General features: G+C 66.2%; 54 protein-coding genes (1 of these 54 running past the window's edge). 32 read left to right on the top strand and 22 right to left on the bottom strand.

Going from position 1 to position 55,868, the window contains the following annotated elements; translation table 11 throughout:
• Positions 1 to 739 carry the 3' end of an urease subunit alpha gene (ureC, locus tag G5V65_RS12320; RefSeq protein ID WP_165050487.1) on the top strand. It extends 1,004 nt beyond the left edge of the window, so the window shows 739 of its 1,743 coding nt (coding positions 1,005–1,743); the start codon falls outside the window, past its left edge; it ends in the stop codon at positions 737 to 739.
• A 56-nt stretch (positions 740 to 795) separates the two neighbouring features.
• Here the strand turns inward: ureC and G5V65_RS12315 are convergent, their stop codons facing one another.
• Positions 796 to 1,116 (bottom strand): hypothetical protein, encoded by a 321-nt coding sequence (locus G5V65_RS12315; RefSeq protein WP_165050485.1) that lies wholly within the window; start codon positions 1,114 to 1,116, stop codon positions 796 to 798.
• A 134-nt stretch (positions 1,117 to 1,250) separates the two neighbouring features.
• Between G5V65_RS12315 and G5V65_RS12310 the strand changes: the two genes are divergently transcribed.
• From G5V65_RS12310 to urtE, 8 genes are all read left to right on the top strand, one after another.
• Positions 1,251 to 1,826: an urease accessory protein UreE gene (locus tag G5V65_RS12310; protein WP_165050482.1), complete on the top strand. Its 576-nt coding sequence runs from the start codon at positions 1,251 to 1,253 to the stop codon at positions 1,824 to 1,826.
• Positions 1,823 to 2,461, top strand: a complete 639-nt coding sequence (locus tag G5V65_RS12305) for an urease accessory protein UreF (protein WP_165050480.1) — start codon at positions 1,823 to 1,825, stop codon at positions 2,459 to 2,461. Before G5V65_RS12310 ends, G5V65_RS12305 begins: the two co-directional genes overlap by 4 nt.
• Positions 2,458 to 3,078: an urease accessory protein UreG gene (ureG, locus tag G5V65_RS12300; protein ID WP_165050479.1), complete on the top strand. Its 621-nt coding sequence runs from the start codon at positions 2,458 to 2,460 to the stop codon at positions 3,076 to 3,078. Before G5V65_RS12305 ends, ureG begins: the two co-directional genes overlap by 4 nt.
• Before the next feature lie 424 nt (positions 3,079 to 3,502).
• Positions 3,503 to 4,765, top strand: coding sequence for an urea ABC transporter substrate-binding protein (gene urtA, locus G5V65_RS12295; protein WP_241250552.1), 1,263 nt, complete (start codon positions 3,503 to 3,505; stop codon positions 4,763 to 4,765).
• 62 nt (positions 4,766 to 4,827) lie between these two features.
• Positions 4,828 to 6,777 (top strand): urea ABC transporter permease subunit UrtB, encoded by a 1,950-nt coding sequence (urtB, locus tag G5V65_RS12290; RefSeq protein ID WP_165050475.1) that lies wholly within the window; start codon positions 4,828 to 4,830, stop codon positions 6,775 to 6,777.
• Between the two features lie 100 nt (positions 6,778 to 6,877).
• Complete coding sequence (gene urtC, locus G5V65_RS12285) at positions 6,878 to 8,128, top strand: urea ABC transporter permease subunit UrtC (protein WP_165050472.1); 1,251 nt, start codon at positions 6,878 to 6,880, stop codon at positions 8,126 to 8,128.
• Positions 8,125 to 8,868 carry an urea ABC transporter ATP-binding protein UrtD gene (gene urtD, locus G5V65_RS12280; RefSeq protein ID WP_165050470.1) on the top strand — a complete coding sequence of 248 codons (744 nt, stop codon included), beginning with the start codon at positions 8,125 to 8,127 and terminating at the stop codon, positions 8,866 to 8,868. Before urtC ends, urtD begins: the two co-directional genes overlap by 4 nt.
• On the top strand, positions 8,868 to 9,563 hold the full coding sequence (urtE, locus tag G5V65_RS12275) for an urea ABC transporter ATP-binding subunit UrtE (protein WP_165050468.1): 696 nt from the start codon (positions 8,868 to 8,870) through the stop codon (positions 9,561 to 9,563). Before urtD ends, urtE begins: the two co-directional genes overlap by 1 nt.
• A gap of 59 nt (positions 9,564 to 9,622) precedes the next feature.
• On the opposite strand, the gene G5V65_RS12270 is transcribed toward urtE, so the two are convergent.
• The 15 genes from G5V65_RS12270 to bchF form a co-directional block, all read right to left on the bottom strand.
• Positions 9,623 to 10,102, bottom strand: a complete 480-nt coding sequence (locus G5V65_RS12270) for a c-type cytochrome (RefSeq protein ID WP_165050466.1) — start codon at positions 10,100 to 10,102, stop codon at positions 9,623 to 9,625.
• Positions 10,103 to 10,190: 88 nt separating this feature from the next.
• Entirely contained in the window at positions 10,191 to 11,402 is a 1,212-nt protein-coding gene (hemA, locus tag G5V65_RS12265) for a 5-aminolevulinate synthase (RefSeq protein ID WP_165050464.1), read from the bottom strand.
• A gap of 4 nt (positions 11,403 to 11,406) precedes the next feature.
• Entirely contained in the window at positions 11,407 to 12,243 is an 837-nt protein-coding gene (gene puhE, locus G5V65_RS12260; protein WP_165050462.1) for a putative photosynthetic complex assembly protein PuhE, read from the bottom strand.
• A 100-nt stretch (positions 12,244 to 12,343) separates the two neighbouring features.
• Entirely contained in the window at positions 12,344 to 13,396 is a 1,053-nt protein-coding gene (gene acsF / locus G5V65_RS12255; protein WP_165050682.1) for a magnesium-protoporphyrin IX monomethyl ester (oxidative) cyclase, read from the bottom strand.
• Positions 13,397 to 13,449: 53 nt separating this feature from the next.
• The gene (locus G5V65_RS12250; RefSeq protein WP_165050460.1) at positions 13,450 to 13,746 is read right to left on the bottom strand and encodes a hypothetical protein; all 297 of its coding nucleotides are present in this window, start codon (positions 13,744 to 13,746) and stop codon (positions 13,450 to 13,452) included.
• A 13-nt stretch (positions 13,747 to 13,759) separates the two neighbouring features.
• Positions 13,760 to 14,215, bottom strand: coding sequence for a photosynthetic complex assembly protein PuhC (puhC, locus tag G5V65_RS12245; protein WP_165050458.1), 456 nt, complete (start codon positions 14,213 to 14,215; stop codon positions 13,760 to 13,762).
• Between the two features lie 11 nt (positions 14,216 to 14,226).
• Positions 14,227 to 14,868, bottom strand: a complete 642-nt coding sequence (puhB, locus tag G5V65_RS12240) for a photosynthetic complex putative assembly protein PuhB (RefSeq protein WP_165050456.1) — start codon at positions 14,866 to 14,868, stop codon at positions 14,227 to 14,229.
• Between the two features lie 65 nt (positions 14,869 to 14,933).
• Positions 14,934 to 15,704 (bottom strand): photosynthetic reaction center subunit H, encoded by a 771-nt coding sequence (gene puhA, locus G5V65_RS12235; protein ID WP_165050454.1) that lies wholly within the window; start codon positions 15,702 to 15,704, stop codon positions 14,934 to 14,936.
• Between the two features lie 17 nt (positions 15,705 to 15,721).
• A complete protein-coding gene (locus G5V65_RS12230) occupies positions 15,722 to 17,167 on the bottom strand; it encodes a PucC family protein (protein ID WP_165050452.1) in 1,446 nt (481 codons plus the stop codon).
• Complete coding sequence (gene bchM, locus G5V65_RS12225; RefSeq protein WP_165050450.1) at positions 17,164 to 17,832, bottom strand: magnesium protoporphyrin IX methyltransferase; 669 nt, start codon at positions 17,830 to 17,832, stop codon at positions 17,164 to 17,166. Before bchM ends, G5V65_RS12230 begins: the two co-directional genes overlap by 4 nt.
• A gap of 2 nt (positions 17,833 to 17,834) precedes the next feature.
• The gene (gene bchL / locus G5V65_RS12220) at positions 17,835 to 18,737 is read right to left on the bottom strand and encodes a ferredoxin:protochlorophyllide reductase (ATP-dependent) iron-sulfur ATP-binding protein (RefSeq protein ID WP_023665094.1); all 903 of its coding nucleotides are present in this window, start codon (positions 18,735 to 18,737) and stop codon (positions 17,835 to 17,837) included.
• 103 nt (positions 18,738 to 18,840) lie between these two features.
• The gene (locus G5V65_RS12215) at positions 18,841 to 22,434 is read right to left on the bottom strand and encodes a magnesium chelatase subunit H (RefSeq protein ID WP_165050448.1); all 3,594 of its coding nucleotides are present in this window, start codon (positions 22,432 to 22,434) and stop codon (positions 18,841 to 18,843) included.
• The gene (bchB, locus tag G5V65_RS12210) at positions 22,424 to 24,016 is read right to left on the bottom strand and encodes a ferredoxin:protochlorophyllide reductase (ATP-dependent) subunit B (protein WP_165050446.1); all 1,593 of its coding nucleotides are present in this window, start codon (positions 24,014 to 24,016) and stop codon (positions 22,424 to 22,426) included. Before bchB ends, G5V65_RS12215 begins: the two co-directional genes overlap by 11 nt.
• On the bottom strand, positions 24,013 to 25,290 hold the full coding sequence (locus G5V65_RS12205; RefSeq protein WP_165050443.1) for a ferredoxin:protochlorophyllide reductase (ATP-dependent) subunit N: 1,278 nt from the start codon (positions 25,288 to 25,290) through the stop codon (positions 24,013 to 24,015). Before G5V65_RS12205 ends, bchB begins: the two co-directional genes overlap by 4 nt.
• The gene (gene bchF, locus G5V65_RS12200) at positions 25,287 to 25,808 is read right to left on the bottom strand and encodes a 2-vinyl bacteriochlorophyllide hydratase (RefSeq protein ID WP_165050441.1); all 522 of its coding nucleotides are present in this window, start codon (positions 25,806 to 25,808) and stop codon (positions 25,287 to 25,289) included. Before bchF ends, G5V65_RS12205 begins: the two co-directional genes overlap by 4 nt.
• Before the next feature lie 311 nt (positions 25,809 to 26,119).
• Between bchF and G5V65_RS12195 the strand changes: the two genes are divergently transcribed.
• The 8 genes from G5V65_RS12195 (at position 26,120) to idi (ending at position 34,903) form a co-directional block, all read left to right on the top strand.
• The gene (locus G5V65_RS12195) at positions 26,120 to 26,911 is read left to right on the top strand and encodes a cobalamin B12-binding domain-containing protein (RefSeq protein ID WP_165050439.1); all 792 of its coding nucleotides are present in this window, start codon (positions 26,120 to 26,122) and stop codon (positions 26,909 to 26,911) included.
• A 72-nt stretch (positions 26,912 to 26,983) separates the two neighbouring features.
• Positions 26,984 to 28,378, top strand: coding sequence for a transcriptional regulator PpsR (gene ppsR / locus G5V65_RS12190; protein WP_165050680.1), 1,395 nt, complete (start codon positions 26,984 to 26,986; stop codon positions 28,376 to 28,378).
• Between the two features lie 211 nt (positions 28,379 to 28,589).
• Positions 28,590 to 30,242 carry a magnesium-protoporphyrin IX monomethyl ester anaerobic oxidative cyclase gene (gene bchE, locus G5V65_RS12185; protein WP_165050437.1) on the top strand — a complete coding sequence of 551 codons (1,653 nt, stop codon included), beginning with the start codon at positions 28,590 to 28,592 and terminating at the stop codon, positions 30,240 to 30,242.
• 4 nt (positions 30,243 to 30,246) lie between these two features.
• On the top strand, positions 30,247 to 30,855 hold the full coding sequence (gene bchJ, locus G5V65_RS12180) for a bacteriochlorophyll 4-vinyl reductase (RefSeq protein WP_165050435.1): 609 nt from the start codon (positions 30,247 to 30,249) through the stop codon (positions 30,853 to 30,855).
• A gap of 118 nt (positions 30,856 to 30,973) precedes the next feature.
• Entirely contained in the window at positions 30,974 to 31,873 is a 900-nt protein-coding gene (gene chlG, locus G5V65_RS12175; RefSeq protein ID WP_165050433.1) for a chlorophyll synthase ChlG, read from the top strand.
• Entirely contained in the window at positions 31,870 to 33,153 is a 1,284-nt protein-coding gene (locus G5V65_RS12170; protein ID WP_165050431.1) for a BCD family MFS transporter, read from the top strand. The genes chlG and G5V65_RS12170 overlap by 4 nt, the downstream gene beginning before the upstream one ends.
• Before the next feature lie 3 nt (positions 33,154 to 33,156).
• Positions 33,157 to 34,335 (top strand): geranylgeranyl diphosphate reductase, encoded by a 1,179-nt coding sequence (locus tag G5V65_RS12165; protein ID WP_165050429.1) that lies wholly within the window; start codon positions 33,157 to 33,159, stop codon positions 34,333 to 34,335.
• A gap of 4 nt (positions 34,336 to 34,339) precedes the next feature.
• Entirely contained in the window at positions 34,340 to 34,903 is a 564-nt protein-coding gene (gene idi, locus G5V65_RS12160) for an isopentenyl-diphosphate Delta-isomerase (protein ID WP_241250551.1), read from the top strand.
• A 12-nt stretch (positions 34,904 to 34,915) separates the two neighbouring features.
• On the opposite strand, the gene bchO is transcribed toward idi, so the two are convergent.
• Genes bchO through crtA form a run of 4 tightly spaced genes read right to left on the bottom strand, consistent with a single transcriptional unit; the run spans position 34,916 to position 39,318 of the window.
• Positions 34,916 to 35,779 (bottom strand): alpha/beta fold hydrolase BchO, encoded by an 864-nt coding sequence (gene bchO, locus G5V65_RS12155; RefSeq protein WP_165050427.1) that lies wholly within the window; start codon positions 35,777 to 35,779, stop codon positions 34,916 to 34,918.
• A gap of 1 nt (position 35,780) precedes the next feature.
• Positions 35,781 to 37,469, bottom strand: a complete 1,689-nt coding sequence (locus G5V65_RS12150) for a magnesium chelatase subunit D (protein WP_206526788.1) — start codon at positions 37,467 to 37,469, stop codon at positions 35,781 to 35,783.
• Positions 37,466 to 38,470, bottom strand: coding sequence for a magnesium chelatase ATPase subunit I (gene bchI, locus G5V65_RS12145; protein ID WP_165050673.1), 1,005 nt, complete (start codon positions 38,468 to 38,470; stop codon positions 37,466 to 37,468). The genes G5V65_RS12150 and bchI overlap by 4 nt, the downstream gene beginning before the upstream one ends.
• On the bottom strand, positions 38,470 to 39,318 hold the full coding sequence (gene crtA, locus G5V65_RS12140; RefSeq protein ID WP_350339462.1) for a spheroidene monooxygenase: 849 nt from the start codon (positions 39,316 to 39,318) through the stop codon (positions 38,470 to 38,472). Before crtA ends, bchI begins: the two co-directional genes overlap by 1 nt.
• Positions 39,319 to 39,452: 134 nt before the next feature.
• On the opposite strand from crtA, the gene G5V65_RS12135 reads away from it, so the two are divergent.
• The 3 genes from G5V65_RS12135 to tspO all read left to right on the top strand — a co-directional run bounded on the left by G5V65_RS12135 (position 39,453) and on the right by tspO (position 42,567).
• On the top strand, positions 39,453 to 41,027 hold the full coding sequence (locus G5V65_RS12135) for a phytoene desaturase (RefSeq protein ID WP_165050426.1): 1,575 nt from the start codon (positions 39,453 to 39,455) through the stop codon (positions 41,025 to 41,027).
• Entirely contained in the window at positions 41,024 to 42,028 is a 1,005-nt protein-coding gene (gene crtB, locus G5V65_RS12130) for a 15-cis-phytoene synthase (protein ID WP_165050424.1), read from the top strand. The genes G5V65_RS12135 and crtB overlap by 4 nt, the downstream gene beginning before the upstream one ends.
• An 80-nt stretch (positions 42,029 to 42,108) precedes the next feature.
• Positions 42,109 to 42,567, top strand: a complete 459-nt coding sequence (gene tspO / locus G5V65_RS12125) for a tryptophan-rich sensory protein TspO (protein WP_165050422.1) — start codon at positions 42,109 to 42,111, stop codon at positions 42,565 to 42,567.
• 195 nt (positions 42,568 to 42,762) lie between these two features.
• Here the strand turns inward: tspO and crtC are convergent, their stop codons facing one another.
• Together crtC and crtD are read right to left on the bottom strand one after the other, a co-directional pair.
• A complete protein-coding gene (gene crtC, locus G5V65_RS12120) occupies positions 42,763 to 43,584 on the bottom strand; it encodes a carotenoid 1,2-hydratase (protein WP_165050671.1) in 822 nt (273 codons plus the stop codon).
• The gene (gene crtD / locus G5V65_RS12115) at positions 43,581 to 45,236 is read right to left on the bottom strand and encodes a 1-hydroxycarotenoid 3,4-desaturase CrtD (protein WP_241250550.1); all 1,656 of its coding nucleotides are present in this window, start codon (positions 45,234 to 45,236) and stop codon (positions 43,581 to 43,583) included. Before crtD ends, crtC begins: the two co-directional genes overlap by 4 nt.
• Positions 45,237 to 45,322: 86 nt before the next feature.
• On the opposite strand from crtD, the gene G5V65_RS12110 reads away from it, so the two are divergent.
• The 12 genes from G5V65_RS12110 (at position 45,323) to pufX (ending at position 55,508) form a co-directional block, all read left to right on the top strand.
• Positions 45,323 to 46,213 carry a polyprenyl synthetase family protein gene (locus G5V65_RS12110; RefSeq protein WP_394352241.1) on the top strand — a complete coding sequence of 297 codons (891 nt, stop codon included), beginning with the start codon at positions 45,323 to 45,325 and terminating at the stop codon, positions 46,211 to 46,213.
• Positions 46,210 to 47,367 (top strand): methyltransferase, encoded by a 1,158-nt coding sequence (locus G5V65_RS12105; RefSeq protein WP_165050420.1) that lies wholly within the window; start codon positions 46,210 to 46,212, stop codon positions 47,365 to 47,367. The genes G5V65_RS12110 and G5V65_RS12105 overlap by 4 nt, the downstream gene beginning before the upstream one ends.
• Before the next feature lie 91 nt (positions 47,368 to 47,458).
• Positions 47,459 to 48,403 (top strand): chlorophyll synthesis pathway protein BchC, encoded by a 945-nt coding sequence (bchC, locus tag G5V65_RS12100; RefSeq protein WP_165050418.1) that lies wholly within the window; start codon positions 47,459 to 47,461, stop codon positions 48,401 to 48,403.
• Positions 48,400 to 49,401, top strand: coding sequence for a chlorophyllide a reductase iron protein subunit X (locus G5V65_RS12095; protein WP_165050416.1), 1,002 nt, complete (start codon positions 48,400 to 48,402; stop codon positions 49,399 to 49,401). The genes bchC and G5V65_RS12095 overlap by 4 nt, the downstream gene beginning before the upstream one ends.
• Positions 49,402 to 49,464: 63 nt before the next feature.
• On the top strand, positions 49,465 to 51,045 hold the full coding sequence (gene bchY / locus G5V65_RS12090; RefSeq protein ID WP_165050413.1) for a chlorophyllide a reductase subunit Y: 1,581 nt from the start codon (positions 49,465 to 49,467) through the stop codon (positions 51,043 to 51,045).
• 115 nt (positions 51,046 to 51,160) lie between these two features.
• On the top strand, positions 51,161 to 52,639 hold the full coding sequence (gene bchZ, locus G5V65_RS12085; protein WP_165050411.1) for a chlorophyllide a reductase subunit Z: 1,479 nt from the start codon (positions 51,161 to 51,163) through the stop codon (positions 52,637 to 52,639).
• Complete coding sequence (gene pufQ, locus G5V65_RS12080) at positions 52,636 to 52,857, top strand: cytochrome PufQ (protein WP_165050409.1); 222 nt, start codon at positions 52,636 to 52,638, stop codon at positions 52,855 to 52,857. The genes bchZ and pufQ overlap by 4 nt, the downstream gene beginning before the upstream one ends.
• Positions 52,858 to 53,050: 193 nt before the next feature.
• Positions 53,051 to 53,200: a light-harvesting antenna LH1, beta subunit gene (gene pufB / locus G5V65_RS12075; protein ID WP_165050408.1), complete on the top strand. Its 150-nt coding sequence runs from the start codon at positions 53,051 to 53,053 to the stop codon at positions 53,198 to 53,200.
• Positions 53,201 to 53,213: 13 nt separating this feature from the next.
• Positions 53,214 to 53,393, top strand: coding sequence for a light-harvesting antenna LH1, alpha subunit (gene pufA, locus G5V65_RS12070; protein ID WP_165050406.1), 180 nt, complete (start codon positions 53,214 to 53,216; stop codon positions 53,391 to 53,393).
• 114 nt (positions 53,394 to 53,507) lie between these two features.
• On the top strand, positions 53,508 to 54,356 hold the full coding sequence (gene pufL, locus G5V65_RS12065; protein ID WP_165050404.1) for a photosynthetic reaction center subunit L: 849 nt from the start codon (positions 53,508 to 53,510) through the stop codon (positions 54,354 to 54,356).
• Positions 54,349 to 55,272, top strand: a complete 924-nt coding sequence (pufM, locus tag G5V65_RS12060; protein WP_165050402.1) for a photosynthetic reaction center subunit M — start codon at positions 54,349 to 54,351, stop codon at positions 55,270 to 55,272. Before pufL ends, pufM begins: the two co-directional genes overlap by 8 nt.
• 11 nt (positions 55,273 to 55,283) lie before the next feature.
• Positions 55,284 to 55,508, top strand: coding sequence for an RC-LH1 core complex protein PufX (gene pufX / locus G5V65_RS12055; protein WP_165050400.1), 225 nt, complete (start codon positions 55,284 to 55,286; stop codon positions 55,506 to 55,508).
• Positions 55,509 to 55,868: the final 360 nt, after the last annotated feature.

Genomic DNA, 55,868 nt, shown 5'->3' with positions numbered 1-55,868 from the left:
CGATCGCAAGGTGCCCGAGGATGTGGCCTTCGCCGAATCCCGCATCCGGCGCGAAACCATCGCGGCCGAGGATATCCTGCACGATCTGGGCGCCTTCTCGGTGATCTCTTCCGACAGTCAGGCGATGGGCCGCGTGGGCGAGGTGATCACCCGCACCTGGCAGACGGCGCACAAGATGAAGCAGCAGCGCGGGCGGCTTGAGGGCGAACAGGGCGAGAATGACAATCTCCGCGTCCGCCGCTACATCGCCAAATACACGATCAACCCCGCCATCGCCCACGGTCTTTCGCCCCATATCGGCAGCGTGGAAGAGGGGAAGCGCGCCGATCTGGTGCTATGGTCGCCCGCCTTCTTCGGGGCAAAGCCCGACATGGTGCTGATCGGCGGCTGCATCGTCGTGGCGCAGATGGGCGATCCCAACGCCTCCATCCCCACGCCGCAGCCGGTGCATACGCGGCCCATGTTCGGGGCCTTCGGGGGCAGCCTCGTCCGCAATGCGGTAACCTTCGTCAGCCGGGCCGGGCTGGAGGCGGATGTGAAGGGGGCCTATGGCCTGGCGAAAGAGGTTGTCGCTGTCGAGGGCTGCCGTGGCATCGGCAAACGCGACATGCGCCTGAACGATGCCACCCCGCAGATCGAGGTCGATCCCGAAACCTACGAGGTGCGCGCCGATGGCGTCCTGCTCACCTGCCAGCCGGCGGCAGAGCTTCCCCTCGCGCAACGGTATTTCCTGTTCTGACCATGTTTCCCCGAACCTGCCTTCCGCCCGCTGCCGTGCCGCACCCGGCCAGCCGCTCAATGCATGGCGCGCTGATCGCCCGCGCGGCGGATCGGCCAGCCGGGGCGCGGCGGTCCCGCCTGGACGGCAACCGTCCGGACCGTGGTCTGCACCCTGTCGCGCCAGTAGGCGGGGTTTTCGCGGATGGCGGGCGGCAGCAGCGCGGGATCAAAGATGCGATGGCGCTGTTCAGCCACCTCCACCCGGTGCCAGCGCCCGACCAGTGCCGCAGGAGCGGCATTGATCAGGCTTTCGCGCAGACGCGCCTCGCGCGCCTTGAGACGGGCGATTTCGGCCCGGATCTCGGCCAGTTCATCGGCTGGGGACAGGTGATGCATCGGCGACTCCCTTCTTGCTTTCGCAAGGCTCGCAGGCGCAGGTTAAGAAGCGATGAGGAGGCATCGCCAAAACGCGCCCATGCCGCCCTCCGGCCCGGCGCAGGCCTGGCCATCCTCCGGAAGGACAGGACCACATGACCGATTATCCCCTCGCCCAATCCCTTGTCCGCCATGCCGTGCTGGGAACCCGCCAGCCCGTCGATCATGTGGTGCTGGGCTATGATGAAAGGTTCCTGCGGCGCAAACGGCTGATGACCGTGTCGGAACGCGGTGTGATGATCGACCTGCCCGAAACCGTCAGCGTCGACGCGGGGGATTGCTTCGAACTGCTCGACGGGCGGCTGATCGCGGTCGAGGCCGCGGCAGAGCCGGTGCTTGTCGTGCAGGGGGATCTGCCGCGTCTGGCCTGGCATGTCGGCAACCGCCACACGCCCTGCCAGATCGAGGAAGACCGCCTCGTGATCCGTGACGATCATGTGCTGAAGGCGATGCTGGTGCAACTTGGCGCAACCGTCACCCATGCGATGGAACCCTTCCGTCCCGAAGGCGGGGCCTATGGCCATGGCCGCACCATGGGCCATGACCACGGCCATGGCCATGTGCCGCATGTCTTTACCCTGGCGCATGCACATCCGCCGGGCAGCATGCAGGTGCATCACCATGCCTCGCATCGCACCGATGAGGACGAGGCGGAGCCGCCCGAGGAATGACCGCCGATGCCCTGATGACGCTGGTGCAATGGCTGTCGCCCGCCTTTCCGACGGGGGGCTTCGCCTATTCCCACGGCATGGAGCAGGTGATCGCGGATGGCGGCATCCGCTCTGCCGCCGATCTGGAGGCCTGGCTGGCCGATGTCCTGCGCTTTGGTGCCGGGCGGCAGGATGCCATCCTTCTGGCCGCTTCGCTGCAGCCCGGGGCGGATCACGCGGCGCTTGCCACACTGTCGCGCGCCGTCCAGCCTTCGGCAGAACGGTTGCGGGAAACCACGGAACAGGGCGAAGCCTTCGCCCGCACTGTCGCGGCGCTGACAGGGCAGGCGGCGCTGTCGGCCCCCCTTCCCGTGGCCTTCGGGGCGGCGGCGGCAGGGCTTGGCCTGCCCGCGGCGCAGGTGATCGCGCTTTATCTGCACGCCTTCGCCAGCAACCTCGTCTCGGCCGCCGTGCGTTTCGTTCCTCTGGGCCAGACGGAAGGGCAGGCCGCATTGGCGGCCCTGCATCCCCTGATCGCATCCCTGGCGGAAACCGCATCGACCCTTGGCCCCGATGCGCTGGAAAGCGCGGCCTTGGGCGCGGATCTGGCCGCGATGCGCCATGAAACACTCGACGTGAGGATCTTCAAGACATGACATCCAATGGACCATTGCGGGTGGGCATCGGCGGCCCGGTCGGCGTGGGCAAGACCACGCTGACCGAACAGCTTTGCCGGGCGCTGGCGCATCGCTGTTCCATGGCGGTGATCACCAATGACATCTACACGCGCGAGGATGCCGAATACCTGATGCGCGCGCAGGTCCTGCCGGCCGAACGGATCCGGGGGGTGGAAACCGGCGGCTGCCCCCATACGGCGATCCGCGAGGATGCCAGCATCAACCTTGCCGCCGTTGCCGATCTGCGCGGGGCCTTCCCCGACCTCGACCTGATCCTGATCGAAAGCGGCGGCGACAATCTCGCCGCGACCTACAGCCCGGAACTGGCCGACCTGACGATCTATGTGATCGACACGGCGGCGGGGCAGGACATCCCGCGCAAGCGCGGGCCAGGGGTCACCCGGTCCGATCTTCTGGTGGTGAACAAGACCGATCTCGCGCCCTATGTCGGGGTCGATCCGGTGCTGCTGGAAGAGGACACGCGCCGGGCGAGGGGAAGCCGCCCCTATGTGATGGCACGGCTCCGGCAGGGGCAGGGCGTGGCCGAGATCGTCGATTTCCTGCGCCGCGAAGGCGGTCTGGTGCTGGCAGCCTGAAATCCGGGCAGCAAGAGGAAAAAGGCCGGGTCATCATGACCCGGCCTTCCGCATTTCCGACACTTTGCCGCCCGGATGCGGCCTGAGTCGGCAGATGCCGGGTTAGTGATCGCCCAAAACTTCGGCGACGGCCTGCGAACTGCGGAAGGTTTGGGCGGATGCGGGTGGTTTTGCCTTCCGCACTGCCTGTTCCTGCGGCGGCGATTGCCGCAGCGCGGCGAAGGCGTTCTTCTTTGCCTGCGGGGACGGAACGGACCCGTCAGGAACAGGGATGTGCGGCAGGGGACATGATGTGGAAGTCCGCCCCCGCCGCACGAGGTGCAACCGAAGTTGCCTGTCGAAGATAGTCACCCGCCCCGGGAAAGGGAAGGGTGCCTTCGGCTGGCCTCTGGAAAGAGGAAGATCCATGAACGGATTGAAGGGAATGATGCTGAGTGGCGCGATGGGCATGGCCCTCGCCGGTGCCGCGCTGGCGCAGGAGGAGACGATCAAGGTCGGCGTCCTGCATTCGCTGTCGGGCACGATGGCGATTTCGGAGACGACGCTGAAGGACACGATGCTGATGCTGATCGAAGAGCAGAACGCCAAGGGCGGCCTGCTTGGCAAGCAGCTCGAGGCGGTCGTGGTCGATCCGGCCTCCGACTGGCCGCTCTTTGCGGAAAAGGCGCGCGAATTGCTGACCGTGTCCAATGTGGACGTGATGTTCGGCTGCTGGACCTCCGTTTCGCGCAAATCGGTGCTGCCGGTGATCGAGGAACTGAACGGCCTGCTGTTCTATCCGGTGCAGTATGAGGGCGAGGAATCGTCCAAGAACGTCTTCTACACTGGCGCCGCGCCGAACCAGCAGGCGATCCCGGCGACGGACTACTTCCTCGAGGAACTGGGGGTAGAGAAGTTCGCGCTTCTGGGGACGGACTATGTCTATCCGCGCACCACGAACAACATCCTTGAATCCTACCTCGTCTCCAAGGGCATCGCGAAGGAAGACATCTTCGTGAACTATACGCCCTTCGGCCATTCCGACTGGTCCAAGATCGTGGCCGATGTCGTGGCGCTGGGCGCGGATGGCAAGAAGGTGGGTGTGATCTCCACCATCAACGGCGATGCCAATATCGGCTTCTACAAGGAATTGGCAGCGGCTGGCGTCTCTGCCGATGAAATCCCCGTCGTCGCCTTCTCGGTGGGCGAAGAGGAACTCTCGGGTCTGGATACGTCAAACCTCGTCGGCCATCTGGCGGCCTGGAACTACTTCCAGTCGGCCGATACGCCGGAAAATGCGGCCTTCATCGAAAAGTGGAAGGCCTTCGCCGGGCCCGAGCGCGTGACCAATGACCCGATGGAGGCCCATGTCATCGGCTTCAACATGTGGGTGCAGGCCGTTGAAAAGGCCGGAACCACCGATGTGGATGCGGTACGCGAGGCGATGTATGGGCTGGAAGTGCCGAACCTGACCGGGGGCATCGCCAAGATGCTGCCGAACCACCACCTGACCAAGCCGGTCCTGATCGGCGAGATCCGCGCGGATGGGCAGTTCGACATCATCAGCCAGACCGAACCCGTCCCCGGCGACGCCTGGACCGACTTCCTGCCGGAATCGGCGGTGCTGGAGGCCGATTGGCAGAACCTCGACTGCGGGATGTACAACACCGAGACGAAGACCTGCGTCCAGATCAAGTCGAACTACTGATCCAGTCGCGACATGCGGGGGGCTGGATGATCCGGCCCCCCTTTTCCTTGCCGCAGGGTATCATGCGACATTTCCTTCTTTCCCTTGCCACGGCGCTGCTGCTGGCCTTGCCGGGACTGGCAGAGGCGCAGGGCACCGCTGCCGAAATCCTGAACGAAAACCGCGCTTTGGTGGAAAAGCCGACACGGGCGAAGATCGGGCCGGTGATCGATGCGCTGGCCGCCAGTGGCGACCCTGTCGCCGCCACCGTTCTGGCGGCATGGGCCGAAAAGGGGCTGGGCCTGCGCAAGGCGGATGGCGTCTTCTTCCTGATCGAGGCAAGCGGGCATCAGTGGATCCTGCGTGACCTGACCGGGGCAGATGCCGGGACGGCCCCGAAATCCGACATGGTGGAATTGCGCCCCAATGCAGGGGTGCGCGGCCTGATCGCGACGGCACTCGTCCAGTTCACGCTTTCGGACCCGGACCCGGAGACGCGGGCAGAGGCCTTGACCTCGATCGCACGCGATCCCGAAGAGTCGCATCTTGCGCCCTTGCGCGTGGCCATTCCCGGTGAGACCGACCCTGTTCTGAAGGCTCAGAAGGAACGGCTGGAGCGTCTTCTGACCCTGCGCTTCGACCCTGACAGCGCGGCCCGGGTCGCGGCCATCGAGGGGTTCGGGGCGGACCTTGGCCTTGATCTGCGCGGGGCGCTGAACCCGTTGCTGGCGACGTCGCGCGTGGCCTTTGCGGGCGAACCGTCCGAAGGGGCGAACCTTGCGCGCGACCTCGTGCCGGGTGAGGACCTGACAGAGGTCGAGGCTCATGACCTGCTTGTCGCCGCCGGAATGGCGCCTGCACGGCTGACAGTGGAAGAGGCCCGCGCGGCGCTGGTCGCCAATATCGTGGACGGGGCCGTGGGTGGCGTGCCTGTGGCCGAACTCGGCACGCAGGACGCGCGCGACCGGGCCTATACGGCGCTGGAGGCGGCAGGAACCGTGCCGCCCGCTGCCACGGATTCCGAGGTCGCGGCGGCCATCGCCGCCCATCGCTTTGCCGAAGTCTATGCCGAGCCCGACCCTGCCGTGACCACGGCGGCCAGGGCGGCGCTGGATGCGATCACGATCAAGGTCGGCGCAATGCAGACGGCGGACCTTGCGCTGGATGCCATATCGCTGGCCTCGATCTATTTCCTTGCGGCCATCGGCCTTGCCATCACCTTCGGCGTGATGCGCGTCATCAACATGGCGCATGGCGAATTCATCATGATGGGCGCCTATACGGGCTATGTGGTCCAGCTGTTCATCACGAATTACACATTGTCGATCATCTTGGCGCTGCCCCTGGCCTTTGCCGTGACCTTTGCCGCGGGCGTTGCGATGGAGCGGCTGGTGATCCGCCACCTCTACAAGCGCCCGCTGGAGACGCTCTTGGCGACCTTCGGCATTTCCATCGCATTGCAGCAGATTGCCAAGAACATCTTCGGCACGCAGGCGCGGCCCCTGACGGCGCCGGCTTGGCTCGACGGGGCGCTGACCTTCAACGACGTCGTGTCGATCAGCTATATCCGAATTGCCATCTTCGTGCTGGCGCTGGTGTTCCTTCTGTTCTTCCTCTGGCTGATGAAGAAGACGCGGCTGGGGCTGGAGGTTCGCGCGGTCACGCAGAACCCCTCCATGGCGGCGAGCATGGGGATCAACCCGGACCGCATAAACATGCTGACCTTCGGTCTGGGGTCGGGCATTGCGGGGATCGCCGGGGTGGCCATCGGCCTCTTCGCCAAGGTGACGTCGGAGCTCGGGTCCGACTACATCGTGCAAAGCTTCATGACGGTGGTGGTGGGCGGCGTCGGCAACATCTGGGGGACGCTGGCGGGGGCCGCGCTGATCGGCGTGCTGCAGAAGGGGATCGAATGGCTGAACCCGTCGAACACGCTGGCGGCGCAGACCTACATGATCCTGTTCATCATCCTCTTCATCCAGTTCCGCCCGAGGGGGATCATCGCCCTCAAGGGCCGCGCGGCGGGGGATTGATGGTGATGTCTTACCCTCATTTTCCGTTGTCAAATATCCCACGGGGGTCCGGGGGTGTGAAACCCCCGGTCCCGCAGGCGATGCAATGCGCGAGGCTGACATGACGCGCCAAACCTCCGTCGAGCGTTCCTTCCTTGCCAAGAACCCATCCGTCCTGTGGTTCATCCTGATCCTTGCCCTCTTCACGCTGGGCGTGACGGTGCTGTCCGAAGCCTATGGGGTGGCGTTCCTGTCCACGTCCTTCGTCAAGACGCTGGGCAAGACTTTGTGCCTCTGCCTTGTCGCCCTGGCGATGGACCTGATCTGGGGCTATGCGGGCATCCTGAGCCTTGGCCACATGGCATTCTTTGCCCTTGGCGGCTACATGCTGGGCATGTGGCTGATGTATGCGCGGACCGAGGAGATCGTGGTCGCGGCGCTGGCGCAGGGGGGGCTGCCTGCCACGCCGGAGGAGATAGGGCAGGGGATCGCGGTGCAGATCTTCGGCGTCGTGGGGGCGTCGGAATTGCCGCCGATCTGGGTCTTTGCGCATAGTTTCTGGGCGCAGCTGGCGTTGGTCGTGGCGGTGCCGGGGGTGCTGGCGCTGGTCTTCGGGTGGTTGGCCTTCCGGTCGCGCGTGACGGGGGTGTATCTGTCGATCCTGACGCAGGCGATGACCTTGGCGCTGGCGCTCTATCTGTTCCAGAACGACAGCGGGCTGCGCGGCAACAACGGCTTGTCGGGGTTGCAGAACATGCCGGGGTTGGCGGAGGTGTCGCAGGATCGGGTGTCGGTCTGGTTCTTCTGGGCGTCGGCGCTGGCGCTGGGTCTTGGTTACGTGCTGCTGGCCTGGGTCGTGTCGGGCAAGTTCGGATCGGTGATCCGGGCCATCCGGGATGACGAGCAGCGGGTGCGGTTCCTTGGCTATTCCGTTGAAGGATATAAGCTTTTCGTCTTCACCCTGACGGCGGTGATCGCGGCGATTGCGGGGGCGCTTTACTATCCGCAGGCGGGAATCATCAATCCGGCGGAACTGGCGCCCATCGCGTCGATCTATCTGGCGGTCTGGGTTGCCATCGGCGGGCGCGGGCGGCTGTATGGTGCGGTGATCGGGGCGGCCTTCGTGTCGCTTCTGTCGTCGTGGTTCACCGGGGGGCGGGCGCCTTCAGTGCCCTTGGGCTTCTATACGATCAACTGGGTGGATTGGTGGCTGGTACTCTTGGGCCTGTCCTTCGTGGCGGTGACGCTGTTTGCGCCCAAGGGGATCGGGGGGGTGTTCGACCTGTGGCAGGGGGTGCGCGCGCCGGACCGGAAGGGCGCGGCGCTGGGGCCGGATGACGGGGCGCTGATGGAGAAGGAGGCGAAGGAATGAGCGCGCTTCTGGAAGTGTCGGGCGTGTCGGTGACCTTCGACGGGTTCCGGGCGATCAACAACCTGTCCTTTTCCATCGGCGCGCAGGAGCTTCGTGCGATCATCGGGCCGAACGGGGCGGGCAAGACGACCTTCATGGATATCGTGACCGGCAAGACGCGGCCCGATACCGGCTCCGTCACCTTTGGCGAAAGGTCGGTCTCGCTGCTGTCGCTGTCCGAGGCGCAGATCGCGCGGGCAGGGGTGGGGCGCAAGTTCCAGCGGCCCACGGTGTTCGAGGATCAGACAGTGGCCGAGAACCTGACCATGGCGCTCAAGGCGCATCGCGCGCCGTGGAGGGTGCTGTTCTGGAAGGAAAGGCCCGAAGACCGCACCAGGGTAGAAGCATTGGCACAAGAGGTGGGGCTGGCCGACCACCTGCCGCGCAAGGCGGGGGAGTTGAGCCATGGGCAGAAGCAATGGCTGGAGATCGGGATGCTGCTGGCGCAGGAACCCCGCCTTCTGCTGGTGGATGAACCTGCGGCGGGGATGACGCTGGCAGAGCGGGAACATACGACGGCGCTCTTGGTGGAGATGGCCAAGACCCGCGCGGTGGTGGTGGTGGAGCATGACATGGAATTCGTGCGGCGGCTGAACTGCAAGGTGACGGTGCTGCATGAAGGGGCGGTTCTGGCCGAAGGGTCGCTGGATCACGTCACGAAGAACCAACAGGTGATCGAAGTCTATCTGGGGCGCGGGTGATGATCAGGACCGAGGGGCTGACGCTGCATTACGGCGGGTCGCAGATCCTTCATGGCATCGACATGGAGGCGAAGGCGGGGGAAGTGACCTGCGTGATGGGGACGAACGGGGTGGGCAAGACCTCGCTCCTGAAGGCCTTGGCGGGGACGCATCCGCGGTCGGGGGGACGGGTGTTCCTTGGCGGGGAAGAGGTGCCGAAGGTGCCGCCGCAGGGCATGGCGCAGCGCGGTCTGGCGGTGGTGCCGCAGGGGCGGATGATCTTTCCGCTGCTGACGGTGAAAGAGAACATGGAGACGGCCTTTGCGCTGCTTCCACGCTCCGAACATCGCATCCCCGACGAAATCTACGAGCTGTTCCCGGTGCTGAAGGACATGGGGCATCGGCGGGGGGGCGACCTGTCCGGCGGTCAGCAACAGCAACTGGCGATTGCGCGGGCGATGATCATGCGGCCGCGCGTCCTGCTTCTGGATGAACCGACCGAGGGGATCCAGCCGAACATCATCCAGCAGATCGGGCGGGTGATTTCCTATCTGCGCGGCAAGGGCGACATGGCGATCATCCTGGTCGAGCAGTATTTCGATTTTGCCTATGGGCTGGCGGACCGGTTCTATGTGCTGAAGCGCGGGGCGGTGGCCTTGCAGGGCAGCAAGGCCGATCTGTCTCAGGATGTGCTGCGGGCCACGGTCTCGGTCTGACAATGCGGAAAGGGCCGCCCAGTGGCGGCCCTTCCATCATCGGTCGTGACAAGGTCGGATCAGTTGGTCGCTTCGCCCTCGGCGGGGGCCGCCTCGCCTTCTGCGGCGGCTGGCGCGGCCGAGAAGCTGGCAAGGAAGGCCGCCACATTCGCCGCCTCGGTCGCATTTGTCAGCTTGAACGACATCTTCGACTTGGCCTTGCTGTCGCCCGTCTTTTCCTTCAGGAACTTGGCCGGATCGGCGACATAGGCCACGATATCCTCTTCCGTCCAGGCAAAGCCAGATGCGCCAAGGGCGACGATCGACTCGCCATACTTGAACTCCGGATAGGTGCCCGCTGCACGACCGACGATCCCGTAAAGGTTCGGGCCGGTCTTGGCATTCTTGCCGGCCAGCACTTCGCCCGCTTCATTCGCGACGACGTGGCAGGTCTGGCACTTGTTGAACACCTTGGCGCCCGCTTCGGCGTCGCCGGCTGCAAAAGCGGGGGCAGCGAGGACGGTGGAAAGGACGGCAAGGGCAGTCAGTCTGGTCTTCATGGGATCCTCCCGGTTTCTTGGGCGATACTAAACTGGTTCGGCTTTTCGTTCTGGCAAGACTTCGTGATCAGGATGTGAGGATTTTCGCCTAGGCCACCGCATGCGCCACGGCGCAGCGCTGCCAGAGCGAGGCGAGGGCGGTCACCAGATGGTCGATATCGGCATCGCTATGCAGGGGGCCTGGCGTGATGCGCAGCCGTTCGGTGCCCTTCGGCACGGTGGGATAGTTGATCGGCTGCACATAGATGCCCCAGTCATCCATCAAGATGTTCGACACCATGCGGCACTTGACCGGGTCCCCGATCATCACCGGGATGATGTGGCTGTCATTGGCCATATGGGGGATTCCCGCGCGGTCAAGCCTCGCGCGCAGCTTGGCGACGTTCTGCTTCTGCATCCGGCGCTCCTCGTCCGACTGTTTCAGATGACGGATCGACGCGGCGGCGGCGGCAGCCACGGCCGGGGGCAGGGCGGTTGTGAAGATGAAGCCCGAGGCGAAGCTGCGGACGAAATCGCAAAGCGCGGCGGAGCCGGTGATGTAGCCGCCGACGCAGCCAAAGGCCTTGCCCAAGGTTCCTTCGATCAGGTCGATGCGGTGGGCGAGACCCAGTTCCTCGGTCACGCCGCCGCCATGGGGGCCATACATGCCGACGGCATGGACCTCGTCGATATATGACAGCGCGCCGTGGGCTTCGCAGACCTCGACGATTTCGCGGATGGGGGCGATGTCGCCGTCCATCGAATAAACGCTCTCAAAGGCCACGATCTTGGGCCGGTCGCCCACGGCATGCAGCTTGCGGTCCAGATCGCGCCAGTCGTTGTGTTTCCACAGCACCTTGTCGGCGCGGGAATGGCGGATGCCTTCGATCATCGATGCGTGGTTCTTCTCATCCGACAGGATCACCGCATTGGGGATGCGCGCGCCGAGGGTGGAAAGGGCGGCCCAGTTCGACACATAGCCGGAGGTGAAGAGAAGCGCCGCCTCCTTGCCATGCAACTCGGCCAGTTCCTGTTCCAGCAGCAGGTGGTGGTGGTTGGTGCCGCTGATGTTGCGCGTGCCGCCCGCGCCCGTGCCGCAGGTCTGCACGGCCTCGACCATCGCCTTCACCACGGTTTCGTTCTGGCCCATTCCCAGATAATCGTTGGAACACCAGACGGTGACCTCGCGCACCGCGCCGTCCTTGTGATTGGCGGCCCGGGGAAAGGAACCACAGCGCCGCTCCAGATCGGCGAAGACACGATAGTTGCCCTCCGCCTTCAGCGCGTCGATCTGTTCCTGGAAAATTGCGTCGAAGTCCATGTCGTCACTTCCTCACTGTCAGTGGCTTTTCGGGTCTTGCCGTGCCCGATGCGTTTGCTGGTGTCAGGTCGGCGCGATCGGATGGCATCATCCAGCGCCAGAGCTTCTGGTCGGGAAGGGGCAGGACCATGAACCAATGCTCCAGAAGCGCAAGCAGGGTCAGGGCGGAAAGCAGTGTATAGCCGATGGTCTGTCCCGCATCCGTGGCGGACCAGAGCCGTTCCAGGAAACAGGCCACGGCAAAGGACAGCACGGTGATCGAGACGGGAAAGACAGCGTTCATCGGTGCGATGCGGAAATGGCTGGGCAGATGCGCCAGGGGTTTCGGCAGAAACTCGGTATGGATGCGCGGCACGCCGAAGAACAGGTTCAGCTTGGCCGAAATCCGCGCGAAGAACAGGATCGCAAAGGTCCAGACGCCAAAGCGGTTCTCGGCCCCCTCGCTCATCTGTGCCAGCACGCCAAGCGTGCCCATCAGCGCAAGTTCATGCCAGGCGATGGTGCCGCAGGCGCGCAGGAAGCGCTCCCACAACGGGGCGAAAGGCGGGCAGGGGCGGGTATTCGGCCCTGCGATCACGCCCGAAAGGAAGGCCAGTTCGATCCAGCCCCAGATCGCCAGCGCAGCGACGAAGGCCGCGAAGGCGCCGGTTCCGCTGGCATCGTCAAGGCTGTGGCGCATCACGCCAAAGCCGCCCGCCAGAAGCGGCAGGCCCAGGATGACCGACCACAGATGCGCGTCGCGCCCCTCGCGATCGGCCCGCTTGACACGCCAGATGATGATGCCGGTCGAAAACCACCACAGGAACAGGGCGGCAATGGCGGCCAGCCATGGATTTGTCATGCGCGGCCCCCCCCTTCTGAGGGGGACCGCGCCGGGCGGTGGGACGCGCCCATCCCGCCGCCGCAACCACCGCTTGCGCGGCGATATGCGTGTTCAGGGGTCAAAAGGACGGCTCCAGCCGGACATCTGCCGGGGGCGTCATATGCTTGACCGGGATCAGGTAGAGGCCCGCGAAGGCAAGCGCGGCGCGCAGGGTGGCGGTCTTGTGGCCGATCCAGCCGCCGATACCGCCCTTGCGCTTGGCCGCGTCCATGTCGCGCATGGCCTGGTCCATGCGGCGCAGGCCGGGCAGCCAGCGGGGATGGTCGATATCCAGTTCCACCGGAAAGACCTGCCGCGCGATGATCGAGGTCTTGCGGAACACCTCCTGGTCATACCAGTCGATATCCACGCCCAGAGCGTTGTGGAAATCCACCCGCGCATGGTCGCGCACCCACATGGTGGAATAGACCGCCGTCAGGAAGAACCGGATCCACAGCTTGTTGGCGAAAGACTGCGTCAGCTTTGGGTCGGTGCGCATCAGCAGGGCAAAGGCTTCGCCATGGCTGAACTCGTCATTGCACCATTCCCTGAACCATTTGAAGATCGGGTGAAAGCGCTGTTCGGGGTGCGCCTCGAGGTGGCGGTAGATGGTGATGTAGCGCGCATAGCCGATCTTTTCCGAAAGATAGGTCGCGTAGTAGATGAACTTGGGCCGGAAATAGGTGTATTTCTTCGCCTTGGTCAGGAAGCCCAGGTTCACGGCAACGCCCGCCTCGCGCAGGGCGTCGTTGATGAAACCGGCATGGCGTGCCTCGTCGCGGGCCATGTAGTTGAACAGCTCGCAGATGTCGGCATTGGTGCCACGCCGCTTCATCTCCTTGTACAGCACGCAGCCCGAGAATTCGGCGGTGCAGGACGATACGAGGAAGTCGATGAATTCCGCGCGCAGGGCAGGGTCCATCCCCTGCCAGTCGACAGTATCCCAATCGGCATTCTTCTTGAAATGCCCCCGGTTCGGATCCGACTTCATCTGCGCGATCAGCTTGTCCCATTCCGCGCGGACGGGGGTCACGTCGATGCGATCCATCTCGTCGAAATCGGTGGTGTAGAAGCGCGGGTTGAGAAGCGTGGTCTCGGTCGCCATCGCGGTGGTGTCGAAGGCATCGGCCATCTCGGCGTGCAGCTCGCCATGGGTGGTGTCATGCTGCGGTTGGGCATGGGCGTTCACAGCGTCACCTCTTCGGAGAAGGAGAATTCGCAAAGCTCCATGAAGCCAAGGTCGCCCGTCAGGCGGGTCCATTGGCGCTCAAGCCAGCTTGCGCGGGTGATCGTGGCGGTGCGGTCCTCGATGACGACCTCGCCATAGGCCGCCAGAACGGGCGTGCCATGGACAAGAACCTCATCTCCGGGATGGACCACGGCGCCGTTGTTGAAACGCACATGGGCGTGCAGGCTTTCGAAGCGATGACTCACCTCGACGGTGCAGGGCACCTGTTCCTTTGCTTTGGTGAAAAGTCCCATCTTTCTGGTTCCCTTATTGGTCGAGCAGCCGTTCGAACGCGGCCTTGTTGTCCCCGCCGAAGGCATAAAGCTCGGCGCTCCATCCGGTGGCCGGATCCTCGGCGACGAGGCGACCATTGGCATAGCGGACGATGTTCAGCGGGGGATTGCCTTCGATCCGATGCACCAGACGCTCGCGCGCCATGGCGTTCTGGATCACGGTGATGAACCCGCCATGCGGCAGGTCGGCCAGAAGCGTGCCATCCGGATTGCGAACGGTGACGGCCTGCGCATCAAGGCCCTCAAGGATGATCGCGCGGGAGGAGACCACCTCGGCCGCCTTGGGCTGGCCCACGGTCGGGCGGCCCGAAACCACGGCGGCCGTCGTGATGGCAAGGCTGACCACCGCCAGCGCGAACATCGCGCGCAGCAGGGCTGTCGGGATCATCTCGGTCTTCTGGTTGTGAAGGGCGGGTTGGCGTTGTGTCATGGCCGCTCTCCTCATTCCGCCGCGACGGCATCGGCCAGCGCCGCATCGGCGCGGGTGACGACGGGCATGGCAAGGCGCGCCTCGGCCGCCTCGGCCAGCAGCCGCGCCACGCGTTCCGCATCGGGAATGCAGCGCAGGGCGGGTTCTGTGCGTTTCATCCGCCCGGGCCGCAGATGCGGCCACAGCGCCATGAAGGCAAGCCGCGTCTCGCCCAGCGTTTCCAGCGCGATCGTGCCGGTTCCAGTGGGTTTCAGATCAAGCCGGGCGGTTCCCACCTGCGCGAAGGGGATGTTGTAGGTGACCGACAGGGCGGCACCGATCTTCATCAGCACGCGCGCCGAGGTGACGGTATAGACCGTGGCGCGGGCCTGCGCCCATGCCAGCAGCCAGACCACCGCAACCGCAGCCACGGCCAGCACCAGATAGGGCAGGCCGCGCAGCACCGCCAGGGCAAGGCCCCCGTCGGCAAGGCCCATACCGGCCTTCCACAGCACGATCAGCGCCATGTATCCGGCGATCCAGCGGATCTTGAACGCCTCGCGGGCGAGGGCGTTTGTATCGGGGCGGCCCTGCCAGAGGACCTCTTCCCCTTTGGGGAGTGGCGCGGGGATACCGGGGGCCACGTCGAAGGCGAAATCATCATGGTCTGACATGGTTCAGACCCTTTCAAGCTTGGGGTAAGACGGGGCGGCCCGGGCGCAGGCCGCCCCCCTTTGCGTCAGAAGCCGTGCTTGCGCTTGTCGGCGTCGTACATCCAGCCACCGGCGACGTAGCCCGAGATCTTGTCTTCCTCGAGCTTCGTGACAGTGGTCAGCGACTTGGTCTGCGGAATGCCTGCAAAGCTGTCCGATGCGATGGCGCGAACGCGCACGCGGTCGGGCCAGATGCGGGCCAGGGTCATGGGAACAAGACGCTTGCCGCCTTCGTTCAGCTCGATCTCCAGATAGCGGACAAGCTGCTCAGGGGCGTCGACCCACATGTCGGAAACCCGACCCACGACTTCCAGATCGGCGGCCTGCACGGGCAAGCCACGCGGATCGCGGCCCGCGCTGACGACAAAGCCCTTGGCCTGACCCATGGGCACGATCTTGGCATGGCCGTGGCCATCCAGTTCCGGCTCATCACGGCGCGGCACCCAGGAGGCGGGGCCGACGCCATCGGTCATCGGATTGCCGGTCGGGGCATGCGGAAAGCCCTCGGAAACCGCCGTGCGCGCCAGCGCCAGATCGCTGCGGCGGTGGGCCGCCTCGTTCGCGGTCGAGGGGGCCACGACCTCGCCCTTGCCATGCGGCAGTTTGAAGGTCTTGGGCTTTGGCACCGGGAAGGGGCCCTGGTTCGGGGCGGGCGAGCCGTCCTCCATCTCCAGCGGATAGCCTTCGCGCATGTTCTCGGTCTGCAGATAGTAGATCAGCAGCGCGAAGAAGGCCCAGAAGAGCCAGATCGACAGGCTTGCCAGATCGAAGTTTCCAAAGAAGTTGACACCTACCATGTGATGGTCCTCCGGGGTCAGGTTGGGAATTCGGCAAGGCGCAGGCGCGCATCGCCGGACGTGGCTTGGTTCGGGTCGTGAAGGGGCCGCAGGCGGACAAGCGGTCCGAGCGCGGCAAGCGTCGCGAAAAGCAGCGCGATTTCGATGTGGTAGACGAAGGAATAGCCCATCGACGGATCGGCAAGGCCGGGGCCGAGGGTTCCTGCGGTGGCAAGGTGGCCCACGACGTCGCGGATCGTGCCGCCGAGGAAGATGGAGACGCCCTGCGCCGTGGCCTGTGCCGCGCCCCAAGCGCCAAGCGCGATGCCCGCGCCGGCAAGGCCGCCCACGGACATGGTCATGGCGACGGTCAGGGTGGCGATGGCAAAGAGCCCCGCGCCAAAGCCGATGAGGCCCGCCCCCGCGAAGAAGAGCGCAGTGGAATGGAGCGGGGCCGCGAAGATGACGGCGGAGAAGGCGGCGATCCCTGCAAGGATGCCGCGCGCGGCAAGGCGGTAGGGATCGGTGCCGCGTGCCAGCCAGCGGGCGGCGAGGATGAACCCGGTCAGCGCCCCCATGGCCGACATGGCGGTAAGGAAGGTGGTCTGCGAGACGCTCAGCCCGAGGATTTCACCGCCATAGGGTTCGAGGAGGACATCCTGCATGGCAAAGCCCAGCGTGCCGAGGACGACGACGACAAGCAGCCTGCCCGCCGTGCCGCCTGCCATGAGATCGGCCCAGGCATCGGCAAAGCGGGGGCGGGGTTCTTCGCGTTCCGCCTTGGTCATCGGGCGGAAGCGTTCCTGTTTCCACAGCGCGATGAGGTTGAGGATCAGCGTGGCGAGGCCGCAGCCCTGCACGACCTTGACCAGCGTGAGCGGGTCGAAGTTCTGCAGAAGCCAGCCGATGGCCAGCGCCGAGATACCCATGCCAAGGAGGTTCGCCACATAGAGCAGCGCCACGACGCGGGGGCGTGTCTCGTCGGAGGCGCGGTCCGAGGCCAGCGCGAGGCCTGCCGTCTGCGTCATGTGCATGCCGAGGCCGGTCATCAGGAAGGCGATGGCGGCGAGGGTTTCGCCCGCATAAGGCACCTCGAACGTGCGGTCGCCGGAGAGGACCAGCAGGGCGAAGGGCATGACGGCAAGCCCCCCCATCTGCCAGAGCGAGCCGAACCACAGGTAGGGCACGCGCTTCCACCCCAGCGCAGAGCGGTGGGTATCGGAACGGTGGCCCAGCAGCGCGCGGAAGGGGGCGACGAGGACGGGGATGGCGATCATCGCGGCCACGATCATGGCGGGGACCGAGAGTTCCACGATCATCACGCGGTTCAGCGTGCCGAGCAGAAGGACCTGCGCCATGCCGACCGACACCTGAAACAGCGACAGCCGCAGGAGTTGTGCCAGAGGCAGCCCTTCGGAGGCCACATCTGCGAAGGGCAGCCAGTTGGCGGTGAAGCGTTGCAGGTCTTTCTTGCGGAGGATCATGCGCGATACTCCAGACATTCGGAAATGTAGAAGCCGCGGCTGACGCGTTCGACGCGTCCCAGGTCGCCGCCCGTATGGCGGGCGATGGCGCGCCAGTCCTGCGGGATCATGGTGGGCGAGCGGTCGGCGCGCGGGAAGGCCTTGCCGATGGTGAAGAAGGTCATCAGGAAAGGCGTGCGCGGGGCGACGGTAAAGGTGATGTGGCCCGCTGTCCGGTCCGCCAGCTTGCGCAGGGCGGCCGCGATGTCGGGGGTGCGGTAGTAGATCAGGCTGTCCATCGCCATGACGAAGTCGAAGCGGCCATGGCTCGTGCAGGTCATGTCGCCGCTGGCGAAGGTGACGCGAGGGCGCAGGTCTTCGGTCAGGCGCGCCTCGGCAATGGCTATGAGCTGGGGCGAGATGTCCACCGCCACCACATCGGCCCCGCGCGCGGCGAGTTCCGCCGTCATCAGCCCGGTGCCGCAGCCAGCGTCCAGCACGCGTGCGCCGGTCAGGTCGGCGGGCAGGCGCGACAGCATGATGGCGCGCATCCGGTCGCGGCCTTCGCGGACGGTCTGGCGGATGCGGCTGACGGGCGCATCAGAGGTCAGGCGCTCCCACACCTTGGTGGCGCTGCGGTCGAAATAGTCCTCGACGCGGGAGAGCGTGGCGGAATAGTCCTGCATTCTCAGTCAAATCCCAGAAGTTCGAAGATATCGCGGTCAGGCAGCGGGTCGGGGGTGGACCCCGGCGCCTGCACCGACCGCCAGAGCGTATCGGCCAGCCGCAGGTATTCGGCGCGGGCGGTGATGATGTCGTCCTCGTCATCCATCTCGAACAGCGTCTTCTTCTTCAGGCGCGAGCGGCGGATGGCGTCGATGTCGGGCATGTGGGCGAGGCGGTTGAAGCCGACCTTCTCGCAATAGCGGTCCACCTCGTCCGTGGCGCGCGAGCGGTTGGCGACGCAGCCTGCGAGTTGCACCTTGTAGTTGCCGGATTTCGCCTGAACGGCGGCGATGATGCGGTTCATCGCGTAGATCGAGTCGAAGTCGTTGGCGGTGACGATCACCGCGCGGTCGGCATGTTGCAGCGGCGCGGCAAAGCCGCCGCAGACCACGTCGCCCAGCACGTCGAAGATCACCACGTCGGTGTCTTCCAGCAGGTGATGCTGCTTCAGCAGTTTCACCGTCTGCCCCACGACATAGCCGCCGCAGCCGGTGCCGGCGGGGGGTCCCCCCGCCTCGACGCATTTCACGCCGTTCCAGCCGGTGGCGACGTAGTCTTCCGGGCGCAGCTCCTCGGCGTGGAAATCGACCTCCTTCAGGATGTCGATCACGGTGGGTTGCAGGCGGCCCGTCAGGGTGAAGGTCGAGTCATGCTTCGGGTCGCAGCCGATCTGCAGCACGCGCTTGCCCATGACGGAAAACGCGGCCGACAGGTTCGAGGAGGTGGTCGATTTCCCGATCCCGCCCTTGCCATAGACGGAAAAGACCTTGGCCCCTTCGATCTTCATCGAAGCGTCCTGATGCACCTGCACCGAGCCTTCGCCATCCAAGCCTTTCAGCAGGGGGATTTCGTCTCTGGGGCTCATGCGTCATTTCCTTTCGAAATGGTCTTCGTCTCGGGGAAAATACCCCGGGGGGTGCGGGGGGCTGGCCCCCCGCTCCGGCAGTGGTCATGGGTGCGCGTTTGGGTCATTCCGCCGCGATCCCTTCCAGCCGATCCTCAAGCTCGTCCGCGGCGCGTTGCAGCGCGGCGAGCGTGTCGGCATCGGGTTGCCAGTAGTTGCGGTCCGACGCCTCCAGCAGGCGCTGGGCCATGCGCGAGGAGGCTTCGGGGTTGAGGGCGGCCAGACGGCGGCGCATCGCCTCGTCCAGCACGAAGGTTTCCGACAGGCGCTGATAAACCCAAGGATCGACCTGTGCGGTGGTGGCGGACCAGCCGAAGGTGTTCGATACCTGCGCCTCGATCTGGCGGACGCCTTCGGCGCCGTGGCGGAGGAGGCCTTCGAAATACTTGGGGTTCAGGCTGCGCGACCGGGTTTCCAGCGCGATCTGATCCTTCAGTGTGCGGACGGTGCCGCCGCCGCGCGTCTGGTCGCCGATATAGACCGGGGTTTCCTGCCCGCCGCGCGCGCGTTTCACGGCGCGGGCGATGCCGCCCAGCGTGTCGAAATACTGGTCCACCGTGGTGACGCCCAGTTCCACGGATTCGAGGTTCTGATAGGCGAGGTCCACGTCCTTCAGCGTCTTTTGCAGGAGGGCCGCGTTCTGCGTGGCCTTGCCGTTGCGGCCATAGGCGAAGGATTTGCGGTTTTCATAGGCGTCGGCGAGTTCGTCTTCTTCGCCGAAGGCCGAGGACCCCACCATGATGTTGACGTTGGACCCGTAGGCCCCTTCGGCATTGGAAAAGACGCGCAGCGCGGCGGTTTCCATGTCCACGCCCATCTCGTCGGCATAGGCCAGCGCATGGGCGCGGATGAAGTTCTGGGAGATCGGTTCCTCGGCCACGGCGGCCTTCCATGCGGCCTCAGCCAGCATCCGGGTTTGCAGCGGCAGCAGGTCACGGAAGATGCCGGAAAGGGTCATCACCACGTCGATGCGCGGGCGGCCAAGTTCGGCAAGCGGGATGAGGTCGGCCCCGCAGAGGCGGCCGTAATGGTCGAAGCGGGGCTTGGCCCCCATGAGCGCCAGCGCCTGCGAGAGGGGTGCGCCGTCGGATTTGATGTTGTCCGATCCCCAGAGGACCAGCGCCACGGTGCGCGGCAGGGTGGGGTGGGTGTCGAGCAGGCGCTGGGCTTGGCATGTGCCGTCCTTCAGCGCGAAGGCGGTGGGCATGCGGAACGGGTCGAAGGCGTGGATGTTGCGGCCCGTGGGCAGGATGTCGGTGGACCGGATCAGGTCGCCGCCGGGGACGGGGCTGGTGAAATGGCCGCCAAGCGCGCGGAGGATGGCGGGGATTTCGGTCTGGGCCTGCAGCTTGGCATCCAGCGCCTCGGCCTCTGCCCCCGTCGCGCCGATCAGGTCGATGTAGTCGCGGCGTTCATTCGGCCCCATTGGGCGGCCAAGGACGTGCAGCCCGTCGGGGATCAGCGCGCCTTCGGTTTCCAGCAGTTTCACCCAGAGTTGCGCGGGGTCCGTGGGGTCGAGGTCCACGGCGCGGGACTGTTCCACGATCAACTCCCACAGGTCCGCACGGTCCGGCGCGTCATCCGAGGCGGCGCGCCAGCGGGAGAGGGAGTCCTTGAGGTCTTGCAGGCCTTTGTAGAGGCCCGACTGGGCAAGCGGTGGCGTCAGGTGGGTGATCGTCACGGCGTTCGACCGGCGCTTGGCCAGCGTCGCCTCGGACGGGTTGTTGGAGGCGTAGAGATAGACGTTGGGCATGTTGCCGATCAGGCGGTCGGGCCAGCAGGTTTCGGACACGCCCGCCTGTTTGCCCGGCAGGAATTCCAGCGCGCCATGCATCCCGAAATGCAGCAGGACATCGGCGCGGAAATCGTCACGCAGCCAGCGGTAGAAGGTCATCATGGCATGGGTCGGGGCGAAGCCCTTTTCGAAGAGAAGGCGCATCGGGTCGCCCTCGTAGCCGAAGACGGGTTGCAGGCCGACGAAGACCTTGCCGAATTGCGCGCCGAGGATCATCACGCCGCGCCCGTCGGTCTGCAGGCGACCGGGGGCGGGGCCCCAGACGCGTTCGACGTCGGACAGCCAGCGCGTTTTCGCGACCATTTCGGCGGCTGGGATGATGGTGTGGACGTTGGCGGGTTGGCCATACATGCGCGACGTGCCGCCCATGACGGCCTCGCGCAGATCGTCCAGCGTGGCGGGGGGCGTCAGGTCGTAGCCTTCGGCGGCCATCGCGTGGAGCGTGTTGAAGAGGCTTTCGAAGACGCCGAGGTAGGCGGCGGTGCCTGCCGCGCCTGCGTTCGGGGGGAAGCCGTAGAGGACAACGGCGACCTTGCGTTCGGCCACTTGCGACCGGCGCAGGGCGGTGAGGCGGGCGGTCTTGTCGGCCAGCGCGTCGATGCGTTCGAAGCAGGGGGCCATCGCGCGGGTGGTGATCGCCTCTTCCGACGCCGCGCGGCAGTTCAGCTTGCAGCCCGCGCAGCCGTTCAGGTCGTGGCGGCCGGCAAAGACGGTGGGGTTCGTCGCGCCGTCGATTTCCGGGAGCGCGATGAGCATGGTGGTTTCCACCGGGCCGAGGCCGCCGCCCGACGCGCCCCATTGGCCCAGCGTCTGGAATTCCAGCGGGTGGGCGGCGATGTAGGGGATGTCCAACTCTTCCAGTGCGGCGACGGCGGCGGGGCTGTCGTTATAGGCGGGGCCTCCGACGAGGGAGAACCCGGTCAGTGACACCATCGCGTCGGTGCGCCCCTTGAAGAAGGCGTCGATGGCGGGCCGACCGTCGAGGCCCCCGGCGAAGGCGGGAAGGACGGCGATCCCCTTGGCCTCGAAGGCCCGGATCACCGCGTCGTAATGGGCGGTGTCCGAGGCGAGGATGTAGGACCGCAGCATGAGGAGCCCCACGGTCGAGACCGCTCCCACCGGGCGGGGGAGGTCCGCCACGTTGGTGGTGATGCGCGCGGCGAGGTCGGGGTGGTAGAGCCCGACATCGGGATAGTCGACCGGGGGTTTGGCCGAAACCGCTTTCCAGTCGCGGTTGGCCGAGTAGCGCGAGACGAGGTAGCGGATCATCTGTTCGATGTTGTCGTCCGACCCGCCCAGCCAGTATTGCATGGACAGGAACCAGGCCCGCAGGTCCTGCGCCTTGCCGGGCAGGAAGCGGAGGATCTTGGGCAGCCGCCGCAGCATCTTCATCTGCTTTTCGCCCGACGATCCCGAGGGGGCGTTCGACCCGCGCAACTTCTTCAGCAGTTGCATGGCGGCGGAGGCGGGTTTGGACATGTCCAACTCGCCCATCCGCGTCATCTTCACGATCTGCGGATCGGCGATGACGCCGACGAAGGCATCCAGCCCATCGCGCACGGCGCGCAGGTCTTCGATGACGGCGGTGATATGTTCCTCGATGAACAGAAGGTTTGCCACGACGATGTCGGCGGCGCGGATCGCGGCCTTGGCGCGGGCCAGCGCCACGGGGTTTTCGGCCCATTCGGCGGCGGCGTGGATCGACACTTCGATGCCGGGGAAGTCCTTGGCCAGCGCGGGGGCCACGCGGGCGGCGGGGCCTGCGGCATGGGCGTCCAGCGTTACGATGACAAAGCGATAGACACCGTCGCCCCGGGTCGGGACGCCCAATTCTTCCGGCGATGCATAGCGATCATCGCGCATAATGGGCCTTTGCCTCATACAGGGTGTCGACGCTGATCTCGAACAGGCCGCGGTCGGTGGCATAGCGTTCGGTGTTGCGCTTGGCCTTGCCGCGCACGAAGAAGGGGATCTTCTTCAACTCGCGCTCGGCATCGGGCAGCCAGACCACCTCGCCCGAAGGCGTGATGATCGGGATGTCCGGGATCATGGCGGCATAGCGATCCAGCGGCGCAGACAGGTCTTGCCCGGCCGGAACCACATAGGTCGGCAGCTCCTCCTCCTGGCGCGGCACGGCCTTGCCGCCGTGATGGCTGGCCCCGGCTTCGTCATGGAATTCGAAATCCTCGCGGAACATCGTCAGAAGATGTTCTTCCAGCCCCATGACCAGCGGATGGATCCAGCTGTCGAAAATGACATTCGCGCCTTCGAATCCCATCTGGGGCGAGTAGCGCGCCGGGAAGTCCTGCACATGGACCGGGGCCGAGATGACGGCGCAGGGAATGCCCAGCCGCTTGCCGATATGCCGTTCCATCTGGGTGCCGAGGATCAGTTCGGGTTGCAGGCGGGCGATTTCGGCCTCAACCTCCAGATAGTCGTCGGTGATCAGCGGCTCCACGCCATAGGCCTTGGCGGCCGCGCGCAGGGGACGGGCAAATTCGCGGTTGAAGCAGCCCATGCCCACGACTTCGAAGCCGATCTCGGTCGCCGCGATGCGGGCGGCGGTCGTGACATGGGTGGCGTCGCCGAAGATGTAGACGCGCTTGCCGGTCAGGTAGGTGGAATCCACCGAAGCCGACCACCAGGGAAGGCGCAGACCACTTTCATCCACTTTGGCAGACAAGCCCGTCAAGGCGCTGACTTCATGCAGGAAATCCCGCGTCGCCCCAACCCCGATGGGAACGATCTTCGTATAGGGCTGGCCACAGGCGCGTTCCAGGTGGCGCGCGGCGGCCTCGCCGGTTTCAGGGTAGAGCAGCACGTTGAAATGCGCCTGTCCCATACGGGCAATGTCGTCCGGCGTCGCGCCCATGGGCGCTGCCACATTGACGCTGATGCCCATCAGCGACAGCAGCCTCGTCACTTCGGTCACGTCATCGCGGTGGCGGAACCCCAGGGCGGTGGCGCCAAGAAGGTTGCAGGTGATGGCTTCCGTGCGCGGCATGGGCTGCGCCAATGCCTTTACGATCTGGTAGAAGGTCTCGTCCGCGCCGAAATTCTCCTTCCGCTGGTACGAGGGCAGGTCCAGCGGGATCACCGGGATGGGCAGGCCCAGCGCCTCGGCCAGGCCACCCGGATCATCCTGGATCAGTTCGGCAGTGCACGAGGCCCCGACGATCATCGCCTGCGGCTGAAAGCGGTCATAGGCGTCGCGCGCGCTGTCCTTGAAGAGGTTCGCCGTATCGCCGCCCAGATCGCGGGCCTGGAAGGTGGTAAAGGTGACCGGCGGGCGGTGGTTCCTGCGTTCGATCATGGTGAACAGCAGGTCAGCATAGGTATCGCCCTGCGGGGCATGCAGCACGTAATGCATCCCCTTCATGCCGGTCGCCACGCGCATCGCCCCCACATGGGGCGGGCCTTCATATGTCCAGAGCGTCAGCTTCATTCGGCGGCCTCCTTGCGGAGGATCGCCTTGCGGCGCAGCGGGCGCGAGAAGAGGCCGGCAAGATCACCCGCCTGTTCGTAGAAATGCACCGGCGTGAAGACCAGTTCGATGGCCCATTTGGTGGCAAAGCCTTCGGCCTCCAGCGGGTTGGCAAGGCCCAATCCGCAGACCGTCAGGTCCGGGCTGGCCGCACGCACACGATCCAGCTGCTTTTCGACATCCTGCCCCTCGCTGATCACCGGGCCCTTCGGCAGAAGATCAAGGTCCGGTCCGACCAGCCCTTCATGCAGATAGGGGGTGCCCACCTCGATCGCGGTCATCCCGCATTCGCGGACCAGAAAGCGCGCCAGCGGAATCTCCAGCTGGCTGTCGGGAAAGAAGAAGACGCTCTTGCCCCGCAATTCCGCGGCCTGCGCGGCGATGGCCTTCTGCGCCCGGGCGCGCGGCGCGGCGATCACGCTTTCGAACAGGTCCCGCGGCACGCCGAATTCATCCGCGATGGCCCGAAGCCAGGCGGTCGAGCCTTCCTCGCCAAAGGGGAAGGGGGCCGGGATATGCCGCGCCCCGCGCCGGATCAGCGCGGCATGGGTATCGCCAAGAAACGGCTGGACCAGCGCGAAGACGGTGTTTTCCCCGACATGGGGCAATTCCCCGGCCCGATGCGCGGGCAGAACCCGGATCGGCCCGATGCCCATGGCCGAAAGCAGGGCAAGGCACTGATCCTCCACCACATCCGGCATGGCACCCACGATCAGAAGATCGCGCGCCGCCGTCGGGGCAAGCGTCGGAACCATCGCCGCAAGGCAGGCATCCTCGCCCTGGGTGAAGGTCGTCTCGATCCCTGATCCGGAATAGTTGTAGACCCGGACATGCGGGGCATGCTGCTGGTTCAGGCGTTCCGCGGCGCGGGCCAGATCCAGCTTGATCACTTCGGAAGGGCAGGAGCCCACCAGGAACAGCTGCCGGATGTCGGGGCGGCGCGCCAGAAGACGGCCCACCTCGCGGTCAAGCTCTGCATTCGCATCGGCCAGCCCCGCCAGATCCTTCTCTTCGAGAATCGCTGTCCCGAAACGCGGCTCGGCGAAGATCATCACCCCTGCCGCCGATTGCAGCAGATGCGCACAGGTCCGCGATCCGACGACAAGGAAAAAGGCATCCTGCATCTTGCGATGCAGCCAGATGATTCCGGTCAAGCCGCAGAACACCTCGCGCTGGCCCCGTTCCTTCAGGACCGGGGTGCTGCGGCAGCCGTCGGAAGGCAGGTCGAGGCTCATGCGACCACCTCCGCCATGGTGCGGTTTTCCTCGACGGTCTCGGCCTCTGCATCAAGCCGGGCAAGGCGCAGTTTCCACAGGAACTGACCCGCATTCACGACGTAGGTGGCATAGGCCGCAAGCGCCAGGAACATCAGTTCGGAAGGGCTGAGGTATCCGGTGTAAAGTGCCCAGATATAAGCAGAATGCAGCGCGATGACGGCAAAGCTGAAGACGTCTTCCCAGAAGAAGGCGGGGGCAAAGAGGTACTGGCCGAAGACGACCTTCTCCCAGATCGCGCCGGTCACCATGATGACATAGAGAAAGCCCGTCTTGACGATGATCGAAACGGTCGCAGCAAGGTAGCCTTCCCCCGTCCAGAGAAAGCGCAGGACAAGCACCACGGACACGGCAAATGCAACGAACTGGGCAGGGGCCAGCAGGCCCTGCACAAGCGTCCATTTCGTGGCATCACGCCGGGCGCGTTCTGCCTCTGTGTAAAGCCGCCTGCGCGGTGTCTTGCTCGGACTCGGGTGCATCTTCAGACGCCTCTCCTTTCGGCTCCTCGCTGGGAAAGGTTAGCGCCGGGTGTGGAAGTGTCAACTGAAACTTACACATTGATCTCGATCCGGAAATGCAGGCCTTTCGCCGGAAAACCCGAAGAAACAGCCAATAACGCATATAATTACAGCGTATTCTCATGTGTTTTGCGGGCAAAAGATTCTTTTGGCTCTGGGGGTGTCAATTTGCTTTGACAATCTAGAACCAAAGGCGGACAGTAATTGAAGGCCATCTGTAGGGGGGTGCGCGTCTGCTGATGCGCTGGACTTGCGGGGCCGTGGAGCCAAGAATGGAACAGGGACTGCAACTGAAGGCGGCGCATCGGGCCGACGGCCAGATGGGCGGCGTTTCGCAATTCGCAGCGGATGTCGTCGCGCGGCTCGTGACGCGCGACGGGGGCGAGGATCCCGTCATCCGGGAGGATGTCTTCGACCGGTTCCTGCGGGCAATCCTGTCGGGCAATCTGCGCAGTTTCGAAGAGATGAAGCCCGAACTCCGCCGCAGCCGCCTCAGCCCCGATGTCTTTGCCGATGTCTACATTCCCGAAATGGCCCGGCGGCTTGGCCTGGCCTGGGAATGCGACAGGCTCAGCTTTGCCGAAGTGACAATGGGGGTGGCCCGCATGCAGGCCATCCTGCGCGACATCGGGGCGAACTGGTCGGCCGATGCCCAGGGGCCGCGTGTGGGGCCGACGCTTCTTCTGATTCTGCCAAGTGGCGAACAGCACACGCTGGGCGCAATGGTGCTGGCCGGCCGCCTGCGCCGGGTCGGGATCTCGGTCTCGCTGCGGATCGCGCCGACGGCTTCGGAACTGTCCAGGCTTCTTGCCCAGCGCAGCTTTGACGGGGCGATGGTCTCCATCGCTTCGGGTGGCAGGCTTGAATCTTGCCGTGCAGTGGTAAAAGCGCTTAAAGAGTCAGGAAAGTCTGCGTTGAAGGTGGTGGTCGGCGGGGCCATTGTCGACGGCACGGAGGAAATCGTGCGGAACACGGGGGCCGATCTGGTGACAAGTGATCTTTCCCACGCGCTGCTGGCGCTGGGCATTCACATCGGACAGGCCGCCCTCGAGGAACTGAGTTGACCCATGTCAGGGCCGCTTCCCGCAAGGCAGCGGCGCAAGATCGGATAGAGCGTGACGACCGACGGTAGACATTTGCTCAATGGCGGAAAGTTGCCGCTGATCGCTCCCGATCTCCTGAGCGAGATCCTTGCGACTGCGTCAGATATTGCCCTGCTCGTATCGCCGTCCCGCCGCATCATTTCCGTTCTCGTCAATCCCCATCACCGCAGCTTCGGTCAGCTGACCGATTGGGAAGGGTCAAATCTGCGCGATGTGCTGACGGATGAAAGCCTTCGCAAGCTTGACGCGCGGCTGGCTGGCATGCAGGGCGCACGCCATGGCGACACGGCGGTTGAACTGAACCACGCCGACCAGTCGAACTGGGAATTTCCCGTCCGCTATTCGCTGCATCGCATCGGGGCGGACGACTCGATCCTGATGCTGGGGCGCGACCTGCGCCCGATTGCCGAAGTGCAGCAGCAACTCGTTCAGGCCCAGCTTGCGCTGGAACGCGACTATGAAACGCAGCGGGAAATGGACACGCGCTATCGCGTCCTGATGGAGGTGATCCGCGATCCGGTCGTGATGGTCTCCATGTCCTCGGGGCGGATCACCGACATCAACCCCGCAGCGGCGCAGCTTCTGGGCGGCAGCCGGTCGGATCTGATCGGCGCGGCCATGGCGCAGGAATTCGAAGGCCGTCGCCGGGGTGAGTTTCTGGAAAGCCTCGCCAATCTGGCGGTTGCGGAAAGCGCGCTGCCGGTCGAATTGACGGCGCGGCGCTCGCAGAAGCGGCTATTCCTTTCGCCCACGGTGTTTCGCGCGGCGGGCGAGCGGATCCTTCTGTGCCAGATGGACATGACGAAGGGCGGCCCTGCCTCGCAGGATGAATTGGGCGACAACCTTTCGCGGCTTTACCACGAAGGCGTCGACGGGATCGTCTTCGCCGATGGCGAAGGCAATATCCGCGCGGCGAATGAGGCCTTCCTGAACCTGACCGATACCGCCAACATGGCCGCGGTGCGCGGTCGGTCGCTGACCGATTTCCTCGCGCGGGGGGCCGTCGATCTTCGTGTCCTTCTGGACAACGTGAAGCGGACGGGCCAGTTGCGGCTTTATGCGACGCGCCTGACGACGGATTTCATGGGGCAGATCGCGGTCGAGATTTCTGCGACGTGGCTGAATGACAGGCCCAATCCGGTGCTTGTCCTCGTCGTGCGCGATGCCAGCCGGGCCGAGACGCTGCGGCGCCCGGCTTTTGGCCAGCCTGACGATGGCGTGCGCAATGTGATGGAACTGGTGGGATCCAGCACGCTGAAGGACATCGTCGCCGAAACCACCGATGTGATCGAAAAGATGTGCATCGAAACCGCGCTGGAACTGACGCGGAACAACCGCGTTGCGGCGGCGGAAATGCTCAGCCTGTCGCGGCAGTCGCTGTATGTGAAGCTGCGGAAATATGGCCTGCTGAACAAGGACGGCGAATAGGCGCGCAACAGGGCCACCTGTCCCGGGTGCATTGCTGTGCTGCGCTGTCGCGACAATGGCCTCCCCCGCTCCTGGCATTCTGCCCCCCCGCTTTCGGCCTGTCCTGATGCAGGCCGCCCTCACCCCTGAAATTGTCGTTTGAAATTGACATACGTCAAGGTCTGAACGCGAAAAACTGTCAACTTGCGTTTACATAATGCAGGGGGACAAGATGCGTATCGTTTTCATCCACCCGAATTACCATTCCGGCGGGGCAGAGATTGCGGGGAACTGGCCGCCCGCCTGGGTGGCCTATCTGACCGGCCACCTGCGCCGCGCCGGTTTTGATGACATCCACTTCATCGACGCGATGACGCATCATATCGGCCATGATGAGCTGCGCGCGCGGCTGATGTCGCTGAAACCCGATGTGGTGGGTCTGACGGCCATCACGCCCGCAATCTACGAGGCCGAGGAAACCCTTCGCATCGCGCAGGAAGCCTGCCCCGATGCCTTGCGCGTTCTGGGCGGCATCCATGCCACCTTCATGTTCCGCCAGGTGCTGGAAGAGGCGCCCTGGGTCGATGTGATCGTGCGGGGGGAGGGGGAAGAGATCCTCGTCAACCTGATGGAGGCGGTGCGGGATGGGCTGTGGCCGGAGGGGCGGCGCAAGATACGCGGGCTGGCCTTCAAGGATGGGGATGAGATCGTGGCGACGCAGGCTGCGTCGACGGTGAAGGATCTGGATGCGATCGACCCGGATTGGTCGATCCTTGACTGGGACAAGTATATCTATGTGCCTTTGGGCGTGAAGGTCGCGATCCCCAACATGGCGCGGGGCTGTCCCTTCACCTGTTCCTTCTGTTCGCAATGGAAGTTCTGGCGCGATTACCGGGTGCGCGATCCCAAGAAGGTGGCGGATGAGATCGAGCGGCTGGTGACGGATCACGGGGTGGGGTTCTTCATCCTTGCGGACGAGGAGCCCACCATCAACAAGAAGAAATTCGTCGAATTCTGTCAGGAGCTGATCGACCGCGGCCTGAACGAGCGGGTGACCTGGGGGATCAATACCCGCGTGACGGATATCTACCGCGACCGCGATCTGTTGAAGTTCTACCGCAAGGCGGGGCTGGTGCATGTGTCGCTGGGGACGGAAGCCGCGGCGCAGTTGAAGCTGGACCTGTTCAACAAGGAAACCACCGTCGCCGAGAACAAGGAGGCGATCCGCCTGCTGCGCGAGGCGGATATCTTCGTCGAGGCGCAGTTCATCGTGGGACTGGAGAACGAGACGAAGGAGACGCTGGAAGAGACGTTCCAGATGGCCTGGGACTGGCAGCCGGACCTTGCCAACTGGTCGATGTATACGCCTTGGCCGTTCACTCCGCTGTTTCAGGAGATACGGGATCAGGTGGAGGTGTTCGACTTTTCGAAGTACAATTTCGTCACGCCCATCATGAAGCCTGCCGCGCTGACGCGGGGGGAACTTCTGGACGGGGTGATGAAGAATTACCGCCGTTTCTACATGCGCAAGGCGCTGTTCCATTATCCGTGGCGCGGGACGGGCTTCCGGCGGCGCTATCTGCTGGGCTGCCTCAAGGCGTTTCTGAAGGCGGGGGTGGGGCGAACCTTCTATGACCTTGGCAAGGCGGGCTATTGGGGGCCGCAGACCAAGGGGAAGGTGGATTTCCACTTCGACGAGACGCGGACGATTGCCGATGCCCAGATGGCGGATTGGGAGGCGAGCGCCGACAAGGCCGCGAAGGCCGCCGAGCGGCGGGCGGCAGTGAAGGCGCAGATGGCGGAGCGGGCGGAGGAGCGGAAGTTCAAGATGCCCGAGGTCGCGGCCTGTGGCGGCGGCAAGCAGCAGATGGACGAGGAGGCCTGAGGTCATGGACGGCGGCTTCGTCCCTGTTGCGGCGGCGGAGGCGCGGATCGGGCCGAATGCGATCACCCAGCTTGTCGCGGTGCTGGACCGGGTGGAGGGGCGCGCTCTCCGCGATCAGGTGATGGCGGCGGCGGGGGTGGCGGTGCCGGATCCCGCGCTGGGGATGATCCCTGAGGCCGACGCGGCGGCGGTGCATCTGGCGCTGCGGATGGCGGTGCCGGAGCGGGCGGAGGGGCTGCTGCGTCTGGCGGGGCTGGCGACGGGGAGTTACATCCTGCGCCACCGCATCCCGCGCGTGGCGCAATGGGTGATCCGGGCGTTGCCTGCGCCTTTGGGCGCGCGGGTGCTGGCGGGGGCGATTGCGCGGCATGCCTGGACTTTCGCGGGGTCGGGGGCGTTCCGCATCGCGGGGTGGAGGCCCTTGGTGTTCGAGGTGGCGGGCAATCCGTTGGTAGCGGGGCTGCGGGGGGATCACCCGATGTGCCACTGGCACGCGGCGGTGTTCGAGCGGCTGTTTGCGCGGCTGGTCTGGAAGGGATGCGTGGTGCGCGAGGTCGCCTGCGCGGCAGCGGGGGATGGGGCCTGCCGGTTCGAGGTGCTGCCCCATGCCTGAGCGGCGCGTGGGGTGGCAGATGTCGGATTTTGGGTATTTGGGCCAAGATGAAGCCAGTGTCAGGTAAAGTTTACAGTTTGGGCTTGTCCGACTCTGAATTCTGCTATGTAGTTGGAGCATGACTGTCAGCTATTCCATACAGCCCCGTCGCCTTCCCGAACCGCGCGCCATGCTGCGGCTGATCAAGCCGATCACATGGTTCCCGCCGATCTGGGCCTATCTCTGCGGGTCGGTGTCTTCCGGTGTGCCCCTGTCGGGGAATTGGGGGATGGTCCTTTTGGGCATGGTGCTGGCGGGGCCGATCGTCTGCGGGATGTCTCAGGCCGCGAATGACTGGTGCGACCGGCATGTGGATGCGGTGAACGAGCCGGATCGTCCGATCCCTTCGGGGCGGATACCGGGGCGGTGGGGGCTGTGGATCGCCCTTGCCATGACGGCGCTGTCACTGTGGGTTGGATCGCTGCTGGGGACCTGGGGGTTCTGGGCTACTGTCGCGGGGGTCGTGGCGGCATGGGCCTATAGCGCCGAGCCTGTGCGGCTGAAGCGGTCGGGCTGGTGGGGGCCGGGGCTGGTGGGGCTGTCCTATGAAGGGCTGCCGTGGTTCACGGGCGCGGCGGTCCTGTTGCAGGCCGCGCCGCGGTTCGAGGTGGTGATCATCGCGCTGCTTTACGCCTTTGGCGCGCATGGGATCATGACGCTGAACGATTTCAAGGCGCTGGAGGGCGACAGGCAGCATGGCGTGCGGTCCTTGCCCGTGGTGCTGGGGCCGGAGGTCGCGGCCAAGATCGCCTGCACGGTGATGGGCATGGCGCAGGCCTTGATCATTCCGCTGCTGCTGCTCTGGGGCAAGCCTTGGCACGCGCTGGGCGTGCTGGCGGTGCTGGTGCTGCAGGTGGCGGCGATGCGCGTGCTGTTCCGCGATCCGAAGGGCAAGGCGCCCTGGTATAACGGGACGGGCGTGGTGCTGTATGTCACGGGGATGATGATTTCGGCCTTTGCGCTGCGGGGGCTGGCATGAAGCTCACATGGGTCCAGATCGTGCGGCTGGGCCTTGTGCAGATGTGTCTGGGCGCGGTGGTGGTGCTGACCACATCGACGCTGAACCGGCTGATGGTGGTGGAACTGGCGCTGCCTGCGGTGCTGCCGGGGCTGCTGGTGGCCTTGCACTATGGCATCCAGATCACGCGGCCCAATTGGGGGTTCCGGTCGGATACCAAGGGGAACCGCACCGCCTTTATCATCGGGGGGATGGCGGCGCTGGCTTTGGGTGCGTTCCTTGCAGCGGTGGCGGTGGTTTTGTTCCCGTCTGGATTTGGCGCGGGGCTGGCGCTTTCGGTTCTCGCCTATGCCCTGATCGGGGTGGGCGTGGGCGCGTCGGGGACGTCGCTTCTGGCGCTTCTGGCGACGGCGACAGAGCCGCGGCGCCGGGCGGCGGCGGCGACGATCACCTGGTTGATGATGATCCTTGGCATTGCCGTGACGGCAGGGACGGTGGGGGCGCTGCTGGACCCCTATACCCCTGCCTTGTTGCTGGAGATCGTGGGCGTCGTGACCCTGGGCGCGGTGGTGCTGACCGCCGCCGCCGTCTGGGGGATCGAGCGGCGCGTGGTGGCGGAGCGGGAGGCGGAGGCGCTGCCCTTCCGGCAGGGGATGGCGGAGGTCTGGGCGGAGCGGAAGGCGCGGGTCTTCACGCTGTTCATCTTCCTGTCGATGACCGCCTATTTCATGCAGGAGCTGATACTGGAGCCCTATGCGGGGCTGGTCTTCGGTTTCGCGCCGGGGGAAAGCACGCAGCTTTCGGGCGCGCAGAATGGCGGCGTCTTCGTGGGGATGCTGCTGGTCGGCATCGCGGCGACGGGGCTGCGGATCGGGTCGTTGCGGATGTGGGTGATGGCGGGGTGCCTTGGGTCCGCGCTGTCCTTGCTGGCGATTGCGGGGTTGGGGCAGACGGGCGGGGCGCTGGTGCCTGCGGTGGTGAGCCTTGGCTTTTTCAACGGGATGTTCGCCGTGGCGGCGATCGGGACGATGATGGCGCTGGCCGGCCAGGGGCGCAATGCGCGGGAGGGGACGCGGATGGGTCTCTGGGGCGCGGCGCAGGCATTGGCGGCCGGGTTCGGCGGGCTGGTGGGGGCGGCGGCGGCGGATGGGCTGCGGCTGGTGATGCCGGTTCAGGATGCCTTCGGCGCGGTCTTCCTGGCCGAGGCGGGTTTGTTCGTGCTGTCCGCGCTGATTGCCGCGCGGGTGGTCGAGGGGCGGGGCGGTCGTCTGCCCCGCGCGCAACTGATACCGGGGGAGTGAACCATGTACGACGTCTTCGTGGTGGGTGGCGGGCCTTCGGGTGCCGTGGCGGCAGAGGATCTGGCGCGGGCGGGCAAGCGCGTGGCGCTGCTGGACCGGGCGGGGCGGATCAAGCCCTGCGGGGGGGCGATCCCGCCGCGTGCGATCAAGGATTTCGGCATCGCGGATGAGCAGATCGTGGCCAGGATCACCACGGCGCGGATGATTTCGCCCACGGGCCGCATGGTCGATATCCCCATCGAGAACGGCTATGTCGGCATGGTCGACCGCGAGCATTTCGACGAATACCTGCGCGACCGGGCCGGAAAGGCGGGGGCAGAGCGGCTGACGGGAACCTACCTTCGGATCGAACGCGACGGCGCGGGAACCCATGTCGTCTGGCGCGACAAGGCGACGGGGGTCGAGAAGCGGTCGGCGACGAAGCTGGTGATCGGTGCGGATGGCGCGCGGTCTGTGGTCGCCCGGGCCGAAGTGCCCGGCGGCGACAAGATCCCCTATGTCATCGCCTATCATGAAATCATCAAGGCCCCCGAACCGTCGCCCGACTATGACCCCGACCGCTGCGATGTGATCTATGACGGGCGGATCAGCCCTGATTTCTATGGCTGGGTGTTCCCGCATGGCGGGCAGGCGAGCGTGGGGATGGGCACGGGGCTGGATGGGGTGGACCTGAAGAAGGCCACCGCTGATCTGCGTGCGGCCTCTGGCCTGACGGAATGCGAGACGATCCGCAAGGAAGGCGCGCCCATTCCGCTCCGCCCCATGGATCGCTGGGACAATGGCCGTGACGTGGTGCTGGCGGGGGATGCCGCCGGGGTTGTGGCGCCGTCGTCGGGTGAGGGGATATTCTACGCCATGGCCGGGGGCCGCGTTGCGGCGACGGCGGCGCAGGCGGCACTCGCCTCGGGCCGTGCCTCGGATCTGCGCATCGCGCGCAAGCTGTTCATGCGGGAACATGGAACCGTGTTCCGGGTCTTGCGGTCGATGCAGGATGCCTATTATCGGAGCGATGAACGGCGCGAGAGGTTCGTCAGCCTCTGCCATGACGTGGATGTGCAGAAGCTGACCTTCGAGGCCTATATGAACAAGAAGCTGGTGAAGGCGCGGCCGATGGCCCATGTGAAGATCGGGATCAAGAACATGGCGCATCTGCTGCGGCTGGTCTCTCCGGTATGGACCTGATGCGATGAACGCGACCCTTTTCCCCCCTGCCGTCACCGAGGAGATGGTCCCCGCCTGGGTCGATGGCCGCCTGCAGCCGGTGGGCAAGCTTGAGGTGCATCAGCGCGGGCTGCGCCACAAGGCGGTGTCGGTCTTCGTGATCGACGGCAGCCGCGTGCTGATCCAGCAGCGCGCGCTGTCCAAGTATCACACGCCGGGGCTCTGGGCGAATACCTGCTGCACCCATCCGCGCTGGGATGAGGATCCCGCCGCCTGCGCCGTGCGCCGCCTGCGCGAGGAGTTGGGCATTGCCGGCCTCTTTCCCGCCTTTGCCGATCGCGTCGAATATCGGGCCGAGGTGGGCAATGGCCTGATCGAACATGAACTGGTCGACATCTTCGTCGCCGAAACCGCGCCCGATCTGCCGGTTCAGCCCAATCCCGATGAGGTGGCCGCAGTGCGCTGGGTCGATCTCTATGACCTCGCCGCCGAGGTGGCGCGCAACCCCGAGAAATTCACCCCCTGGCTGCGCATCTATCTGGGTGAGCATATGCATCGCATCTTTGGCAGTCTGGTTTCGGGCCGCTAGGCCCGGCGCCGATCAGCCGCGCGGCAGGGCATCCAGCCAGGGCAGGATCAGTTCGGCCACCGCCTCTGGCGCCTCCTCATGGACCAGATGCCCGAAGTCGGGCAGTTCGGCATAGGTCGCAACCTTCAGATGCCGCGCCGCATCCCGCGAAACGCGGGCCGGCACGGCCATATCCCCGGTCGAGGCGATCAGAAGTGTCGGCGTCGCGACTGGGCGGGGCTGCGCCATAAGCTCATCCACCCGCCATTGCGCCATCATGCCCAGCGTTCCGTCGACATGGGCCGCATCCCGAACCAGCGTCAGATACTGCGCCTGCCCCTCGGGATCGAGCCGCGATCCGGTGGAGTCCAGCAGGCGGTTCACGGTGGCGGCATGGCCCCAGAGCCGGGCCACGACATGCGGGATGAACGGGGTCACGGCCAGAACCCGCGCCAGCAGGGGAAACAGAACGCCCGCCGCGCCTTCAAAGGCCCCCAGCGCGGCATTGATGCCGATCACCCCCTTCAGCGGCAGGAAATCCGACAGGCGCAGGGCCAGCGCCGCCCCCGCCGAATGCCCGATCACGGCCAGCGGCGACAGGTCAAGCTTGCGGCACAGCGCCACGATATCCTCGGCCATGGGATCAATCCCATAGCGCCCGCGCGCCCCCGATCGGGTAAAGCCCTGTCCCGGCAGGTCCGGCACGATGACGCGGTAATGCGGCGTCAGCAACGGGATCAGCTTGCGGAAACTGTGCCCGGACCCGCCCGCGCCGTGCAACAGCAACAGCGGTGGCCCTTCGCCTGCATCGACAACGCACCAGTCATGCGGCGGGCTGGCGATGCGGCGGGCCCTGTCGCGATAAGGCCAGTCCGGGGGGATGCGGTCGAACACCATCTCAGCCGTCCAGCGCCGCGCCCAGAACCGTCGACAGCCGCCGCGCATCGACGCGGGGCAGCGCGATATAGGGCGCATCCATGATCTGCGACAGCGCGAAGAGCGCGGGCTGCGGGCGGTTCGCCACATCTATCACGATCACGGGTGTCCCGCTCTGGCGCAACTGACGGGCAAGCCTCTGGCTTTCCTCCTCGGCGCGGGCACGGTCAGCCGTGCCATCCAGCGCGATATTGCCCCGCCCATCCGTCAGCAGGGCGATGGTGGGCGTCAGCCCGCGTGCCTTGGCCTGCAGCGCGGTGGCCATGGCCAGTTGCAGCGCCGAAGCCAGCGGCGTACCGCCGCCGCCGGGCACCCCCGCAAGGCGGCGCTTGGTCTGCACCAGCGACCGTGTCGGCGGCAAGAGCAGTTCCGCCCGCGATCCCCGGAAGGACAGCAGCGCGACATGGTCGCGCCGGGCATAGGCCTGGGCCAGCAGCAATTCGATGGCCCCCTTCGCCTCGGCCAGCCGTGCAAAGGCGGCCGATCCCGAGGCATCGACAGCAAAGACCAGCACCCTGTCCGAAGTTTCCCGATAGCGCCGCAACCGGATGTCGCTGCCGCGGATATGCAAGAGCGCGCCGGGGCGCAGGCTGTCACGGCGGCGCAGCGGCTGCCAGGGCGCGGCGGCCCGCAGCGTGGCCACGATATCGACCCGCGCGCCCTGCGACAGCGCCCCGTGCCGCGACGGCAAGGGTCGGCCTCTGCGATTGCCTGACTGTTCCGCCCCGCTGCCCCCGGCGGCCTTTGCGGCCCGGGCGGCCCGCCCGGTTGCCAGGCTTTCCAGCAGGTCGCGCGGCAGGGCGGCAAGGGCGGCCTCGACCAGCATCTCGTCCGGGATCGACTGGCCCGGATCTTCGGCCTTTGCCTCTTCGCCTGTGGCGTCGGGCGGCGGCTCCGGCGGGGGGGCATCCTCGGGCATGTCCTCGGCGGCTTCATCCTGCACCGTCGCGCGATGCGCAAAGACCAGCATCGCCGCGGCCTTCAGATCCGCCTCGCTAATCGCCTCATGTCCCTGCCATGCCGCATGGGCCCGCGCGGCGGCGGCGGCCAGCAGGGGCGCGCGCAGCGATGCGATGCCCAGTTCCGCCGCAGCCCGCGTCAGCGCGTCCAGCTGGCCCGGTGTCAGCCGCAGATCGCCCAGCCGCTCCCGTGCCGCCTCAAGCCTTGCGGGATCGGGCAGGGCGGGGCGACACTGGCCCCAGGCCAGCCCGTCAAGATCGAGGAACAGGCCAAGCCGATCCGTCAGCCCGGCGGGCAATCCCTCATCCGGGGCGGCAGCCTCATCCAGCGCGACAAGACAATGCCCGCGCCCATCCAGTGCTGCGGCCAGACGGGCCGCAAGCCCCGGCGGGCAGCGTTCCGCCATGGTCAGGATCAGCGCGCAGGGCTGATCCAGCAGGCCCCGCGTCATCACCGGCCGCCCGCTTTCCAGCGTCGCGGGCAGGTCAAGCCCGCCCTGCAGCGCATCATCGCCGATCGTCGGATGAATGCGCCGCAGTGTCAGGGGCAGGGCGCAGAGGGCATCTGTCACCAGATCGCGAACCGGCCCGACAGCCGCCCGCAGCCAAAGCCCGCGCAATCCGGCCGGATCGACAGCCAGACAGGCGAGCGCGGTTTCCACCCGGCCCCAGGGATCATCGGCGGGGATCAGGGCAGAACCTCGCCCACAGCGCGGATCACGCGGGTGGTCGATCCCGCCTCATCCAGCGGATCGCGGCGCAGGCGATGCGCAAGGCACATCGGCGCGACCGCCTTCAGATGCAGCCGGCTGACACTGTCATCGCCTTCAAAGGCCGCCAGCGCCCGCGCTGCGCGCAGCAGCGTCAACTCGCCGCGCAGGCCGTCCGATCCGATGGCGATGCAGAGACTGGCGCAATCATGCAGCGCGGTATTCGGCGTCTTGACCGAGGCGAGCGCCCCGCGCGCGGCGATGATCCGGTTGCGCAAGGCGGCATCCTGCGGCTTCCAGGTTTCGATGAAGGCGCCGTAATTGGTTTCATAACTGTCCCGGCGACGGATCACCTCGACCCGCGTTTCCACGTCGCGCGGCGATGTCACCTCGACCGACAGGCCGAACCGATCCAGCAACTGCGGGCGCAACTCGCCCTCTTCGGGATTGCCCGATCCGACCAGCACGAAGCGCGCCGGATGGCGGATCGACAGGCCCTCGCGCTCTACCACGTTCTCGCCCGATTGCGCCACGTCCAGCAGCAGATCGACGATGTGATCCTCCAGCAGGTTGACCTCGTCGATATAGAGATAGCCCCGGTTTGCCCGCGCCAGCAGGCCCGGCTCGAAGGCCCGCTCGCCCCGGGTCAGCGCGCGTTCGATGTCCAAGGCGCCCAGCACGCGATCCTCTGTCACGCCCAGCGGCAGATCGACGACGGGCGTCGCCTTGCGGATCATCCGCCCGGTCGCGCCCTGCGCCCAGTCCGGCACCTGATCGGCGCTGGCGGAACTGACAGGGCAGCCCTCAACGGCGTCGATCTCCGGCAAGAGCGCGGCCAGCGCCCGCACAGCGGTGGATTTGCCCGTTCCGCGATCCCCGAAGACAAGGACGCCGCCGATGGAGGGATCAATCGCCGTCAGGATCATCGCCTGTTTCATCGACTCCTGGCCGACGATGGCTGAAAAGGGGAAGGGTTGCTTCATCATGACACCGTAAGTGCAAGGATTTCTTGCGAAATTCCTTGGGGACGAATTTTCTGCGAAAATTCTGGGGAAAGGGGTTCGCTGGCTGCCCGATCCGTTGCCGAAGGATTGGGGTCAGGAACCTTCGCAGACGGTTCCTGTGCGCCGAGAGAGGCGATGGGGTCTGACCCGTTCCAGCAGCCCGTGCTGCCCAACAGGCGGAAGCGGGCGTAAAGCTCTTCGTTGAACCAGTTGCCATCGCGCACGGCGCGGATCGCCCGGGCATGGGGGCCATCGCCCCGGGCAAAGGCCGCCATGCTGGCCGTGTCGGGCCAGATCGAGAAGGTCACCTGATGCAGGAGCGGCACCTCGCCGATGCCGATCTTGAAGGCCACATTCGGATCGCGTCCGATCACCGCCGAGATGGACGGCACCCGATCCCAGAACCGCAGGGCGCGCGCGGGCTTCACCGTGGCGCGGGTCAGCGCCGCAAGCGGGCCGCGCTGTTCGCCGGGTGTGGCGGCTTCGGGCAGGAAAGGGTTGACGCCTGCCCAACGGCCGCGCGCCGACAGGGGATCGAGGAAGACAGTCCAGGCCTCGGTCGCGCGGGCGCGCCAGCGCCGCCAGACCGGGCTTTCCGCCACCGCCGCCCGGGCCGTGGCTTCATCCGGCCAGACTGCGACAATCGCCCAGACGCCCCAGTTCGGGCGCGGGGTAAAGCCTTCCCCGGTGCCCGATCCGCACAGTTTCCAGAAGAGCGCCCGGTGTTCCCGCCGCAGGGCAAGGCGTGCCGCGCCCATCTGGCCGATGACCCACAGGCGCGGCAGGAGACCGTTGAAACGGAAGAGGCTGAGGCTGGTGACAGAAATGGCGCAACCCTCCGTGCGGGATGGTGTAAACTTAGTCTGACATTTTGCGCCGCCAAGGGGAAGCGAAAAGGGGCGAGTGCGACGGTGTGTTCTGTGATATTGTAAATCAAACTAGACACTCTATCATCAGGATCATGGAACAGACTCTGCATCCTCGCCCCGCATCCTCTCTGCCTGAGGCAGATCATGCCATCGTCATCGGCGCGGGGCTTGGCGGCCTTGCCTCGGCTATGCGGCTGGGGGCGAAGGGGTGGCGGGTCACGGTGATCGACCGGCTGGACCGGGTGGGCGGGCGCGGGTCGTCGATCACGCAGGGCGGGCATCGGTTCGATCTGGGGCCGACCATCGTGACGGTTCCGCAAGGCTTGCGCGATCTTTGGGCGGCCTGCGGGCGGGATTTCGACCGGGATGTGCGGCTGGTGCCGATGGAGCCCTTCTACGAGATACGGTTTCCCGATGGATCGACCTTTGCCGCGCGGCAGGACGAGGCTGCGATGAAGGCCGAGGTGGCGCGGCTTTCGCCATCCGATGCAAGGGGTTACGAGACGTTCCTGAAGGACAGCGAGGCGCGCTATTGGTTCGGGTATGAGGATCTTGGGCGGCGGCCGATGCACAGGCTCTTGGACCTGATCAAGGTGCTGCCGAAATTCGGGATGATGCGGGCGGATCGGTCGGTCTATGCCCATGCCGCGCGGCGCGTGAAGGATGAACGGCTGCGCTTTGCCCTGTCCTTCCATCCGCTGTTCATCGGGGGTGACCCGTTCAACGTGACGTCGATGTATATCCTTGTCAGCCATCTGGAGAAGGCCTTTGGCGTGCATTACGCGATGGGCGGCGTGCAGGCGATTGCCGAGGCCATGGCGCGGGTGATCGCGGCGCAGGGGGGCGAGGTTGTCCACAATACGGAAGTGGATGAAATCGTTGTGGAAAATGGCCGTGCGGCGGGGGTTCGGCTGACGGGCGGCGAGGTGATGCGTGCAGGCCTGGTCGTCAGCAATGCGGATGCGGGGCATACCTATACGCGGCTCTTGCGCAACCTGCCGAGGAAGCGCTGGACCGACCGGAAGGTGAAGGATGCGCGCTGGTCGATGGGGCTTTATGTCTGGTATTTCGGGACCAAGGGCACGCGCGAGATGTGGCGCGACGTTGGGCATCACTCCATCGTCGTGGGGCCACGCTATCGCGAGCATATCAAGGATATCTTCATCCGCGGGAAGCTGGCGGATGACATGAGCCTTTATGTGCATCGGCCAAGCGTGACCGATCCGTCCTGCGCGCCCGAGGGCGATGATACTTTCTATGCGCTGTCGCCTGTGCCCCATCTTGGTTTCGACAACGGCGTGGACTGGGCCGAGGAGGAACCGCGCTATCGCGCCAAGATGGCGCGGATGCTGGACGAGCGGCTGATCCCCGGTTTCCGTGACCGCATCACCGAGGAGATCACCTTTACGCCCGAAACCTTTCGCGACCGTTACCTGTCGCCGTACGGTGCGGGATTCTCCATCGAGCCGCGCATCCTGCAATCGGCGTGGTTCCGGCCGCACAACATCTCGGAAGAGCTGCCGGGGCTGTTTCTTGCCGGGGCGGGCACGCATCCGGGGGCGGGGCTGCCGGGCGTGATCGGGACGGCAGAGGTGCTGGGGATGCTAGTGCCCGATGCGCCGAAGCTGTTGCGGCAGCGCGAGGAATTGAGGATGGCCGCCGAATGATCGACCCGCGCGACATGGCCCATTGCCGCGAGGCGATCCGCACCGGATCGCTGTCCTTCCATGCGGCGTCGCGGCTGTTGCCGCCTGCCGTGCGTGACCCGGCGCTGGCGCTTTATGCCTTTTGCCGGATGTCGGATGACGCAGTGGATGAGGGGGCCGACAAGGCCGGGGCGGTGCTGGGTCTGCGCGACCGGCTGGATCTGGTCTATCGCGGAACGCCCGCCGATGCGCCCGCCGACCGGGCCTTTGCCGCGGTGGTGGAGGGGTTCGAGATGCCCCGCGCCCTGCCCGAGGCGCTGCTGGAGGGGTTTGCCTGGGATGCGGTGGGGCGGCGGTATGAGACGCTGTCGGGGGTGATGGATTATTCGGCGCGGGTGGCGGCGGCGGTGGGGGCGATGATGTGCGTCCTCATGCGGGTGCGCGACCGGGATGCCCTGGCGCGGGCCTGTGACCTTGGTCTGGCGATGCAACTGACCAACATCGCGCGGGATGTGGGCGAGGATGCGCGGGCGGGGCGGCTGTATCTGCCGCTGGCATGGCTGCGGGCGGAAGGCATTGATCCCGATGGGTTTCTGGCGCGGCCAAAGGCCTATCCCGGTGTGGCGCGGGCGACGTTGCGGCTGCTCGATGAGGCGGACAGGCTTTATGCGCGGGCGGATGCGGGGGTGGCGTCGCTGCCTTTGTCCTGCCGTCCGGGCATCCATGCGGCGGGGCTGATCTATGGCGCGATCGGCACCTGCGTGCGCCGCGCGCGGGGCGACAGCGTGACGGCGCGGGCGCGGACGGGGCAGGGGCGGAAGCTGGCCTGTCTGGTGGCCGCGGGTGCCAAGGCCGCGCTGTCGGCGGTGGGGCCGCGCGCGGCGGTGCTGCATGCGGAACCGGAGCCGGAGGTGGCCTTTCTGGTGCGGGCCGCTGCGCGGGACGCGGCGCGGCGGGGGCGCAGCGATGCGCTGCTTGCGGTGCTGGCGCAGCTTGAGGCGCAGGACCGGGGGCTGGCCTGAACGCCTTGGGGCGCAAGGTTTTTCTTGGACGAAGGCGCAAGCCGGGCTAGATCGCGCCCCGCAGGGATGCGGAGGGCGCTATGGACTATTTCACGCTGTTTCTGACCTATCTGGCGGCCTGCGGGGCGGCGGCGGCGACGGGGGCGATGTTCCAGCCGGGGGAGTGGTATCGGGGCCTTGCCAAGCCGCGCTGGACGCCGCCGGACTGGCTGTTCCCGGTGGCCTGGACGGTTCTTTATCTGGCCATGTCGGCGGCGGCGGCGCGGGTGGCGATGCTGCCGGATACGGGGCAGGCGCTGGCGCTCTGGTCGGTGCAGATCGCGCTCAACACCTTGTGGACGCCTGTCTTTTTCGGGCTGCGGCGGATCGGGGCGGGGCTGGTGATCATCTTCCTTCTGTGGCTGGCGGTGGCGGCGACGATGGTCGCCTTCTGGCAGCATGACGCCATCGCGGGGGCGCTTTTTGCGCCCTATCTGGCCTGGGTTACCGTGGCGGGGATGTTGAACCGGTCCGTGTGGCATCGGAACGTGGCGGCCTGAGAAATCAAGGCTTTGGCCGGAAACGGGATGGCAGCACTCGGTGCAGCCGTCCAGTGCAGCAGGGCGTATGCACCCAGCGGACGGCAAAACGGGGTATCGCGCAACGGCCCTGCCGTTGCGCGGCGAAAATCTGTGTCAGATTTTCAGGCGATTTCTGCGTGCAGAAATCGCGCCGGAAATTGACGCAATTTCCGGTTACCAGCCGCTGCGCCTTGGCACGCGGACGGCCAGCATCGGTTTCAGGAGTGGCTGGCGGAAGCGGGTGAGGTCGAGCGCCTCATGCACGCCTTGCGTCACCTCGCCCATCAGCCGGGTTTCCACCACGGAGCGGGAATAGAAGGGCGCATCCAGCATGGGCAGGACCTGACGCGGCCTCGTGCCGGGATCGGCGCGGGTTTCGCGGCGGACCAGCCATGCGGTGCGGGCGAAGGGGGTGCGGGGGGGCGCGTTCACCTCGCGCGCCTCGCCCGAGGGGGTGACTTCCAGCGCGAAATCCTGCTGGGTGCCGTCGCGCCATGTGGCGTCGTAGAGGCAGAGCGCGCGGTCCTGCATGGGAAAGCGGCCCCATGTCCAGAAATCGAAATCCCGCTCCAGCGCGGTGGTGCCGAAATTCGCGTCGAAATAGCCATGCCCCTGCCAGCGGTGGCCTTGGGTCAGGTTCACGTCGATGCGGGCTATGGGAGCGAAGGGGCGCCATTGGTGGCGGGGGTGGAGGGCCAGTTCCACGCCCGTCACGGCGGAAGGCGTCAGCGTGATGCGGCCCCGCACGCGGGAGATGAGGGGGGGCGAGGAGACCTCGTTCACGTCGATCACCAGGTCGCGGCCGGTCCAGTGCATGCGGGAGGGGCCGATGGTGAGGGTGTCTTTCGACTGGTGCAGGGCGGCGGTGCCACGGTCGGTCATGGTGAAGCGCCCGCCGGGGCCATAGGTGGCGACGTTCAGGCAGACATGGTTCTGCGGGTTGCGCCGCCCGCTCCACGCATACCAGGGCGAGAAGACCGAGCCGATGAAGCCTATGACCGAGACCGCGCGGCGCCCGTCGTCGGAGACGCCGTCGAGATACCACCAGGCATAGCCGTCGGGGCCGACTTCGACGCGGAAATCCGGTCCTGCATGATCGCCTCGGCCGCGTGCTTCGCGGAGAGGGCTGCCATCGGCACGCCCGCCCCCGGATGCGCCCCGCCCCCCGCCAGATAGAGGCCCGGCAGGGCGGTCCTGGCCGGGGGGCGCTGGAAGCTGGCCATCATCCCTTCGGGCGACCTGCCATAGATCGCCCCCCCGGATGCCGGAAAGAGCCGGTCCAGCGTGGCGGGGGTGGAAAGCGCCTCCGGCCCCGGCGGTGTCAGGGTCAGGCCCATGCGGGCGAGGCGGTCGAAGGTGATCTGACGGCATTTCTGGAAATCCTCGGGGCGCAGGGCGGGCAGGCCCGCGGGGGCGTTCAGGATGATCTCGAAGCGTTCGGGGCCGAAGGCGGGGTCGGAGGCTGGACCGGAGGCGGGGTCAGCGACGGGAACCGACATGGCGCGGGCGCGGGGGTCGCGGATGCGGTCTTCGGCGCAGAGGTAGAGGGTGGGGGCCTCGGGCATGCGCCCCTGCCCGATGGGGCCGAATTCCGCTTCGGGGTTGGCGGTGAAAAAGAGGTTGTGATGGGTGAGGTGGGGGGCCTTGTCGCCCCGCGCCTCGGAGGCGAAGGCCCAGACGAGGGCCGACAGGCTGCGCGGATGCGCGGCTTTGCGGGGCAGGCTGGCTGCGGCGGCGGTGCCCATGCGGCCTTCGGTGAGGGCGGCGGGATCGCCGTTGAAGACGACGGAAGTGCAGGGGAGCGTGCGGCCATCGGCGATCTGCACGCCCGTGACATGGCCGTTCTGGCGCTGGATCCGGGTGGCGGGTGTGCCGTAGCGGAAGGTCACGCCCATGCGTTCGGCAAGGGCGGCAAGGGCCGTGGCAAGGTGGTGCATGCCCCCCTCCACCGCCCAGACGCCCCGCGCCTCGGCCCGCCAGATGAGCGACAGGACGGCGGGGGATCGGGCGGGCCTGCCGCCGACGTAAGTTGCATAGCGGGCGAAGAGCTGGATCAGGCGGGGGTCGCGGAACTGGGTTTTCAGCCAACCGTGCAGGGACAGGCCGGGAAGCAGCGCGGGCCAGAGCGCGGGCTTGCGCAGCGCGGCGCGGGCGATGGCGGGGAGGTCGGGTCTGGCCGCCTGCATCACGGGGGCGTCGAAGGCCTGATAAAGGGCCTCGGCCGTGGCGTCGAATTTCAGGAAGGCCGCCGCCTCGCGCGGGCCGGCGAGCGCGCGGATGTTTTCGGCATTCTCGGCGCGGTCGGTGGTGAGGTCGAGCGCGGGTGATCCGGGCCACCAATGCCGGGCGAGGATGCGCTGCGGCAGAAGCGTGGCGTGATCGTCCAGTCGTTCCCCGTTCAGGGCGAAGAGGGCGTCGAAGACATGCCGCATGGTCAGGACGGTGGGGCCGGTATCCACCGGCCCTGCGGGCGAGGGGATGGCGCGCGCCTTGCCGCCGGGGGTGGCGGCGGCCTCCAGCACCGTGACCTTCAGGCCGGATGCGGCCAGCCGGATGGCGGCTGCCAAGCCGCCCATCCCCGCCCCGATCACGATGACGCGGTCCTGTTCCATGGCGATGAGTGTAGGGAAGCCCTTGAAGTTGTCCATCTCGAATTACAACAATGTGTAAGATTTAGTTTACACCACGCGATGGCGGTGCGAGACTGCCGGGCAGGACAGCGAAAGGAACGGTCATGGGTCTGAATGGCGGCATGGACGTGCGGATCGAGGCGGCGGTGGCTGCCGCGCTATCGCTGGGGCAGGGGCCTGTGGGGGGCGATGCCCCGTCCAGGCTGCGGGCGGCGCTGGATCATGCGGTCTTTCCGGGGGGCGCGCGGATCAGGCCCACGATCCTTGTTTCGGTGGCGCGGGCCTGTGGCGATGATCGCCCGCATCTGACGGATGCGGCGGCGGCGGCGCTGGAACTGATCCATTGCGCGTCGCTGGTCCATGACGATCTGCCCTGTTTCGACGATGCCGATATCCGGCGGGGCAAGCCCACCGTTCACCGCGCCTATGGCGAACCCGTCGCGGTGCTGGCGGGGGATTCGCTGATCGTGCTGGCCTTCGAGGTGCTGGCGCGGGCGGCGGGGGAAAGCCCGCAAAGGGCGGTGGAGTTGATCCGGGTGCTGGCGCAGCGGACGGGGATGCCGGGGGGCATTTGCGCGGGTCAGGGCTGGGAGAGCGAGGCGGAGGTCAACGTCGCCGCCTATCACCGCGCCAAGACCGGGGCGCTGTTCATTGCGGCCACGCAGATGGGGGCTATCGCGGCGGGGCAGGAGCCCGAGCCGTGGGAGGAGTTGGGCGCGCGGATCGGCGAGGCGTTTCAGGTGGCGGATGATCTGAAGGATGCGCTTTTGACCGAGGCCGAGATGGGCAAGCCTGCCGGGCAGGATGCCGCCCATGCGCGCCCCTCTGCCGTGGCGGAGTTGGGCGTGCAGGGGGCGGTGTCCTACCTCAAGGATATTCTGGGCGGGGCGATTGCCTCCATCCCGTCCTGCCCCGGCGAGGCGATGCTGGCCGCCATGGTGCGGGCCTATGCCGAACGGATGACGCCCGTCGCCCTGCAGCCGGTGCGGGGATGAGCGACGCGGCGGCGGGGTCCGTGACGCCCGGTCGCCGGGCGCGGCAGCCCTTGGCGGTCCGGTTGGGCCTGTCGCCGCGGTTCCATGCCTTTTGCGCGCGGGTACCGGGGTTGAAGCATATGGCGCGGGCCGAAGGGGCGGCGCTGTTCGACATCGTGCAGGGCTTCGTGCAGAGCCAGGCGCTGCTGGCGCTGGTGGAGTTGCGGGTGCTGCATCGGTTGGCCGAGGGGCCTGCGGCGCTGGCCGCGCTGGCGGGGCCTGCGGGCGTGCCGGTGGAGCGGATGGCGATCCTGTGCAAGGCGGGGGCGGGGCTGGGCCTGATGGCCGAGCGGCGGGGGATGTGGCGGCTGACGGTGCGGGGGGCGGCGTTCCTTGCCGTGCCGGGGCTGGAGGCGATGGTGCGGCATCACCCCGTCCTCTACCGCGATCTGGCGGACCCGGTGGCGTTTTTCCGGGGCGAGACGCAGCCGGAATTGGCGGGGTTCTGGCCCTATGTCTTTGGCGCGGGGGGGGCTGCGGACCCGGAGCTTGCCGCGCGCTATTCGGCGCTGATGGCGGACAGTCAGGGGCTGGTGGCGGCCGATACGCTGGCCGCCGTCGATTTCCGGGGTATCCGGCATCTGATGGATGTGGGCGGCGGGACGGGGGCCTTTCTGGCCGCCGTGGGTGCGGCGCATCCGGGGCTGGAGATGACGCTCTTCGATCTGCCCGCCGTGGTGCCGGGGGCGGAGGCGCGGTTCACCGCCGCCGGGATGGGCGGGCGGGTGCGGATCGTGCCGGGATCGTTCCGGGATGATGCGTTGCCTGTGGGCGCGGATGCCATCTCGCTGGTGCGGGTGCTTTATGACCATGCCGATTCCACGGTGGCCGGATTGCTGCGCGCGGTCTGGGCAGCCTTGCCCGACGGCGGGCGCATCCTGATTTCCGAACCCATGGCGGGCGGCACGCGGCCCGATCCGGCGACGGATGTGTATTTCTCCATCTACACCCTGGCCATGCAGACGGGGCGGACGCGGTCGGGCGCGGAAATCCAGCGGATGCTGGAGGAAGCGGGCTTCTCCGACTGCCAGATCCGCCCCGGTTTCCGGCCCTTTGTCACCTCGGTGGTGACGGCGGTGAAGTCTGTCAACGACAGCGCACAAAAAAGTGTCTAATTAAATTGACACTGAGCGATGTCAGTCTATCCTTACACATAGCCGATACCGCTCCCGCAACCCGGAGAGTCGCGGCACAGGGGGAAGAAACGTGAGAACGACTGCAGTCATCCTTTCCGGCCCGCGGGAGCTTTCGCTTCAGCCGCTGGACATCGTCGCCCCGGGCGCGGGTGACCTGGTGGTCGAGATCGCGCATTCCGGCATTTCCACCGGCACCGAAAAGCTGTTCTACACCGGCACGATGCCGCCCTTCCCGGGCATGGGCTATCCGCTGGTCCCCGGATATGAGGCGGCGGGCGTGGTGGTCGAGGCGGGGGCCGAGTCGGGCTATCGCGTGGGCGAGCATGTCTTCGTTCCCGGCGCCAACTGTTTTGCGGGCGATGTGAAGGGGCTGTTTGGGGGCGCGTCGCGCCATCTGGTGACGCCCGCGCATCGTGTGTCACGCATTGATGGCGGCATGGGCGCCGAAGGCGCGCTCTTGGCGCTGGCGGCCACGGCGCGACATGCGCTGGCGGGCTTTGCCACGGCGCTGCCCGATCTGATCGTGGGGCATGGCACGCTGGGCCGGCTGCTCGCGCGGTTGACGGTCGCGGCGGGTGCGCCTGCGCCGACGGTCTGGGAAACGAACCCGGCGCGGCGCGAGGGCGCGGCAGGCTATGCCTGCATCGCGCCCGAAGACGACCCGCGCCGGGATTACCGCGCGATCTATGACGCATCGGGCGCCAAGGGCCTGCTGGATCAGCTGGTCATGCGGCTGGCCAAGGGGGGCGAGGTCGTGCTGGCGGGGTTCTATACGGAACCCGTCTCCTTCGCCTTTCCGCCCGCCTTCATGAAAGAGGCGCGCATCCGCATCGCATCCGAATGGCAGCCCGATGATCTGGTTGCCACCCGCGCGCTGATCGAAAGCGGGGCCTTGTCCCTGTCCGGTCTGATTACCCACACCCGTCCGGCATCCGACGCGCCTGAGGCCTATGCGACGGCCTTCGGTGATGCGGCCTGCCTGAAGATGATCCTCGATTGGAAGGCCACGGCATGAACGACGTTCCCAACCTGAAGGATTTCGACACCCGCCTGCGCGACGAGGCGCATGAGGAGCCGTCGCTGGAGGTGCCTTCGGACCCGCCCAGCAAGAAGACGCAGATCATCGCGATCTACGGCAAGGGCGGGATCGGCAAGTCCTTCACGCTGGCCAACCTCAGCCACATGATGGCCGAGATGGGCAAGCGCGTGCTGCTGATCGGCTGCGATCCGAAGTCGGATACCACCAGCCTGCTCTTCGGCGGCAAGGCCTGCCCGACGATCATCGAAACCTCCACCCGCAAGAAGCTGGCGGGGGAAGAGGTGAAGATCGGTGATGTCTGCTTCAAGCGGGGCGGGGTCTTTGCGATGGAACTGGGTGGCCCGGAAGTCGGCCGCGGTTGCGGCGGGCGGGGGATCATCCACGGCTTCGAGCTGCTGGAGAAACTGGGGTTCCACGACTGGGACTTCGACTATGTGCTTCTGGATTTCCTGGGCGACGTGGTCTGCGGCGGGTTCGGCCTGCCCATCGCGCGGGACATGGCGCAGAAGGTGATCGTGGTCGCGTCGAACGACCTGCAATCGCTGTACGTCGCGAACAACGTCTGCTCGGCGGTGGAATATTTCCGCAAGCTGGGCGGCAATGTCGGCGTGGCGGGCATGGTCATCAACAAGGATGACGGCACGGGCGAGGCTGCGGCCTTTGCGGAGGCTGTGAAGATCCCGATCCTTGCCGCGATCCCGGCGGATGACGACCTGCGGCGGAAGTCGGCGAATTACCAGATCGTGGGGACGCACGCGACCCAGTGGGGCGCGCTGTTCGAGGAGCTGGCGGGCAATGTGGCGGATGCGCCGCCGCTGCGGCCCAAGCCTTTGACGCAGGACGGGCTTCTGGGCCTGTTCGATGCGGAAACCACGGGTGCGGATTTCGTGCTGGAGCCTGCAAACGATGCCGACATGCGCGGCAAGTTCGCGGGCGAGGTGAAGTCGCTGGAAGTGGTCTACGACGATGTTTGATCTTTCCGCGCTTGAGAAACTGGAAGAGGCGCTGCGCGCGCTGGCCCGGAAGGGGACGAAGTGATGGACGGCGAAATCCGCTATGACCACACCGCCGAGACGCCCGTGACCGAGGGGCTGCGCCCCGAAGTGGGTGCGGCCGGGGTCGTGGCGGATGGCCCCAATCTTGATGGTCTGGGTTGCCATGCAGGTGCGGCTGAGATGGAAGCTGCGGCGCGGGCTGCGGGGAATTCCGACGTGCTGGACCGCTATGCGGCGGATTATCCGCAAGGTCCGCATGACAAGCCGCAGAGCATGTGTCCTGCCTTCGGCTCGCTGCGCGTGGGTCTGCGGATGCGGCGGGTGGCGACGGTTCTGTCGGGGTCGGCCTGCTGTGTCTATGGGCTGACCTTTGTGAGCCACTTCTACGGGGCGCGGCGGTCGGTGGGCTATGTGCCGTTCAACTCTGAGACGCTTGTGACGGGCAAGCTGTTCGAGGACATCCGCGACGCGGTGCATGAGCTGGCGGACCCGGAGCGTTATGACGCGGTGGTGGTGACGAACCTCTGCGTGCCCACCGCATCGGGCGTGCCGCTGAAGCTGCTGCCGAACGAGATCAACGGTGTCCGCATCGTGGGCATCGACGTGCCGGGCTTCGGCGTGCCGACCCATGCCGAGGCGAAGGACGTGCTGGCCGGTGCCATGCTGGCTTACGCGCGGCGCGAGATCGAGGCGGGGCCTGTGGCGGCACCCGAGCGGGGGCGGTCGGATCGTCCGACGGTTGCCCTGCTGGGCGAGATGTTCCCGGCGGACCCGATGATGATCGGGGCGATGCTGGCGCCGATGGGTCTGGCCGCGGGGCCGGTGGTCCCGTGCCGCGAGTGGCGGGAGCTCTATGCCGCGCTGGATAGCGGCGTGGTGGCGGCGATCCATCCCTTCTACACGGCGGCAATCCGCGAGTTTCAGGCGGCGGGGCGCAAGGTCGTGGGATCGGCTCCGGTCGGATATGACGGGACGATGGCTTGGCTGGCGGCCATTGGCGATGCCTATGGCGTGAACCCGGCGCATGTGGCGGCGGCGCAGAATGCCTTTGGCGGTGCGATCAAGGGGGCTTTGGCGGCGAACCCGATCAAGGGGCGGATCACGCTGTCGGGCTATGAAGGCTCCGAACTGCTGGTCGCGCGGCTGCTGGTCGAAAGCGGGGCGGATGTCGCCTATGTCGGCACGGCCTGTGCGCGGAACGAGTGGTCGGCGGCGGATCGCGACTGGCTGGAGGCGCGGGGCGTCGCGGTGAAATACCGCGCGTCGCTGGAAGATGACTGCGCGGCGATGGAGGCATTCCGGCCTGACCTTGCCATCGGGACGACCCCGGTGGTGCAGAAGGCCAAGGAGCTGGCCATCCCGGCGCTGTATTTCACGAACCTGATTTCGGCGCGGCCCCTGATGGGGCCTGCGGGGGCGGGGTCCCTGGCGCAGGTGGTGAATGCCGCCATGGCCAACAAGGCGCGCATGGACGGGATGAAGGACTTCTTCGAAGGCGTCGGCACCGGCGATACGGCGGGCATCTGGGAAGGCGCGCCGAACCTGCGCCCCGATTTCCGCGCGGCGCATCAGAAGAAGCTGGAAAAGGCCGCCAAGGCCGCCGCGGCGGAGGCGATGATATGATCCGTCGCCACGATTTTTCTGCGAAAAATCTGAAGAACGAATTTTCTGCGAAAATTCGGGTCTCGGCTCCGGGTGCTGATTTTTCGCAGAAAAATCGGGGTTGGGGGAGGCGTGCATGCTGATCCAGGACCATGATCGTGCGGGCGGCTATTGGGGGGCGGTCTATGCCTTCTGCGCCGTCAAGGGATTGCAGGTGGTGATCGACGGCCCCGTGGGCTGCGAGAACCTGCCCGTGACCTCCGTCCTGCATTACACCGACGCGCTGCCGCCGCATGAATTGCCCATCGTGGTGACGGGGCTGGGCGAGGAAGAACTGGGCCGCGACGGCACCGAGGGCGCGATGAAGCGGGCTTGGAAGACGCTCGATCCTGCCTTGCCCGCCGTGGTCGTGACCGGGTCGATTGCCGAGATGATCGGCGGTGGCGTGACGCCCATGGGGACGAACATCCAGCGTTTCCTGCCGCGCACCATCGACGAGGATCAGTGGCAGGCCGCCGACCGGGCGATGACCTGGATCTTCACCGAATTCGCCATGACCAAGGGGCGGATGCCCATCGAGAAGAAGCGCGAGGATGGCGACCGCCCGCGCGTCAACATCCTTGGTCCGATGTATGGCGTCTTCAACATGGCGTCCGACCTGCATGAAATCCGCCGTCTGGTCGAAGGGATCGGGGCCGAGGTCAACATGGTCATGCCGCTGGGCGCGCATCTGGCCGAGATGCGGAACCTCGTGAATGCCGATGTGAACATCGTCATGTATCGGGAATTCGGGCGCGGTCTGGCCGAGGTGCTGGGCAAGCCCTATCTGCAGGCGCCCATCGGGCTCGAGTCCACGACGAAATTCCTGCGCAAGCTGGGCGAGTTGCTGGGGCTGGACCCGGAGCCGTTCATCGCGCGGGAGAAGCATTCCACGCTGAAGCCCGTCTGGGATCTGTGGCGGTCGGTAACGCAGGATTTCTTTGGCACCGCCAATTTCGCCATCGTGGCGAATGAAACCTATGCCCGCGGCATCCGCGCCTATCTGGAAACCGACCTTGGCCTGCCTTGCGCCTTTGCCGTCGCGCGGCAGGCAGGCGCCAAGACCAACAACGAGGCCGTGCGCGCCATGGTGCGCCAGCATCGCCCGCTGGTCCTGATGGGGTCGATCAACGAGAAGATGTATCTCGCGGAACTCAAGGCCGGACATGGACCGCAGCCGCATTTCATCGCGGCAAGCTTCCCCGGTGCCGCCATCCGCCGCCATACCGGCACGCCCTTCATGGGCTATGCCGGCTGCGTCTGGCTACTGCAGGAGGTCTGCAACGGGCTGTTCGAGGCGCTGTTCCACATCCTGCCGCTGGGGTCCGAGATGGACTCGACGGCTGCCACCCCCACGACCCTGCGGCGCGACTTCCCCTGGGATGCCGATGCGCAGGCAGAGCTTGACCGGATCGTTGCCGAACATCCGGTCCTGACACGGATCTCCGCCGCGCGGACCCTGCGCGATGCGGCCGAAAAGGCCGCGCTCGACCAGGGCGCAGAGCGGGTGGTCAAGGAAACGGTGGAGGCGCTTCGTGGCGCGGCCCGCGCAACACAAAAGGGAGGAACTGCATGAGCGATCATACCGCAGGCGAGAACGGGCATCACGCCCACCGCGCGCCGCGCATCGAGTTCTACGTCTATTTCGCCCTTATCTTCCTGGTCGCGATCCCCTTCGCCGCCATCGCCTGGATCGTTCAGACGGTTCTGGAGAGGCGCCTGCCGGTGCATGGCCCCCTGGCCCGCGCCTGGCGCGAGGCGGGGTCGATCACGCCCAACATCTTCCGCCCCTAGGGAAGGAAGCCGAATCTCCGCAGGCCCCGCCGGGGCGCTTGCGGAAGGAACTGATCCGGGTTGCGCCCGACCCGTCACCGCTTCGCCCTCCCCCAGACCATCGGGGGGTGGCGGAAACTCGGAAGGGCATTCCGCCCGACCGTGAACCTGGCCGCAGGGATTGCGGCGTCAGTCTGCCCATCCGGAGGATAGAATGGCTGATAAATCTGACCTGAGCTTCACAGGTCTTACCGACGAGCAGGCGCAGGAACTGCACTCGGTGTATATGAGCGGGCTCTGGCTCTTCGTGGCCATTGCCGTCGTCGCCCATATCGCCACGTACATCTGGCGCCCGTGGTTCTGAGGAGGATCAAGCAATGTCCAAATTCTACAAGATCTGGCTCATCTTCGATCCCCGTCGCGTCTTCGTCGCGCAGGGTGTCTTCCTGTTCCTGCTGGCTGCGATGATCCACCTGGTGGTTCTGAGCAACGGCCTGAACTGGTTCCAGACCGCTGCTGCCGCCGGTGGCGCCGCTCCGGCGGCCGCGACCGAGTGACGCCGTAAGGCACTGGCTGCGGGCGGAGGGCTGGCCTCTTCGCCCGCGGCGACCCGAACGGGTTTTCCGACGGCAAAAGCGACCGCCGGGCGCAACAAAAGCGGAGAGGGAAGCATGGCACTGCTCAGCTTCGAACGAAAATACCGCGTGCCGGGGGGCACGCTGATCGGCGGGAACCTGTTCGACTTCTGGGTCGGACCTTTCTACGTCGGCTTCTTTGGCGTCACGACGTTCTTCTTCGCGGCGCTTGGCACGATCCTGATCTTCTACGGCACGGCCATGGAAGGTGTGTGGAACCCGTGGCTGATTTCGATTGATCCGCCGCCCGTGGAATACGGGCTGGGATTTGCTCCCCTCATGCAGGGGGGGCTTTGGCAACTGATCACCATCTGCGCGCTGGGGGCCTTCATCAGCTGGGCCCTGCGCGAGGTGGAGATCTGCCGCAAGCTGGGCATGGGCTTCCATGTGCCCTTCGCCTTTGGCGTCGCGATTTTCGCCTATGCGACGCTGGTGGTGTTCCGCCCGCTTCTGATGGGGGCCTGGGGCTATGCCTTCCCCTATGGCATCTGGACGCATCTCGATTGGGTGTCCAACACGGGCTATACCTACGGCAACTTCCACTACAACCCCGCCCATATGATCGCCGTGTCGTTCTTCTTCACGAACGCGCTGGCGCTGGCGCTGCATGGCGCGCTGATCCTGTCCGCCGCCAATCCCGAAAAGGGCAAGGAGATGCGGACGCCGGATCATGAGGACACCTATTTCCGCGACCTGATCGGCTATTCGGTGGGCACCCTCGGGATCCACCGCCTGGGCCTGCTTCTGGCGCTGAATGCCGGGTTCTGGAGCGCGGTCTGCATCATCATCTCGGGCACCATCTGGTTCGACCAGTGGGTCGTCTGGTGGGATTGGTGGCTGCAGCTGCCGTGGTGGGCCGACATCGCAGGAGGCGTAAATGGCTGAGTATCAGAACATCTTCACCCAGGTGCAGGTGCAGGCCGCCCCCGAAATGGGGATGGTGGAAGGGGTGGAACTGTCCAACCGGACGAAGGGGGCGAGTTTCTCCACCCTGGCCGGCTGGTTCGGAAATGCCCAGCTCGGGCCCGTCTATCTGGGCACGATGGGGGTGATCTCGCTGATGTCCGGCGCGGTCTGGTTCATGCTCTGCGGGGCCTGGTTCTGGTATCAGGCGGGCTTCAACCCGGCGGTCTTCATGCGTGACCTGTTCTGGTTCTCGCTGGAACCGCCCTCGGCCGAATACGGCCTGGGCTTCGCGCCGATCGCCGAAGGGGGGCTGTGGATCATCGCATCCTTCTTCCTTCTCGTGTCGGTCCTGTCCTGGTGGGTGCGGACCTGGCTCCGGGCCGAGGCGCTGGGCATGGGCAAGCATGTGAGCTGGGCCTTCGCCAGCGCGATCTGGCTGTTCCTGGTGCTGGGCCTGTTCCGGCCGATCCTGATGGGGTCGTGGTCGGAAGCCGTGCCCTACGGCATCTTCAGCCATCTCGACTGGACCAACAACTTCTCGCTGACCTACGGCAACCTGTTCTACAACCCCTTCCACGCGCTGAGCATCGCCTTCCTCTACGGATCGGCCCTGCTGTTCGCGATGCACGGGGCGACGATCCTTGCGGTGTCGCGCTTTGGCGGCGACCGCGAGCTTGAACAGATCGCCGACCGGGGCACGGCGGCCGAACGGGCGGCGCTCTTCTGGCGCTGGACCATGGGCTTCAATGCCACGATGGAGGGGATTCACCGCTGGGCCTGGTGGTTCGCGGTGCTGGTCACGCTGACGGGCGGGATCGGGATCCTTCTGACCGGAACGGTCGTGGACAACTGGTACGTCTGGGCGCAGGACCACGGCTACGCGCCGCTGGATTGAGGAGATAGGACATGTCTGACGACTTCATGCAGCAAAAGCCCGGTTCTGCCCTTCGGTCCTGGGCGCTTTACCAGATGATGGCCGGGGCAGGGTGGGCGGCGCTCTTCGTGCTGGCGGTGGCGGCGATCCTTCTGGCGGTCTGGGGCGTGGGCCTTCTGCTGCCCGAGGAAAGCAAGCAGGCCCCCGATCCGAATGCCTTCCTGATCACGGCCCCTGCGGAAACGCAGGTCGCCTGACCCTTTGGTGCGGGCGGAGGATTTCGCCCGCATCCCTACCATTCGGGCCATACGCCGGCCCGGATCCGGGGCGCAACCACAGCCCGGTTCCCTTCCTGTTGGCGACAGGGACCTGGTGCCGTGTTGGTAGACCCGACACGGCACTTTTTTCATCGGAGGCCATGATGACCCAGACCCCGCTTTTGGACCGCATCGCCGGACCGGCAGACCTGAACCGACATTCCCCAAGTGGCCTGCCGCTTGACTTCAAGATCGCCTGATTTTGCTCGCTGGGCAAGCGTTCTTCGCCCCGAGCGGTGTCTGTCGTCGCGCAAACGGCCGAAGTCGGGTGGATCAAGCCTCGAACCCGCAGCATTCTGG

The organism is Paragemmobacter kunshanensis (assembly GCF_011059185.1).
GTDB lineage: Bacteria > Pseudomonadota > Alphaproteobacteria > Rhodobacterales > Rhodobacteraceae > Paragemmobacter > Paragemmobacter kunshanensis.
This window is presented reverse-complemented; position numbering and strand designations above follow the sequence as displayed.

What these genes read in the sequence shown, in the direction of transcription:
- G5V65_RS12315 (WP_165050485.1), bottom strand. Translation starts at nt 1,116, where the DNA reads ATGCATCACCTGTCCCCAGCCGATGAACTGGCCGAGATCCGGGCCGAA.
- G5V65_RS12310 (WP_165050482.1), top strand. Translation starts at nt 1,251, where the DNA reads ATGACCGATTATCCCCTCGCCCAATCCCTTGTCCGCCATGCCGTGCTG.
- G5V65_RS12305 (WP_165050480.1), top strand. Translation starts at nt 1,823, where the DNA reads ATGACCGCCGATGCCCTGATGACGCTGGTGCAATGGCTGTCGCCCGCC.
- ureG (WP_165050479.1), top strand. Translation starts at nt 2,458, where the DNA reads ATGACATCCAATGGACCATTGCGGGTGGGCATCGGCGGCCCGGTCGGC.
- urtA (WP_241250552.1), top strand. Translation starts at nt 3,503, where the DNA reads ATGATGCTGAGTGGCGCGATGGGCATGGCCCTCGCCGGTGCCGCGCTG.
- urtB (WP_165050475.1), top strand. Translation starts at nt 4,828, where the DNA reads ATGCGACATTTCCTTCTTTCCCTTGCCACGGCGCTGCTGCTGGCCTTG.
- urtC (WP_165050472.1), top strand. Translation starts at nt 6,878, where the DNA reads ATGACGCGCCAAACCTCCGTCGAGCGTTCCTTCCTTGCCAAGAACCCA.
- urtD (WP_165050470.1), top strand. Translation starts at nt 8,125, where the DNA reads ATGAGCGCGCTTCTGGAAGTGTCGGGCGTGTCGGTGACCTTCGACGGG.
- urtE (WP_165050468.1), top strand. Translation starts at nt 8,868, where the DNA reads ATGATCAGGACCGAGGGGCTGACGCTGCATTACGGCGGGTCGCAGATC.
- G5V65_RS12270 (WP_165050466.1), bottom strand. Translation starts at nt 10,102, where the DNA reads ATGAAGACCAGACTGACTGCCCTTGCCGTCCTTTCCACCGTCCTCGCT.
- hemA (WP_165050464.1), bottom strand. Translation starts at nt 11,402, where the DNA reads ATGGACTTCGACGCAATTTTCCAGGAACAGATCGACGCGCTGAAGGCG.
- puhE (WP_165050462.1), bottom strand. Translation starts at nt 12,243, where the DNA reads ATGACAAATCCATGGCTGGCCGCCATTGCCGCCCTGTTCCTGTGGTGG.
- acsF (WP_165050682.1), bottom strand. Translation starts at nt 13,396, where the DNA reads ATGGCCGATGCCTTCGACACCACCGCGATGGCGACCGAGACCACGCTT.
- G5V65_RS12250 (WP_165050460.1), bottom strand. Translation starts at nt 13,746, where the DNA reads ATGGGACTTTTCACCAAAGCAAAGGAACAGGTGCCCTGCACCGTCGAG.
- puhC (WP_165050458.1), bottom strand. Translation starts at nt 14,215, where the DNA reads ATGACACAACGCCAACCCGCCCTTCACAACCAGAAGACCGAGATGATC.
- puhB (WP_165050456.1), bottom strand. Translation starts at nt 14,868, where the DNA reads ATGTCAGACCATGATGATTTCGCCTTCGACGTGGCCCCCGGTATCCCC.
- puhA (WP_165050454.1), bottom strand. Translation starts at nt 15,704, where the DNA reads ATGGTAGGTGTCAACTTCTTTGGAAACTTCGATCTGGCAAGCCTGTCG.
- G5V65_RS12230 (WP_165050452.1), bottom strand. Translation starts at nt 17,167, where the DNA reads ATGATCCTCCGCAAGAAAGACCTGCAACGCTTCACCGCCAACTGGCTG.
- bchM (WP_165050450.1), bottom strand. Translation starts at nt 17,832, where the DNA reads ATGCAGGACTATTCCGCCACGCTCTCCCGCGTCGAGGACTATTTCGAC.
- bchL (WP_023665094.1), bottom strand. Translation starts at nt 18,737, where the DNA reads ATGAGCCCCAGAGACGAAATCCCCCTGCTGAAAGGCTTGGATGGCGAA.
- G5V65_RS12215 (WP_165050448.1), bottom strand. Translation starts at nt 22,434, where the DNA reads ATGCGCGATGATCGCTATGCATCGCCGGAAGAATTGGGCGTCCCGACC.
- bchB (WP_165050446.1), bottom strand. Translation starts at nt 24,016, where the DNA reads ATGAAGCTGACGCTCTGGACATATGAAGGCCCGCCCCATGTGGGGGCG.
- G5V65_RS12205 (WP_165050443.1), bottom strand. Translation starts at nt 25,290, where the DNA reads ATGAGCCTCGACCTGCCTTCCGACGGCTGCCGCAGCACCCCGGTCCTG.
- bchF (WP_165050441.1), bottom strand. Translation starts at nt 25,808, where the DNA reads ATGCACCCGAGTCCGAGCAAGACACCGCGCAGGCGGCTTTACACAGAG.
- G5V65_RS12195 (WP_165050439.1), top strand. Translation starts at nt 26,120, where the DNA reads ATGGAACAGGGACTGCAACTGAAGGCGGCGCATCGGGCCGACGGCCAG.
- bchE (WP_165050437.1), top strand. Translation starts at nt 28,590, where the DNA reads ATGCGTATCGTTTTCATCCACCCGAATTACCATTCCGGCGGGGCAGAG.
- bchJ (WP_165050435.1), top strand. Translation starts at nt 30,247, where the DNA reads ATGGACGGCGGCTTCGTCCCTGTTGCGGCGGCGGAGGCGCGGATCGGG.
- chlG (WP_165050433.1), top strand. Translation starts at nt 30,974, where the DNA reads ATGACTGTCAGCTATTCCATACAGCCCCGTCGCCTTCCCGAACCGCGC.
- G5V65_RS12170 (WP_165050431.1), top strand. Translation starts at nt 31,870, where the DNA reads ATGAAGCTCACATGGGTCCAGATCGTGCGGCTGGGCCTTGTGCAGATG.
- G5V65_RS12165 (WP_165050429.1), top strand. Translation starts at nt 33,157, where the DNA reads ATGTACGACGTCTTCGTGGTGGGTGGCGGGCCTTCGGGTGCCGTGGCG.
- idi (WP_241250551.1), top strand. Translation starts at nt 34,340, where the DNA reads ATGAACGCGACCCTTTTCCCCCCTGCCGTCACCGAGGAGATGGTCCCC.
- bchO (WP_165050427.1), bottom strand. Translation starts at nt 35,779, where the DNA reads ATGGTGTTCGACCGCATCCCCCCGGACTGGCCTTATCGCGACAGGGCC.
- bchI (WP_165050673.1), bottom strand. Translation starts at nt 38,470, where the DNA reads ATGAAGCAACCCTTCCCCTTTTCAGCCATCGTCGGCCAGGAGTCGATG.
- G5V65_RS12135 (WP_165050426.1), top strand. Translation starts at nt 39,453, where the DNA reads ATGGAACAGACTCTGCATCCTCGCCCCGCATCCTCTCTGCCTGAGGCA.
- crtB (WP_165050424.1), top strand. Translation starts at nt 41,024, where the DNA reads ATGATCGACCCGCGCGACATGGCCCATTGCCGCGAGGCGATCCGCACC.
- tspO (WP_165050422.1), top strand. Translation starts at nt 42,109, where the DNA reads ATGGACTATTTCACGCTGTTTCTGACCTATCTGGCGGCCTGCGGGGCG.
- crtD (WP_241250550.1), bottom strand. Translation starts at nt 45,236, where the DNA reads ATGGACAACTTCAAGGGCTTCCCTACACTCATCGCCATGGAACAGGAC.
- G5V65_RS12110 (WP_394352241.1), top strand. Translation starts at nt 45,323, where the DNA reads ATGGGTCTGAATGGCGGCATGGACGTGCGGATCGAGGCGGCGGTGGCT.
- G5V65_RS12105 (WP_165050420.1), top strand. Translation starts at nt 46,210, where the DNA reads ATGAGCGACGCGGCGGCGGGGTCCGTGACGCCCGGTCGCCGGGCGCGG.
- G5V65_RS12095 (WP_165050416.1), top strand. Translation starts at nt 48,400, where the DNA reads ATGAACGACGTTCCCAACCTGAAGGATTTCGACACCCGCCTGCGCGAC.
- bchY (WP_165050413.1), top strand. Translation starts at nt 49,465, where the DNA reads ATGGACGGCGAAATCCGCTATGACCACACCGCCGAGACGCCCGTGACC.
- bchZ (WP_165050411.1), top strand. Translation starts at nt 51,161, where the DNA reads ATGCTGATCCAGGACCATGATCGTGCGGGCGGCTATTGGGGGGCGGTC.
- pufQ (WP_165050409.1), top strand. Translation starts at nt 52,636, where the DNA reads ATGAGCGATCATACCGCAGGCGAGAACGGGCATCACGCCCACCGCGCG.
- pufB (WP_165050408.1), top strand. Translation starts at nt 53,051, where the DNA reads ATGGCTGATAAATCTGACCTGAGCTTCACAGGTCTTACCGACGAGCAG.
- pufA (WP_165050406.1), top strand. Translation starts at nt 53,214, where the DNA reads ATGTCCAAATTCTACAAGATCTGGCTCATCTTCGATCCCCGTCGCGTC.
- pufL (WP_165050404.1), top strand. Translation starts at nt 53,508, where the DNA reads ATGGCACTGCTCAGCTTCGAACGAAAATACCGCGTGCCGGGGGGCACG.
- pufM (WP_165050402.1), top strand. Translation starts at nt 54,349, where the DNA reads ATGGCTGAGTATCAGAACATCTTCACCCAGGTGCAGGTGCAGGCCGCC.
- pufX (WP_165050400.1), top strand. Translation starts at nt 55,284, where the DNA reads ATGTCTGACGACTTCATGCAGCAAAAGCCCGGTTCTGCCCTTCGGTCC.